Annotated in this window: 43 protein-coding genes and 1 pseudogene; 26 read left to right on the plus strand and 18 right to left on the minus strand. The window is 64.5% G+C overall.

What is annotated here, in order from left to right:
* Positions 1-144: 144 nt before the first annotated feature.
* Positions 145-1,431, minus strand: coding sequence for a hypothetical protein (locus ASG67_RS05760; protein WP_056526990.1), 1,287 nt, complete (start codon positions 1,429-1,431; stop codon positions 145-147).
* 184 nt (positions 1,432-1,615) lie between these two features.
* On the opposite strand from ASG67_RS05760, the gene yaaA reads away from it, so the two are divergent.
* The 5 genes from yaaA to ASG67_RS05785 all read left to right on the plus strand — a co-directional run bounded on the left by yaaA (position 1,616) and on the right by ASG67_RS05785 (position 6,697).
* Entirely contained in the window at positions 1,616-2,356 is a 741-nt protein-coding gene (gene yaaA, locus ASG67_RS05765) for a peroxide stress protein YaaA (protein ID WP_056526877.1), read from the plus strand.
* Positions 2,353-3,045, plus strand: a complete 693-nt coding sequence (locus ASG67_RS05770) for an SDR family NAD(P)-dependent oxidoreductase (RefSeq protein WP_056526993.1) — start codon at positions 2,353-2,355, stop codon at positions 3,043-3,045. The genes yaaA and ASG67_RS05770 overlap by 4 nt, the downstream gene beginning before the upstream one ends.
* A gap of 129 nt (positions 3,046-3,174) precedes the next feature.
* On the plus strand, positions 3,175-3,450 hold the full coding sequence (locus tag ASG67_RS05775) for a hypothetical protein (protein WP_056526881.1): 276 nt from the start codon (positions 3,175-3,177) through the stop codon (positions 3,448-3,450).
* Positions 3,451-3,548: 98 nt separating this feature from the next.
* Positions 3,549-6,335 carry a DNA gyrase subunit A gene (gene gyrA / locus ASG67_RS05780; RefSeq protein WP_056526884.1) on the plus strand — a complete coding sequence of 929 codons (2,787 nt, stop codon included), beginning with the start codon at positions 3,549-3,551 and terminating at the stop codon, positions 6,333-6,335.
* On the plus strand, positions 6,332-6,697 hold the full coding sequence (locus ASG67_RS05785; protein ID WP_056526887.1) for a DUF952 domain-containing protein: 366 nt from the start codon (positions 6,332-6,334) through the stop codon (positions 6,695-6,697). The genes gyrA and ASG67_RS05785 overlap by 4 nt, the downstream gene beginning before the upstream one ends.
* Before the next feature lie 171 nt (positions 6,698-6,868).
* On the opposite strand, the gene ASG67_RS05790 is transcribed toward ASG67_RS05785, so the two are convergent.
* Positions 6,869-7,300: a DUF488 family protein gene (locus ASG67_RS05790; RefSeq protein ID WP_056526995.1), complete on the minus strand. Its 432-nt coding sequence runs from the start codon at positions 7,298-7,300 to the stop codon at positions 6,869-6,871.
* Between the two features lie 59 nt (positions 7,301-7,359).
* On the opposite strand from ASG67_RS05790, the gene trmFO reads away from it, so the two are divergent.
* A complete protein-coding gene (gene trmFO / locus ASG67_RS05795) occupies positions 7,360-8,724 on the plus strand; it encodes a methylenetetrahydrofolate--tRNA-(uracil(54)-C(5))-methyltransferase (FADH(2)-oxidizing) TrmFO (RefSeq protein ID WP_056526889.1) in 1,365 nt (454 codons plus the stop codon).
* On the opposite strand, the gene ASG67_RS05800 is transcribed toward trmFO, so the two are convergent.
* Together ASG67_RS05800 and ASG67_RS05805 are read right to left on the minus strand one after the other, a co-directional pair.
* Positions 8,660-9,124, minus strand: a complete 465-nt coding sequence (locus tag ASG67_RS05800) for an EF-hand domain-containing protein (RefSeq protein ID WP_056526997.1) — start codon at positions 9,122-9,124, stop codon at positions 8,660-8,662. The two genes, trmFO and ASG67_RS05800, sit on opposite strands and share 65 nt — an antisense overlap.
* Before the next feature lie 59 nt (positions 9,125-9,183).
* A complete protein-coding gene (locus tag ASG67_RS05805) occupies positions 9,184-9,807 on the minus strand; it encodes a squalene/phytoene synthase family protein (protein WP_235535067.1) in 624 nt (207 codons plus the stop codon).
* A gap of 161 nt (positions 9,808-9,968) precedes the next feature.
* Here ASG67_RS05805 and ASG67_RS18760 point away from each other — a divergent pair, with 161 nt between their 5' ends.
* The 3 genes from ASG67_RS18760 to ASG67_RS05820 all read left to right on the plus strand — a co-directional run bounded on the left by ASG67_RS18760 (position 9,969) and on the right by ASG67_RS05820 (position 12,420).
* Positions 9,969-10,526, plus strand: coding sequence for a TadE/TadG family type IV pilus assembly protein (locus ASG67_RS18760; RefSeq protein WP_056526895.1), 558 nt, complete (start codon positions 9,969-9,971; stop codon positions 10,524-10,526).
* Entirely contained in the window at positions 10,523-11,068 is a 546-nt protein-coding gene (locus tag ASG67_RS05815; RefSeq protein WP_056526898.1) for a TadE/TadG family type IV pilus assembly protein, read from the plus strand. Before ASG67_RS18760 ends, ASG67_RS05815 begins: the two co-directional genes overlap by 4 nt.
* A gap of 83 nt (positions 11,069-11,151) precedes the next feature.
* On the plus strand, positions 11,152-12,420 hold the full coding sequence (locus tag ASG67_RS05820) for a pilus assembly protein TadG-related protein (RefSeq protein WP_056526901.1): 1,269 nt from the start codon (positions 11,152-11,154) through the stop codon (positions 12,418-12,420).
* 31 nt (positions 12,421-12,451) lie between these two features.
* Here ASG67_RS05820 and ASG67_RS05825 read toward each other — a convergent pair whose 3' ends face one another.
* Both ASG67_RS05825 and pdhA read right to left on the minus strand, forming a co-directional pair.
* Entirely contained in the window at positions 12,452-13,888 is a 1,437-nt protein-coding gene (locus ASG67_RS05825) for a pyruvate dehydrogenase complex E1 component subunit beta (protein ID WP_056526904.1), read from the minus strand.
* Positions 13,888-14,892 (minus strand): pyruvate dehydrogenase (acetyl-transferring) E1 component subunit alpha, encoded by a 1,005-nt coding sequence (gene pdhA, locus ASG67_RS05830; protein WP_056526907.1) that lies wholly within the window; start codon positions 14,890-14,892, stop codon positions 13,888-13,890. The genes ASG67_RS05825 and pdhA overlap by 1 nt, the downstream gene beginning before the upstream one ends.
* A 160-nt stretch (positions 14,893-15,052) precedes the next feature.
* On the opposite strand from pdhA, the gene ASG67_RS05835 reads away from it, so the two are divergent.
* From ASG67_RS05835 to ASG67_RS05845, 3 genes are read left to right on the plus strand one after another with little or no spacing between them, the layout of a single operon-like run.
* Positions 15,053-16,348: an MFS transporter gene (locus ASG67_RS05835; RefSeq protein ID WP_056526910.1), complete on the plus strand. Its 1,296-nt coding sequence runs from the start codon at positions 15,053-15,055 to the stop codon at positions 16,346-16,348.
* On the plus strand, positions 16,345-17,265 hold the full coding sequence (gene cysK / locus ASG67_RS05840) for a cysteine synthase A (protein WP_056526913.1): 921 nt from the start codon (positions 16,345-16,347) through the stop codon (positions 17,263-17,265). Before ASG67_RS05835 ends, cysK begins: the two co-directional genes overlap by 4 nt.
* A 56-nt stretch (positions 17,266-17,321) precedes the next feature.
* Entirely contained in the window at positions 17,322-18,572 is a 1,251-nt protein-coding gene (locus tag ASG67_RS05845; RefSeq protein ID WP_082543340.1) for a cell wall hydrolase, read from the plus strand.
* 7 nt (positions 18,573-18,579) lie between these two features.
* Here ASG67_RS05845 and ASG67_RS05850 read toward each other — a convergent pair whose 3' ends face one another.
* From ASG67_RS05850 to ASG67_RS05870, 5 genes are read right to left on the minus strand one after another with little or no spacing between them, the layout of a single operon-like run.
* Positions 18,580-20,388: an acyl-CoA dehydrogenase C-terminal domain-containing protein gene (locus ASG67_RS05850; protein WP_056526919.1), complete on the minus strand. Its 1,809-nt coding sequence runs from the start codon at positions 20,386-20,388 to the stop codon at positions 18,580-18,582.
* A 4-nt stretch (positions 20,389-20,392) separates the two neighbouring features.
* Complete coding sequence (locus ASG67_RS05855) at positions 20,393-20,815, minus strand: MerR family transcriptional regulator (protein WP_056526922.1); 423 nt, start codon at positions 20,813-20,815, stop codon at positions 20,393-20,395.
* 32 nt (positions 20,816-20,847) lie between these two features.
* Positions 20,848-21,345, minus strand: a complete 498-nt coding sequence (locus ASG67_RS05860) for a hypothetical protein (protein WP_235535068.1) — start codon at positions 21,343-21,345, stop codon at positions 20,848-20,850.
* Positions 21,342-21,698: a phosphoribosyl-AMP cyclohydrolase gene (hisI, locus tag ASG67_RS05865; RefSeq protein ID WP_056526925.1), complete on the minus strand. Its 357-nt coding sequence runs from the start codon at positions 21,696-21,698 to the stop codon at positions 21,342-21,344. The genes ASG67_RS05860 and hisI overlap by 4 nt, the downstream gene beginning before the upstream one ends.
* A gap of 43 nt (positions 21,699-21,741) precedes the next feature.
* Positions 21,742-21,993 (minus strand): hypothetical protein, encoded by a 252-nt coding sequence (locus tag ASG67_RS05870; protein ID WP_056526929.1) that lies wholly within the window; start codon positions 21,991-21,993, stop codon positions 21,742-21,744.
* A 127-nt stretch (positions 21,994-22,120) separates the two neighbouring features.
* Between ASG67_RS05870 and purF the strand changes: the two genes are divergently transcribed.
* Complete coding sequence (purF, locus tag ASG67_RS05875) at positions 22,121-23,590, plus strand: amidophosphoribosyltransferase (RefSeq protein WP_056526932.1); 1,470 nt, start codon at positions 22,121-22,123, stop codon at positions 23,588-23,590.
* A gap of 14 nt (positions 23,591-23,604) precedes the next feature.
* Positions 23,605-24,315 carry an SDR family NAD(P)-dependent oxidoreductase gene (locus ASG67_RS05880; RefSeq protein WP_056526935.1) on the plus strand — a complete coding sequence of 237 codons (711 nt, stop codon included), beginning with the start codon at positions 23,605-23,607 and terminating at the stop codon, positions 24,313-24,315.
* A 215-nt stretch (positions 24,316-24,530) separates the two neighbouring features.
* Here ASG67_RS05880 and ASG67_RS05885 read toward each other — a convergent pair whose 3' ends face one another.
* Genes ASG67_RS05885 through ASG67_RS05895 form a run of 3 tightly spaced genes read right to left on the minus strand, consistent with a single transcriptional unit; the run spans position 24,531 to position 28,095 of the window.
* Positions 24,531-25,742, minus strand: coding sequence for an SAM-dependent methyltransferase (locus ASG67_RS05885; protein ID WP_056526938.1), 1,212 nt, complete (start codon positions 25,740-25,742; stop codon positions 24,531-24,533).
* A gap of 50 nt (positions 25,743-25,792) precedes the next feature.
* Positions 25,793-27,154, minus strand: a complete 1,362-nt coding sequence (locus ASG67_RS05890; protein WP_056526940.1) for a cryptochrome/photolyase family protein — start codon at positions 27,152-27,154, stop codon at positions 25,793-25,795.
* Positions 27,155-27,192: 38 nt separating this feature from the next.
* On the minus strand, positions 27,193-28,095 hold the full coding sequence (locus tag ASG67_RS05895; protein WP_056526943.1) for a histone deacetylase: 903 nt from the start codon (positions 28,093-28,095) through the stop codon (positions 27,193-27,195).
* A gap of 60 nt (positions 28,096-28,155) precedes the next feature.
* Here ASG67_RS05895 and ASG67_RS05900 point away from each other — a divergent pair, with 60 nt between their 5' ends.
* From ASG67_RS05900 to ASG67_RS05945, 10 genes are all read left to right on the plus strand, one after another.
* The gene (locus ASG67_RS05900) at positions 28,156-29,133 is read left to right on the plus strand and encodes an alpha/beta hydrolase (protein ID WP_056526946.1); all 978 of its coding nucleotides are present in this window, start codon (positions 28,156-28,158) and stop codon (positions 29,131-29,133) included.
* A complete protein-coding gene (locus tag ASG67_RS05905) occupies positions 29,130-29,615 on the plus strand; it encodes an RNA pyrophosphohydrolase (RefSeq protein ID WP_056526949.1) in 486 nt (161 codons plus the stop codon). Before ASG67_RS05900 ends, ASG67_RS05905 begins: the two co-directional genes overlap by 4 nt.
* Before the next feature lie 39 nt (positions 29,616-29,654).
* Positions 29,655-30,578, plus strand: coding sequence for a YdiY family protein (locus ASG67_RS05910; RefSeq protein ID WP_235535069.1), 924 nt, complete (start codon positions 29,655-29,657; stop codon positions 30,576-30,578).
* A 2-nt stretch (positions 30,579-30,580) separates the two neighbouring features.
* Positions 30,581-31,789: a hydrolase gene (locus ASG67_RS05915; protein WP_082543342.1), complete on the plus strand. Its 1,209-nt coding sequence runs from the start codon at positions 30,581-30,583 to the stop codon at positions 31,787-31,789.
* Entirely contained in the window at positions 31,786-32,811 is a 1,026-nt protein-coding gene (locus ASG67_RS05920; RefSeq protein WP_056526955.1) for an arginine N-succinyltransferase, read from the plus strand. The genes ASG67_RS05915 and ASG67_RS05920 overlap by 4 nt, the downstream gene beginning before the upstream one ends.
* The gene (locus ASG67_RS05925; protein WP_056526958.1) at positions 32,805-34,070 is read left to right on the plus strand and encodes an N-succinylarginine dihydrolase; all 1,266 of its coding nucleotides are present in this window, start codon (positions 32,805-32,807) and stop codon (positions 34,068-34,070) included. Before ASG67_RS05920 ends, ASG67_RS05925 begins: the two co-directional genes overlap by 7 nt.
* 155 nt (positions 34,071-34,225) lie before the next feature.
* Positions 34,226-34,444, plus strand: a complete 219-nt coding sequence (locus tag ASG67_RS05930) for a hypothetical protein (RefSeq protein WP_056526961.1) — start codon at positions 34,226-34,228, stop codon at positions 34,442-34,444.
* Between the two features lie 67 nt (positions 34,445-34,511).
* A complete protein-coding gene (gene cysD / locus ASG67_RS05935; RefSeq protein WP_056526964.1) occupies positions 34,512-35,411 on the plus strand; it encodes a sulfate adenylyltransferase subunit CysD in 900 nt (299 codons plus the stop codon).
* Between the two features lies 1 nt (position 35,412).
* Entirely contained in the window at positions 35,413-37,326 is a 1,914-nt protein-coding gene (gene cysN, locus ASG67_RS05940; RefSeq protein ID WP_056526968.1) for a sulfate adenylyltransferase subunit CysN, read from the plus strand.
* Positions 37,323-38,060: a 3'(2'),5'-bisphosphate nucleotidase CysQ gene (locus tag ASG67_RS05945; protein WP_056526971.1), complete on the plus strand. Its 738-nt coding sequence runs from the start codon at positions 37,323-37,325 to the stop codon at positions 38,058-38,060. The genes cysN and ASG67_RS05945 overlap by 4 nt, the downstream gene beginning before the upstream one ends.
* Position 38,061: 1 nt before the next feature.
* On the opposite strand, the gene ASG67_RS05950 is transcribed toward ASG67_RS05945, so the two are convergent.
* Positions 38,062-38,592 (minus strand): hypothetical protein, encoded by a 531-nt coding sequence (locus tag ASG67_RS05950; RefSeq protein ID WP_056526974.1) that lies wholly within the window; start codon positions 38,590-38,592, stop codon positions 38,062-38,064.
* Positions 38,593-38,788: 196 nt separating this feature from the next.
* Here ASG67_RS05950 and ASG67_RS05955 point away from each other — a divergent pair, with 196 nt between their 5' ends.
* Positions 38,789-39,985, plus strand: a complete 1,197-nt coding sequence (locus tag ASG67_RS05955) for an acyl-CoA dehydrogenase family protein (RefSeq protein WP_056526978.1) — start codon at positions 38,789-38,791, stop codon at positions 39,983-39,985.
* Positions 39,985-41,079, plus strand: a complete 1,095-nt coding sequence (locus tag ASG67_RS05960) for an acyl-CoA dehydrogenase family protein (RefSeq protein WP_056526982.1) — start codon at positions 39,985-39,987, stop codon at positions 41,077-41,079. Before ASG67_RS05955 ends, ASG67_RS05960 begins: the two co-directional genes overlap by 1 nt.
* A 571-nt stretch (positions 41,080-41,650) precedes the next feature.
* Here the strand turns inward: ASG67_RS05960 and ASG67_RS05965 are convergent.
* The 3 genes and pseudogenes from ASG67_RS05965 to ASG67_RS05975 all read right to left on the minus strand — a co-directional run.
* Entirely contained in the window at positions 41,651-43,543 is a 1,893-nt protein-coding gene (locus ASG67_RS05965) for a S9 family peptidase (RefSeq protein ID WP_321163528.1), read from the minus strand.
* Positions 43,540-45,714, minus strand: coding sequence for a M3 family metallopeptidase (locus tag ASG67_RS05970; RefSeq protein WP_056526984.1), 2,175 nt, complete (start codon positions 45,712-45,714; stop codon positions 43,540-43,542). Before ASG67_RS05970 ends, ASG67_RS05965 begins: the two co-directional genes overlap by 4 nt.
* Positions 45,715-46,159: 445 nt before the next feature.
* Positions 46,160-46,597, minus strand: a pseudogene (locus ASG67_RS05975) (IS5 family transposase); the annotation flags it as partial.
* Positions 46,598-46,663: the final 66 nt, after the last annotated feature.

Raw genomic sequence — 46,663 nt, forward strand, 5'->3', positions numbered from 1 at the left:
AGAACCGATACGTCCATGACCTTCGCTCCTTCCTCAAACGACCTGCTGTCGTAGGATGACAACGATTCGGATAAGGGGCGAGCCATCCATAAAGGGGGCGACATCGCTGCCGCCCCCTCGTCGTTTTACTCGATGGCCGACGGATCAAGCCATCGGCGCATTCAGATATGCCATCCACAGCGAGGCAATGCCCGAACGCGGCGCGGTCTTCACCGCATCGAATGCCGCCTTGGCGCCTGCCTTATCGCCCGACTTGGCGAGCGCGATCCCGAGATGCGTGTTGACCTCGTCCGCATCGACGCCACCCTTTTGCAGCGCGACCCGGTACAGCGCCGCCGCCTCGGTGAAGTTGTCCTGACCCAGATAGGCGTCAGCCGTGCCGGCGGCGAGCTTGCCGTTGGCCGCGGCATTGGCGCGCGTCTTGAGTGGCGCCAGCGACCCTTCGGCCGCGGCCGCCCGCGTCGCTTCGGTCAGCAGCGCCTTGGCCAGCGTGTTGCCGGCCGGAATCTTGCCCGCTGCCTGACCTTCCTTGATAACCGCAGCGGCTTCGGCCGGCAGGCCACGGCGCTGCACGTCGTCGGCATACTCCAGATAATCGTTTTGATCGGCCAGCGCCTTGGTCTGGCGCAGCAGGCGGAACAGGTCGATCTTCTGGTTGTCGTCCAGCTTGGCGATCGAATTGCTCGACAGGCCATAAGTTACTACGACGTCGCGCCAGTTCTTGGGCGTCGGATAGGCGGTGACGTAATCCTGCAACCACGTCATTGTCTGCGGCAACTTGGCAGCGTTCGACCGGGCGATGCCATACCGATAGACATCCTCGGGCGCCTTCTGCCCGCTCGTGTTCATCTGCTGCACCGTCGTCTGCAGATCGGCCAGGCCGCCCGGTACGTCGCCACCACCGACCTTGGCCTGCGCGATCTGCAGACCAAGGTTCGAATCGGTGTACCCAAGTTCACGGGCTTGCGTGAAGAACTGGATCGCGGTCGGGAACTGCTTGCCATTATAGGCGAGCAGGCCGCGCTGATACGCCAGCTTGCCCTTTTCGGCGGCCGGCGTCTTCGCGCTGGCGAGCAGTGCTTCCATCGGCTTCGCCAGACCGGTTTCGTCGACCGGTGCGTTCGGGTTCGCGGCGCGCGCGTTCTGGATCTTGATCTGCTCCAGATTATACCGGAGCGCGGCGGCGAAATACTTATCGTCGTCGGTCTTCGCCACCGTTTCGAGCTGCACGACGGCGGGCTCGGCGGTCGCGGTGTCCTTGGCGGCGAGCGCGGTCTGCGCGGTCTGTGCCGCCTTCAGCGCGTCGGGGCTCATCTTCGGCCCGGTATCTTCCTTCGACTTCTTCTGGGCGATCGCGGGCGGGGCCAGCGCAACACCGGCAGCACCCGTGGACAGCGCCAGCGCCATCGCAAGCTTGGAAAACGTCTTCATGGTCGTGGAACTCTCCTGTTGAGCGTCGACGCGTCGATGCGGACGCTTAGCCGCGCGGTCACCCGCCATCAAGCGAGCCGGACCATGTTCGTTCCATCGCGACCGTGCGCTGAACCGAATTTGAACAAGGTGGACTGTATGGCGAATTGTATGGCGCGGCCACCGCGTCTATCCGGCAGCGACCATGATTGCCGTCATCTCCCCCGCCAAAACGCTGGACTATGAAAGTCCCCTGCCCCCGCTGGAAGCAACCACGCCTCGTTTTGCGGCGGAGGCAGAGACGCTCGCCCGCGCCGCCGCCAATCTGGGGCCGAAGAAACTGGGCGCGCTGATGAAGATTTCGCCGGCGCTCGCCACGCTGAACGCGCACAGGTTCCGCGACTTCGCCGATGCGCCCCGGCGTCCGGCGCTCTTCGCCTTCGCCGGCGACGTCTATACCGGCCTCGACGCCGCGACTCTGGAAGAACCGGCGATCGAATATGCGCAGGGGCATCTGCGGATGCTGTCGGGGCTCTACGGACTGCTCCGCCCGCTCGATGCGATGCGGCCCTATCGGCTGGAGATGGGCACCCGCTGGGCGCCTCGCCGCGACAAACTTACGGACTGGTGGCGGGGCCGGATCGCCGACGCGCTGGCGGACGATCTGGCGGCAGAGGGATCGGGCGTCGTGCTAAACCTCGCCAGTCAGGAATATTGGGCCGCCGTCGATGGCCGGCTGCCGAAGGAAACTCGCGTGATCGCCGTCGATTTCCGCGACGGCGACCGTTTCATCAGCTTCCATGCCAAGAAGGCACGCGGGATGATGGCGCGGTGGCTGGTCGAACACCGGGTGGAGAAGGTCGACGACATGAAGGCATTCGATACCGACGGCTATAGCTTCGTCGCCGCTGACAGCACCGACGACCAGTGGCGGTTCGCGCGATGAGCGCCATCAAGTCGGCGGTGGTCATCGGCGCATCGGGCGGCATCGGCGCAGCATTGGTCGCGGCTCTGGCCGAGGAAGACGTCGCCGTTCGTGGTCTCGCCCGCTCCTTCACCGGTCGCGATCATCTCGACCTGCTGGATGAGGCCAGCATCGCCGCCGCTGCTGCAACGCTGACGACACCGCCCGATCTGATCTTCCTCGCCACCGGCCTGCTGCACGAAGACGGCAACGGCCCCGAAAAGACGATGGCGGTGCTCGATCCGGTCTGGCTGACGCGGCAATATGCGGTGAACGCGATCGGCCCCGCCCTGGTCGCCAAGCATTTCCTGCCGCGTATGCCAAAGATCGGTCGCGGCGTCTTTGCCGTGCTGTCCGCCCGCGTCGGCAGCATCGGCGATAACAAGCTGGGCGGCTGGTACGGCTATCGCGCGGCCAAGGCCGGATTGAACCAATTGATCCGGTCGCTGGCGATCGAGGAGCGCCGCCGCAACGACCGCACGATCGTCGTCGGCCTGCACCCCGGCACCGTCGATACCGCCCTGTCGAAACCGTTCCAGGCCAATGTCCGGGCCGACCAGTTGTTCGCCGCGGACCGCGCCGCCGTACAATTGCTCGACGTGATCGACGGCCTGAAGGCCCCCGACAGTGGCCGCCTGTTCGCGTGGGACGGCGCCGAGATCACGCCGTAAATCTTCGTGTCCGAAAGTTCATGCTGCGGCCACCGCGCGATCAGCGGGGGCCGCGCATAAGGTCCTCACCGCCGCCGGTTTCCCCCTCCTTTTGCCGGCGGCGGCCACATCTGGATGAGGATCGCTATCATGAACAGGTCTCTTCCCTTCGCCGTGCTCGCCGGTGCCTCGCTATTCTCGGCCACCGCCGCGGTGGCGGTATCGCCCCAGGCGAAGCCCGCGCCGAAGACCGCCGCCACTGCCGCTCACCGCACCACCGCCGTCCATATGACCACCACCACCCGTACGACGACCACCGTCCCGGCCGGCAAGGGCCGCATGGTCACCGCCACGCTCGCCAACGGCAAGACGGTGACCTATAACTGCTCGCTGCCCGGCAACGCGTCGAAGCAGGCATGCAAATGATCCCCGCGCGCGCGTACGAGTCTTTTACGCGCGCGTGACATAGGCGGCCGGAAGGACTAGACGGGCGTCACGCCCCTGTAACGATCCGGAAGAACACCTTGGCCGACGAGACGCTGCTCGCCGAACCCTCTGATATTTCGACGATCTCCATCGTCGATGAAATGAAGTCGAGCTATCTCGACTATGCGATGAGCGTGATCGTCTCACGCGCGTTGCCCGACGTGCGTGACGGCCTGAAGCCCGTGCATCGCCGTATCCTGTATTCGGCTTTCGAAAGCGGCTTTATCGCCGGACGCCCGTACCGCAAATCGGCCCGCATCGTCGGCGACGTGATGGGTAAATACCATCCGCACGGCGACAGCGCGATCTACGACGCCCTTGCCCGCATGGCGCAGGACTGGTCGATGCGCGTGCCGCTGATTGACGGTCAGGGCAATTTCGGCTCGATGGACCCGGATCCGCCCGCCGCGATGCGCTATACCGAGGCGCGTCTGGCCAAGGTCGCCAACTCGCTGCTCGACGGGCTCGACAAGGATACCGTCGATTTCGTCCCGAACTATGACGGGTCGGAACGTGAGCCATCGGTATTGCCCGCGCAATATCCCAACCTGCTCGTCAACGGTGCCGGCGGGATCGCGGTCGGGATGGCGACGAACATCCCGCCGCATAATCTCGGCGAAGTCATCGACGCGTGTTTCGCCTATCTCGATAATGGCGCGATCACGTCAGATGAACTGACCGAGATCGTGCCGGGACCCGATTTCCCGACCGGCGCGATCATCCTCGGCCGCGCCGGCGCGCGTTCCGCCTATTCCACGGGGCGCGGATCGATCATCGTCCGCTCGAACCACAAGATCGAGACCTATCGCGGCGACCGCCAGTCGATCGTGCTGACCGAGATTCCGTTCCAGCAGGGCAAGAACGCGCTGGTCGAAAAGATCGCCGAGGCCGCGAAGGACAAGCGGATCGAGGGCGTCAGCGACATCCGCGACGAATCGAATCGCGAGGGCGTCCGCATTGTCATCGAGCTGAAGCGCGATGCGACGCCGGAGGTGGTGCTGAACCAGTTGTGGCGGCACACGCCGGCACAGGGGTCGTTCCCTGCCAACATGCTGGCGATCCGTGGCGGCCGCCCGGAACTCCTGAACCTGCGCGACATCATCAGCGCGTTCATCGATTTCCGCGAACAGGTCATCACCCGCCGGTCGAAGTTCGAGCTGAACAAGGCGCGCGAGCGGGCGCATCTGTTGCTCGGCCTGGTGATCGCCGTCACCAATCTCGATGAGATGGTCCGCATTATCCGTGGATCGTCCAGCCCGACCGCCGCGCGCATGGCATTGCTCGCCCGCGAATGGCCGATCGCCGAGATCGCGCCCTATCTGGCGCTGGTCGAAGCGGTCGAACAGGAAGCGACCGGCGACGTGTATCGCCTGTCGGATGCGCAGGTTCGCGCCATCCTCGACCTGCGCCTCCATCGCCTGACCGCGCTCGGCCGCGACGAGATCGGCGACGAGTTGAAGACGCTGGCCGATACGATCGCCGACCTGCTCGAAACGCTCGCCGACCGGGCGAAGCTGTACCGCGTGATGCGCGGCGAGTTGCAGGCGATCCGCGACCAGTTCGCGACACCGCGCCGTACCCAGATCGCCGCCGCCGCCGATGGCATCGACGACGAGGATCTGATCGAGCGTGAGGACATGGTCGTCACCGTCACGATGGAAGGGTATATCAAGCGCACCCCGCTCGACACCTTCCGCGCCCAGCGTCGCGGCGGCAAGGGCCGCGCCGGCATGGCCACCAAGGACGAGGATGCGATCACCAGCCTGTTCGTCACCTCGACGCACACCCCGGTGCTGTTCTTCTCGACCGCCGGCAAGGTATATCGCCTGAAGGTCTGGCGCCTGCCTGAGGGTGGGCCGGCGACGCGCGGACGGCCGATGATTAATCTGCTGCCGCTGGGGCCGGGGGAGACGATCTCGACCGTCCTGCCGCTCCCGGAAGACGAGCTGCGCTGGGGCGACCTGCACGTCATGTTCGCCACCGCCAAGGGTTCGGTACGCCGCAATTCGATGGACTCGTTCGCGAACATCCGCACGTCGGGCAAGATCGCGATGAAGTTCGAGGAGGGGTCAGAGGATCGCCTGATCGGCGTGTCCCTACTGACCGAGGAAGACGACGTGCTGCTGGCGACGAAGGCCGGTCGCGCGATCCGCTTCTCCGCCACCGACGTGCGCGAGTTCCAGAGCCGCGATTCCACCGGTGTGCGCGGTGCGCGGCTGGCGGAGGGTGACGAGGTGATCTCGCTGTCCGTGCTGCGCGGCTTCGATGCCACGCCGGCTGAGCGCGAGGCCTATCTAAAGGCCGCACCTTGGAAGGAAGGCGACCGCGAGGTCACGCTAGAAGCCGATCGCATGGCCGAATTCGAGGCGGCCGAGGAGTTCATCCTCACCGTCACCGCGAACGGTTACGGCAAGCGTACGTCGGCGTATGAATATCGCCGCACCAATCGCGGTGGCCAGGGCATCACGAACATCGTCACCTCCGATCGCAACGGCCCGGTCGTGGCGAGCTTCCCCGCACATTCGGGTGAGCAACTGATGCTCGTCACTGATCAGGCGAAGCTGATCCGCCTGTCGGTCGGCGACACCCGCGTCACCGGCCGCAACACGCAGGGTGTGACGCTGTTCAGCGTCGCCAAGGGCGAACACGTCGTCTCTGCCGCACGGATCGACGAGGAGGAAGAGCCGGAAAACGCCGCCGAGGCGATCGTCGCCGACGAACTGGCCGATGCGCCAGCGGTCGATACCGGCGACCAGTTGATCGTCGACGACGGCACCGGCCCAGACACGATGGACGAAACCGTCGAAGAGGATGGCGACGAATGACCGCTCCGGCGACGGGTCGGCCCCAGACCGCCTACAAGGTGCTGACAGCCGACCAGATGGCGGCACTGGAACGCGACGGCAGCTTTGCAGGTGCGCCGGTGGATGTGGCCGATGGCTATATCCACCTGTCCACCGCCGACCAGTTGACGGAGACGGTCGACAAGCATTTCACCGGCCAGTCCGACCTCCACGTCGCCGCGGTCGATCTCGGGTCGTTCGACACCTCGCTGAGATGGGAGGAGTCTCGCGGTGGCCAGCTCTTCCCGCATATCTACGGCCCGCTGCCGCTGGATACGGTGATCGCCTATGGCCCGCTGGAACGCGACGACACCGGCAAGGTGAAGCTCCCCATCGCAGGATAACCGGTTTGGGGTGGCATGTGCTACAGAACGGGACTCGGTTATACCCGCCGCATGGCCGCATCCTCAGCCCGGTTTGATCGCCTCACTGCCAGTGAGGGGCACCTCTCGCGCGATCGCGCGCGCGTGGAGGGTGTGACTTTAGCGACGTTAGAGGTCCATCGACGCCGCCGTTCAGGTGTACAGATCACACACCTCATGCCTTTGCCCGACCGCCTCCAGCAACAGCGTGCGGTGGCAATGACAGGGGTCACGCTCGAAGCACAGCAACGCCGATGGCGACTCGCCGGCCAGATCGAGCATCTGCGCCGCCTGCGCCTGCGCTTCGGGCAGTTCGAGTTGCTCGTCATACACCGCCCGCAGCGTGACGACGTCGCCCTTCTTGGCCGCATCGCGCCCGCGCTTGGGCGTGCCGAGTGCTTTCAGATGGACGTAATCGATCCCCACCTCGCGCAGCGACGCCGCCAGCGACGATTTGGAAAAGCCCGGCCGCCGCGACAGCGGCAGCGCCCGCACATCGATGACGCGCGCCACGCCTGCCGCCTGCAACGTCGCAAGGAAATCGGCCATCGTCGTGGCCTCATAGCCGATCGTGTAGATAATCATGCGTGCCAAGCTGGCGATGCGGGCCTGACTTGCCAAGTGCACGGCGCTATCGACGTGTTATGACCCACGACATCCACATCGTCGGCGGCGGCCTCGCCGGCTCCGAAGCCGCCTGGCAACTCGCCGAAGCCGGCTTCAAGGTCCGCCTTTCCGAAATGCGCGGCTCGGGCGAGAAGACGCCCGCGCACCAGACCGATGGTCTGGCCGAACTCGTCTGCTCCAACAGTTTCCGGTCGGACGACGCCGAGGCGAACGCGGTCGGCCTGCTGCATCAGGAGATGCGGACGCTGGGTTCCCTGATCCTGCGCGAGGCGGACAAGCACCGTGTGCCTGCCGGCTCCGCACTGGCGGTCGACCGCGACGGCTATTCGAACGGCGTCACGCAGGCACTGGCCGATCATCCCAACGTCACGCTGGTGCGCGAACGGATCGACGCCCTGCCCGAAGGCCCCGCGATCCTCGCCACCGGGCCGCTGACCGCGGCATCGCTGGCCGAGGCGATCGGTGCCGCTACGGGCGCGGAGGCACTCGCGTTCTTCGATGCACTCGCCCCGATCGTCCACCGTGATTCGATCGACCTCGACACCGCCTGGTTCGCCTCGCGCTGGGACAAGGGAGACAAGGATTACATCAACTGCCCGATGGACAAGGATCAGTACCTCGCCTTCCACACCGGCCTGATCGAGGGTGAAAAGACCCCGTTCAAGGAATGGGAAAAGGACACGCCCTATTTCGAGGGCTGCATGCCGATCGAGGTGATGGCGGAGCGCGGCGTCGATACGCTGCGTTATGGCCCGATGAAGCCCGTCGGTCTCGACAATCCGAAGACTGGCCGCTGGCCCTACGCCGTGGTCCAGTTACGGCAGGATAATGCACAGGCGACGTTGTGGAACATCGTCGGTTTCCAGACCAAGCTGAAGCACGCCGATCAGGTCCGCCTGTTCCGCACCATCCCCGGCCTGCAGAATGCCGAATTTGCTAGGCTGGGTGGATTGCATCGCAACACCTTTATCCGCTCGCCCGAACTACTCGACGCGACCCTGCGACTGAAGACTCGGCCCAATTTGCGCTTCGCCGGCCAGATCACAGGCTGCGAAGGATATATCGAAAGCGCCGCGATCGGCCTGATCGCGGGCCGTTTTGCCGCCGCCGAACTTCGCGGCGAGACCCTGCCGCCACCGCCGCCCGAAACCGCCCTGGGTGCCCTGCTCGGTCACATCACCGGCGGGGCGGAGGCCGAGACGTATCAGCCGATGAATGTCAATTTCGGCCTGTTCCCGCCGATCGAGGGCCGCACGAAGAAGGCGGATCGAAAACGCATGTACACCGATCGCGGCCGCGCCGCGCTCGCTGCGTGGCTCAGCCCTCTTCCGCCGTCGCCGCAGCCGGTGGACACTTTACCGCCCGAGCCGGCTTGCGCTTGACCGCCGTGGTCGCGAACTCAGCCGCCGACATGGTGCCCGACTTGTCGGCGTCGGCGGTGGCGAACTTGCCATTGGTCTTGGCCGCCCATTCGTCGAACGACAGCCGCCCGTCGCCATCGGTATCCAGCTTCGCATAGGCTTTGCGCCGCGAGACGAGATATTCCTCGCGGGTGATCTGCCCGTTGCGATCCTTGTCGTATCGGCCGAACCGCTTTTCCTCGCGCGTCTTGGCCGATGCCTCAGGAACGGCATCAGGCAACGACGCCTGTTCCTGCTCCAGAGCGGCGATCGGTCGGGCGGGCAGAGCAGCAACGGATGGCGTGTCGCGGCTCGTCCAAAGGATCGCTCCGGCCGCTACCGCCGCCAGGCCCGCGCCACCGCCCGCCACATATCGCCACATCTTCATCGCCCCTATCGTTATCTAACATAAGATATCGCCGGCGCAGGACGCCGCAAAGCCTATCGCCCTGTCATTCGATGAAAAATCAGCCGTGCCAGCAATCCCGGTTTGGGATTATCGCCGCTACGGGCGATCAGCGCCAACGCCCCCAAACCACGTCCAGCCTGGCTCCAGCGCGCTCCAGTCGCCACCGCAAGCCGTTCGTCCGCAAGATCGCGCGCACGCTTAGCCAGCGCCGGATCGCGAACATGCGTTGCCAAGTCCATCAAGGCCCAGCCCTCCCCAGCCGCCGCCGCCGGATCGCTGGCCGCGGCACCACAAACCTGCGCCACCGTGGTAAACAATCGCCCGCCGCGTTCGCGTGCATAGGTAGCAAGATTTTCATCCGTCAGCGCTTCATCGCCGAGCAGGATTTCCCATCCGTCGATCATATCGGCCAATGCGGAACCGGTAACTCCGAAGGACAGAACCCAGTCGGTCAGAGCAAGCAGGACCGGCTCGGCCGACATACGACGATCATCCAGCGACACCAACGCCTCATGCCACCAGGTCAGCCGCATCTGGCCGACAAGCGGCTCGCTAGTTGTCCTCAGGATTTGGCTAAGCCGGTCGTCGAGCGCAAACAATGCCTCCACCGCCGACCTGCAGGATCGCGGCGAATAGGTTAGCGACATCGCACGCATTGCATCGCGTTGAGTTAACTCGACTGGCTTCATGGCGTCGGTCGATGCCGGACATGGATGGAAGGATCAACCTCGCCACGGTTCTGGTGGCTGTCCGTCGCTGGCCATTCTTCGGAGGCCGATTCATCTATTTTTTATTACACCGATCCTAAACCGGGATCATGACCGTCCCGCCAGATCCTGTGCCATCGCGCCGGCACCGCTCAGCAAGGTCTCTTGCTGTCGACACCCACGGTGCGGTCATCATCGAATTCGGGCTGTTGGCGCCAGCCTTCATCGCGCTTTTGATCGCCGTGTTGGTCATGGCCGTCACCGCCTTTGCCCAGCAATGCGTGCAGACCACCGCCGACACGATGGCTCGTCGCGTCCTGATCGGTCAGACGCAGTTGGCAGGCACTAATAAGGAAGCTTTCCGACAACAAGCCTGCGCCACCCTGCCATCGTTCATGAAATGCAATCAGCTGATCGTCGATCTGCAAAAGGCTAACACGTTCCAAGACATCGACACGACTAATCTAACGCTGACCTATGACTCCGCCGGCAACGTGAAGGATAACTGGGCTTATACGCCCGGCAACGCGGGCGACGTCGTCATCCTGCGTGTCATCTATATATGGCCGATTTCGACCGGCCCGTTGGGCTTCAATATATCGAATATCGGCGGAAATCAGCGTCTGCTGATTGGGACGATGGTCTTCAAATCGGAGACCTACTCATGATTGCCAACCCATGCGTGTTGGTAATTCGCCGGCTAGCACGTGACCGGCGCGGTACGACGTTGATCGAGTTCGCGATCCTCTTGCCTGTTCTGCTGATGCTCTATTTGGGTGGCTTCCAAATGATCGACGCATCCGCGTGCAAGCGGCGTGTGACGATCACAGCGCGCGCGCTTGCTGATCTCGTCTCTCAATACGCCACGATCTCGACCACAGAGATGAGCGGGATCGTCAATGCTTCCAGTCAGATCATGGCACCCTACGACGCCAGCACCGCTCAAATCCGCATTTCACAGGTTTCGATCGACGCAAACAAGAATGCGTCGATTACGTGGAGCTACGCCAAGAACATGTCACCTTTCAATAACGGACAGGGTGTTATCGTACCCAGCGGGTTAAGCGTCGCCAACAGTTCTATAATATATAGTGAAGTCACCTATCCCTACGATCCTGTCATCGCATGGGTGACCGGATCGATGAGCTTCAAACAAACGCAATTCATGCTGCCTCGTCGCTCCGCCAAGATAACCTATCCTTCGTCGTGAGGTCGTTCATGTCATCATCTCCGCGTAGCAACCGGCTCCGCCCGTATTCCCCGCTGGCCGAGGACCGGAGCGGCAATGTACTCATGATCTTTGCGTTTGCTATGATGCCGCTGACATTCGCGACGGGTATGGCGATCGATTACTCATCGGCAATGCGCATCGAAACGAGGTTGAGCGCTGCTGCCGACGCGGCCGTGCTTGCCGCGACCAGCCAGCAGATGATGTCGCAATCTACATCCGACGCGCAAGCACGCGCGCGCGAGGTATTCGCAGTGACTGCCGGCACGATCCCTGGGTTGACCATCAATCTCGCCGATTCATCTCAGTTGAATATCGTGGTATCGGACACGGCTGGATCGGTGAACGTCCGGACGGCAACGGTAACCTTTGCCGGCACCTCGGCCAATGCTTTCGGCGGCGTGCTGGGACTCAGTACGTTGCCCGTCAACGGCGTGGCTGGTTCCACTGCCAAGACGGCACCGAATATCGATTTTTATATTATGCTCGACACTTCGGGATCAATGGCATTGCCGACCACGACTGCGGGTCTGAAGCAACTGACGAATCAGACAGGCGGCTGCGCTTTTGCCTGCCACTCGACCAACGATGCCACGGCGAAGGACAAATCCGGTAAATGGACAGACTATTACGGCGTGGCGCGTTCATACGGCATACCCCTTCGCGTCGATGAAGCGAAGCTTGCTATTCAGAATATGATGCAGGTGGCGACCTCTACCTCAGCATCGAACAACGCGGCCTATCGTGCAGCCCTGTATAGCTTTGCAGCATCGGATGCGCGAGCCAATAATAGCTGGCGTTCACTAGCTGCACTAACATCCAAGTTATCCAGTGTATCCGACGCCTCCAAGAACGCGGAAACATCATTATACTATAACAACGGTTGCCCAACACAAACTTATTGCAACAATGATCAGGACACAGCGACAAGCGACGCCATAACGCGTATCAACGCTATCATGCCCTCACCGGGAAACGGAACCAAGATGCAGGGCGACTCGCCTCAGGGCATGTTGTTCCTGATTACAGACGGTATGCGCGATGAATACCGGCCGGGTGGCAAACCAGAGGCACAGATCGACGCGAACCTTTGCGCGATAATTAAAAACCGCAATATCAAGATTGCGATACTTTATACAGAGTATTTGAAAGAGTCGCTGTCTGACCAGTGGTCCAAGGACAATGTCCTGCCGAACCTGTACAAGGTCGAGCCAGCGCTCACGAACTGCGCCAGTCCGGGTCTGTTCTACAAGGTATCGACCGATGACGACATTTCAGCCGCGCTCAACAATCTGCTCCTGAAAGCTATCGCATCGTCGCGGCTCACCCAGTGAGCGCAACGATGCGATAGGCCATACGAGCCTCCTACTTGTAACAGACCCTCTTCACCGCGCTGATGACTCGCGCGACATCGACCAGCGCGAGCTTCTCGAGGTTTGCCGCGTACGGCATCGGCACGTCCTCATTGGTCACGCGCATCACGGGCGCGTCGAGGTCGTCGAAGCCCTCTTCCATGCACAGCGCCATGATTTCCGACGCAATCGAACAGGTCGGGAAACCTTCCTCCACGACGACGAGGCGGTTGGTCTTGGCCAGGCTCTTCAGCACCGACTGGCGATCGAGGGGGCGCAGCGTGCGCAGGTCGATGACCTCCGCGTCGATACCCTCGCCTGACAGCTTCTCGGCCGCTTCCAGCGCCAGGCCGACGCCGATCGAATAGGATACGATCGTCACGTCCTTACCCTCGCGCATGATCCGCGCCTTGCCGATCGGCAAGACCCAGTCATCGAGCTTGGGGACGTCGAAGCTACGGCCGTACATCAGTTCGTTTTCGAGGAAGACGACCGGGTCGGTGGTACGGATCGCCGCCTTCAGGAGACCCTTCGCGTCAGCAGCGTCATACGGCGCGATCACGATCAGGCCGGGAACCGAGGCGTACCAGGCGGCAAAATTGTGCGAGTGCTGCGCGCCGACTCGGCTGGCCGCGCCGTTGGGACCACGGAACACGATCGGGCAGCGCATCTGGCCACCCGACATGTAATTCGTTTTGGCGGCCGAGTTGATGATGTGGTCGATCGCCTGCAACGCGAAGTTGAAGGTCATGAACTCGACGATCGGGCGAAGGCCACCCATCGCCGCACCCGTGCCGATACCTGCGAAACCATATTCGGTGATCGGCGTGTCGATGACGCGCTTGTCGCCGAATTCGGCGAGCAGGCCCTGTGTCACCTTGTACGCGCCTTGATACTGCGCGACTTCCTCGCCCATCACGAAGATGCGCTCGTCCGCACGCATTTCCTCGGCCATTGCATCGCGCAGTGCTTCGCGGACCGTGGTCTTCACCATCTCGGTGCCGGCGGGCACTTCTGGATCGACCGCGCCAGCCTTCTCGGCATGGGCGACCAGTTGCTGCGTGCCGCTTTCCACCGCTGAAGCGCTGGCGCCTTCGGGAGCAGGCGGAGCCTTATCGTCGGTCGGCGTTTCCGTCGGCGCAGCGTTGGCGGCGTCGCCGGACCGGCTGTCGGTAGCGGCGCCACTAGCGGCGGCGTCAGCGCTTTCGCCCTCGACAGCAAGAACGGCGATGACCGTGCCGACCTTCACGTTATCAGTACCTTCGGAAATCAGAATCTTGGCGATGACGCCTTCATCAACCGCTTCGAACTCCATCGTCGCCTTGTCGGTCTCGATCTCGGCCATGATGTCGCCGGATGAGACGGTATCACCCTCCTTAACCAGCCATTTGGCGAGCGTGCCCTCTTCCATCGTCGGCGACAGTGCGGGCATCTTGATTTCGATCGGCATCAGTAACGCTCCACCAGCACGTCCGTGTAGAGTTCGGCCGCCTCGGGTTCGGGCGTGCTCTCGGCAAAATCGGCGGATTCGTTCACGACTTTCCTGATCTCCTGCTCGATCTTTTTCAGCTCGTCCTCGGTCACGCCCTGCTGATCGAGCAGCCGCTTCACGTGCTCGATCGGATCGGACTTGTCGCGAACGCCCTGCACTTCCTCACGCGTCCGATACTTCGCCGGATCGGACATCGAGTGGCCACGATAGCGGTATGTTTTCATCTCGAGGATGACCGGGCCCTTGCCAGCGCGCACCCACTCAAGCGCCGTCTCGGCCGCGCCACGGCACGCCAGCACATCCATGCCATCGACCTGGATACCGGGAATGCGGAAGCTCTCGCCACGGCGATAGAGTTGATCTTCCGACGAGGCGCGGTTGACCGCGGTGCCCATCGCATACTGGTTGTTCTCGATCACGAAGATGATCGGCAGCTTCCACAGCTCGGCCATGTTGAATGCTTCGTACACCTGACCCTGGTTCGCTGCGCCGTCGCCGAAGTAGGCGAGGCAGACACCGCCGTCATTGTTGTACTTGTGGCTGAAGGCGAGGCCGGCGCCGAGCGACACCTGGGCGCCAACGATGCCGTGGCCGCCGTAGAACTTATGTTCCACGGAGAACATGTGCATCGATCCGCCCTTGCCCTTGGAAATGCCGGCAGCGCGGCCGGTCAGTTCGGCCATCACGTCCTTAGGCGGGATGCGACACAACAGCATATGGCCGTGATCACGATATCCGGTGATGACCGAATCATTCTTGGTCAGAGCCGATTGCAGGCCGACCGCGACCGCTTCCTGGCCGATATACAGGTGGCAGAAACCGCCGATCAGGCCGAGACCATAAAGCTGGCCCGCCTTCTCCTCGAAACGGCGGATCAGCAACATGTCCTTGTAGAATTCGAGCAACTGGTCCTTCGAGGCGTCGAAAGGTTGTGGCTCGCCGGGTCGTTCCCGGTTCGGCATGGGCGGTTCGGAGATCGCGCGGATAGCTTTGGCCACAGGGTAAACCTTGTTTCCGTAGGGAATGATGGGGAGCCTATAGTCTTGCTTTGCCGCGGACTGCAATTGCCTGTCCGGTGCAAAGGTTGCCCTGCCGCCGGCGCGGCGGGTAAGGCGGAGGCAGATGGATCGTCCCCCGCACCCTTTTCGCATCGCCAATTTCCGCGCCTATTGGGCGGCACGCTTTGCGATGACGCTCGCGCAGAACGCGCTCATCATCGTGGTCGGCTGGCAGACCTACACGATCGCGCGCCAGACGATGTCGCCCGCCGCAGCCGCTGCGCAGTTGGGGCTGATCGGCTTTCTGCAGTTCGTACCGCTGTTCCTGACGACGCCCGTCACCGGGCTGGTCGCCGACCGATTCGACCGGCGATGGATCACGCGGATCACGGTGACGCTGCAACTGATCTGCGCGATCGTGCTCGCATTGGTGACGCATCGCGGCGACATGACGCTGCCGGTGCTGTTCGGCGTCGCGGTCTTGCTCGGCGTCGCCCGCGCGTTCGCCGGTCCCGCTTTTTCCGCGCTGGCGCCCAATCTGGTGCCACGCGAGGTGTTGCCGACCGCGATCGCCCTGTCGTCAATCTCGTGGCAGGTGGGCACGATCATCGGCCCGGCGATCGGCGGTTATGCCTATGGCCATCTGGGTCAGGCGGCGCCGTATTTCCTCAGCACCGGGCTGTTTGCTGTCGCGCTGATATGCCTTTTCCTGATCGGCCCGGTGCCCCGCGCCAATCAGGTCGGCCGTGCCCGGCCGCTGCGCGCGATCATCGATGGCGGTGCCTATGTCTGGCAGAACAAGCTGGTGCTGGGCACGATCACGCTCGATCTGTTCGCGGTTTTTCTGGCTGGCACGAGCGCGCTGTTGCCGATCTATGCGGCTGACATATTGAAGGTCGGGCCGACTGGCCTCGCCGAACTCGCCGCCGCCCCCGCCGTGGGCGCGGCGATCGTCGCGATCATTTTTTCGATCCGGCCGCTGAAGAATAATGTCGGTCCACGGATGCTGGTCGCAGTCCTAATCTATGGCACTGCGACGGTGATCTTTGGCCTGTCGACATCGATGATGCTGAGTCTCGGCGCGCTGGCGGTGGCGGGCGGCGCGGACATGTTTTCGGTCTATATCCGGCAGTCGCTAATCCAGCTGTATACGCCCGACGAGATGCGCGGCCGGGTCGGCGCGGTGTCGCAGCTGACCATTTCCGCGTCGAACGAGCTGGGTGAAGCCGAATCGGGCTTCCTCGCTGCCGCGCTCGGCCCGGTAGGCGCGGTAATGGTCGGTGGCGGTGGCGCGATCGTTGTCACGATTCTTTGGACCTTCCTATTTCCCTCGATCCGCCGCGCGCGGACCTTCGATCCGCCAGCGACGTTGGTCGCGGCAGAACAACCTCACCACCAGAAGACGGAGAGCCTGACATGAAGGCGAACACCATCCTCGACACGATCGGCAACACCCCGCACATCCGCGTGCAGCGGCTGTTTCCAGGTTCCGAAGTGTGGATCAAATCCGAACGGTCGAATCCCGGCGGATCGATCAAGGACCGCATTGCACTCGGGATGATCGAGGCGGCGGAGGCTTCGGGCGACCTAAAGCCCGGCGGCACGATCATCGAGCCGACCAGCGGCAACACCGGCATCGGCCTCGCCCTCGTCGCGGCGGTGAAGGGGTACAAGCTGATCCTCGTCATGCCCGAATCGATGTCGCTGGAACGCCGTCGCCTGATGCTGGCCTATGGCGCCAGCTTCGACCTGACGCCGCGCGAAAAGGGCATGAAGGGCGCGATCGAACGCGCCCTCGAACTGGTCGGCCAGACGCCCGACGCCTGGATGCCGCAGCAGTTCGAAAATCCAGCGAACATCGACGTGCATGTCTGTACCACCGCTCAGGAAATCCTGAATGATTTCCGCGATTCTCCGATCGACGTCATCATCACCGGCGTCGGCACCGGTGGCCATATCACCGGTGTCGCCGAAGCGCTGAAGAAGGAATGGCCGGCGCTGAAGGTCTATGCGGTCGAACCAACCGCCTCGCCCGTCATTTCCGGTGGCCAGCCAGGGCCGCACCCAATCCAGGGTATCGGCGCCGGTTTCGTCCCGAAGAACCTCCACACCGCGGCGCTTGACGGGGTGATCGAGGTCGATGCCGCAGTCGCCAAGGACATGGCCCGCCGCGCCGCCCGCGAGGAAGGAATGCTGGTCGGCATCTCGTCGGGTGCAACGCTTGCGGCGATTCTACAGAAATTGCCCGATCTACCTGATAATGTTCGAGTTCTCGGTTTCAATTACGACACCGGCGAACGTTATCTGTCGGTGCCGGACTTCCTGCCCGAACAGTGACAGAAATTGCATCGCCCAGCCTAGCGGTTCGGGTTTCCACCGTTCTGATCGCCGCAATGTCGGTGGCAGTGCCGGCGCTTGTTGTCCGGCACGCGCCGCAAATTGCGCCGCAGTTGCCGCGCAGCGCCCGCCTGCACCGGCCACCTCAACGCGTCGTACCAGCTACAGTGGTGCCGCCGGTCGAACCGGTAGAATTGGTTGATCTGTCGCTTGATGATGCCCGCGCCTTCAATGCGAGCGTTCCTTTTTCACGTGGCGCCAATCCCGCCGCCCGCCGCTTCGTCCTTCAAGGCGGACCGGAGGACGTGGCGCGCGCGACCGACTGTCTTGCCGCCGCCGTTCTCTATGAGGCGGGCAATGATCCTGACGGCCAGCGCGCCGTCGCACAAGTCGTGCTCAATCGCCTTCGACATCCGGCCTTTCCCAAGACGGTGTGTGGCGTCGTGTTTGAGGGGCAGGAGCGCAAGACCGGCTGCCAATTCACCTTCACCTGCGATGGTGCGCTGACCCGCTGGTCGCCGCCGCCCGCGATGTGGGCCCGCGCCCGGGGGATCGCGACCGCCGCACTTACCGGCGCGGTCTATCGCCCGGTCGGCTATGCCACGCATTATCACACCGACTGGGTCGTGCCGTACTGGCAGTCCAGCCTCGACAAGATCGCCGCCGTAAAAAGCCATTTGTTCTTCCGCTGGTCCGGCTGGTGGGGCACGCCGCCGGCGTTCAACCGCCACGTCGAGCCGGTCGAACCGGTCATCGAGAAGCTCGCCGCTTTCTCCGACGCACACCGTCTGGGTGGTGCCGTGGCGCCCGCCGAAGCGGTATCCACCGATGCCGCCGCGCTGGCACAGGCGTTGACAGCCGGTCTCGTCGCCCCGCCGACGACGAGCGGCGAGCCCGACAGCTTCCTCGTCGCACTGCCCGCCAATGTATCGCCCGAAGTATATCCGCAGCTGGCGGAAAAGGCGTGCGGAACCCGCGACCGTTGCCGCTATCTCGGTTGGGCCGATGCCAAGGCGGTGCCAAAGACCGCTGCGCTCGACCCGCAACAGATCGCTTCGATGGCGTTCAGCTATCTACGCGACAAGCCGGCCAGTCTGGAGCGGACATTGTGGAACTGCACGCTGTTCCCACACACCCGCCCCGGCGGCTGCATGCGGCGGCAGCCGACGCCAGCAGCCACGCCAGCACCCACTGCCCTCAAGACGCCCCAGCCATCGCCGACGCGCGGGCCGCTCCTGCTGGACGGTGTGCGCCGCGCATCGCCCCGACCATCTGAACCGGGAGCGGCGCCAGCAGCCGCCCCCTGAACCCGGATCAGGCCGCCAGGAACATCTCCGGTGGCAGGGCCATCACCGCCTCGGCACCGCCCTCGATCTTCCGCCGAAGGGCGCCGGCCTCGGGTAGCACGCGCTCGGCGAAGAACCGCGCCGTCACCAGCTTCGCATCCAGGAACGCCGGTCCAAACTGCGCATCGCCATCGGCCTTAAGTCGGCTGGCTGCCGTCGCCATCCGCAGCCACATCAATCCGGTCGCCACCAGTCCCATCAGATGCATATAGCTGACCGCGCCAGCGCCGACATTGTCCGGGTTTTTCATGCCGTTGGCCATGAACCACATCGTCGCAGCCTGAAGCTCCCCCAGCGACTTTTTCAGTCGTCCGGCTAGATCCGCAGTCGCCGCATCACCCTTTGCCGCCGCAGTTTCCTCGGCGACAATGCGGAAGAACGCCTGCACGGCGCGGCCGCCATTCTGAGCGAGCTTGCGGCCGACAAGGTCCATCGCCTGCACGCCGTTGGTGCCCTCATAAATCTGCGCGATCCGGGCATCGCGGACATATTGCTCCATCCCCCATTCCTGGATGTAGCCATGGCCGCCGTACACCTGCTGCGCGGTTGTCGCGATCTCATATCCCTTGTCGGTGCCGACTCCCTTGATGACCGGGGTCAACAAACCGATCAGGTCGGCCGCCATCTGGCGGTCTTCCTCGGTTTCGGCCTTGTGCTCCAGATCGACCTGCAAGGCGCCCCACAGGCACAGCGCACGGAGCCCTTCTGTCCACGCCTTGCCCTCCATCAACATGCGGCGAACATCGGGGTGGACGAAGAGGGTATCCGCCTTTTCGTTCGGCTCGGCGGGGCCGGCCAGCGCGCGGCCCTGACGGCGGTCACGGGCATAATGGACCGCGTTCTGGTACGCCGTCTCCGCCACGCCGAGACCCTGCAAGCCGACACCGAGACGCGCCGCGTTCATCATGATGAACATCGCGGCGAGGCCCTTCATCTCCTCGCCGACCAGCCAGCCGGTCGCGCCGTCATAGTTCATCACGCAGGTTGAATTGCCGTGGATGCCCATCTTGTGTTCGATCGATCCGCACGACACCGCGTTGCGCGCGCCGAGCACGCCGTCGTCGCCCACCATCACCTTGGGCACCACGAACAAAGATATGCCCTTCGAGCTTTCCGGCGCGCCAGGCGTCTTGGCCAGCACCAGATGAATGATGTTGTCGGTCAGGTCGTGCTCGCCCGCCGAGATGAAGATCTTGGTGCCGGTAATGCGGTACGATCCATCACCGTTCGGTTCCGCGCGGGTGCGGATCAGGCCCAGATCGGTGCCGCATTGCGGCTCGGTCAAGTTCATGGTGCCGCCCCATTCGCCCGACACCATCTTGGGTAGATACTTCGCCTGCTGTTCCGGCGAGCCCTTCACCACCAGCGCGGCGATCGCACCATGGGCGAGCCCCGGATACATCGCGAACGCCATGTTGGCGGAGATCATATACTCCTGAAACGCAGTGGAGACGACGTGCGGCATCTCCTGCCCGCCGAACGCCTCTGGCGCAGACAGCGTGCCCCAGCCCGACTCGACAAACTGGCGATATGCTTCCTTGAAGCCGGGCGGGGTCGTCACCGTTCCGTCGTCATTCCGGGTGCAACCATGCTGGTCGCCAATCTGATTGAGCGGGAAAAGCACCTCCGCCACGAAGCGACCGCCCTCTTCTAGCACCGCATCGACGGTGTCGGGCGTGGCCGCCGCGAAACCACGAACATTGGCATGGGCGTTCAGGCCGACAACGTGCTCCAGCACGAAACGCGTGTCGCGGACGGGGGGCGTGTACTGGGGCATCCTCTTATCCTTGTTCTTCCGCGGCCCGGTTTTCGACCAGGTCCACGAATTCGTTGAGTTCGACGATCGCGGCATCGATGTCGCGCTTTTGGGCTTCCAGCGTCGCGATGCGGGCACGGCATCGCTCAATCGACACCTGCCGCTGAACACGACGACCATCGCCGAGATCGTAAAGGTCGATCATCTCGCGAATCTCGCCGAGCGAAAAACCGACCCGCTTGCCTCGGAGAATCCATGCCAGCCGAGCACGATCGCGATGCGAATAGACGCGCGCCGTCCCCTTACGCTCCGGCGCGATTAAACCCTCATCTTCGTAAAAGCGCAGCGCCCGAGCGGTGACGCCAAATTCGGCGCACAGATCGGTGATCGAAAAATCATCCCGATCGCCGCGCGGGGTGATCGAGGCATAAGTTGCAGCATCGGTCATGACTGGCAACTTAAGTGACGTTTACGTCAACGTCAAGTTGCGCACAGTAGGTTACCCTTCCGCCCCCTAAGCGTTGCCGCTTCAGCGGCCGAATCGCTCAGTCGATCCACTTCCAATGCCGCCAGCGAGGCGCGGCCTGTACACAAGGCATCACACGCCGCCGGCAGTGTGGCGGGAAAATTGATCCGCTCGCCGTCGAATATCGCGTCGAATCGGCAATTGCCGAAAGCGACCTTCAGGCGGCTACCCCGCCGATCCAGTGGGCCCGAAGCGCTGCACCCGTGACCATCGCCATATTCGATCAGGACACCGATTCGCTGGCTCCTTCCCGGCGTGTTCACGACACATATTCGATCGGTGTCGCGCGCCCAGGATCCGGTGATGCTGGCCCGCGCCGCATCCGGCACCAGCCCGGCCGTCACCGCCGCCGCTTCCAGCTTGGCGCCCGGCGATTTGCCTTCCCCCGACGGGTCGCGCGATCCATCGCCGCATGCCGTCAGCAGCAACGCCAGCCACAACGTACGCGTCACGCCATTCGGACCAGCGAAACGCCCTCCACACGGCGATAGAAACAAGTCGCCGCGCCGGTGTGACAGGCGGGTCCTGCAGGTTCGCAGATCAGCCACAGCGCATCCTGATCGCAGTCGATCCGCATTTCGACAACGGTCAGTACATGACCGGACGTCTCGCCCTTCTTCCACAATCGTCCGCGGCTGCGGGACCAGAAGGTCGCCTCGCCAGACTGTTGCGTTGCCGCTAATGCGTCCGCGTTCATATGCGCCACCATCAGCAATGCACCGGAGCGATCGGTGACGACGGCGGTAATCAGGCCCGCTGCATCGTAACGGGGGTCCAGGCGGAGCGTGGTGTCGCGGTCGGTCATCCGTTCGTCCTACCGAAAGGCAGCGACCCTGCAACCGCGACGGTCAACCATGATCCCGGATCGCCTTCACCAGCGCCGCCTTGTCCATGCCGGAACGGCCATCGATCCTGATCTTGCGCGCCTCGGCGAGCAGGTCGGCCTTGGTCCGGTCTTCTAGCGCGACGCCGTTATGTGCGAGCGTTCCCTTTGCCTTCGCGTTGGCGATCCGTGCCGCCTTTTCGGCTGAGTTTCCCTGCTTGCGCAGTTCCTCGTAGAGCTCGTCATCCTTGATTGATGGTCCGTGATCGCGCGCCATGGCAGGGCCCCTTTCTTGCCGAAAAACGGTCGATGCGATGGAACGCTCCCGGAATATCGTGACAAACAGGCGACAATCCATGTTGCCGGTCCTATAGGGCCGGCGACACCAAGAGAGCCCCGCTCCCATGCTGACCACCAATCCCTATGATGTTTCCTCCGACGACGGGGACAAGCTGCGTGAAGAATGCGGCGTGTTCGGCGTCACCGGCAGCGCCAGCGCCGCCGCCCTCGTCGCGCTCGGCCTCCATGCGCTGCAGCACCGGGGTCAGGAAGCCGCCGGCATCACCTCGTTCGACGGCCAGCATTTCCATACCCACCGGGCGATGGGCCATGTCGCCGGCAATTTCGACCGCGACGATGTGATCCGCTCGCTGCCCGGCACCGTCGCCGCCGGCCATGTCCGCTATTCGACCAGCGGCGAGACGGCGCTGCGCAACGTGCAGCCGCTCTATGCCGAGCTGTCGACCGGCGGCTTCGCGATCGCGCACAACGGCAACATCTCGAACGCGATGAAGCTGCGCCGCGAACTGGTGCGTCGAGGCTCGATCTTCCAGTCGACCAGCGATACCGAGACGATCATCCATCTCGTCGCGACATCGAACTACCGCACGCTGCTCGACCGGTTCATCGACGCGCTGAAGCAGATCGAGGGCGCCTATTCGCTCGTCGTGATGACGCCGGAGGGCATGATCGCCTGCCGCGATCCACTCGGTATCCGGCCGCTGGTGATGGGGCGCCTCGACGATGCTATCATCTTCGCGTCCGAGACCGTGGCGCTCGATGTATGCGGCGCGACGTTCGAGCGGATCGTCGAGCCCGGTGAGATGGTGATCGTTCAGAACGGCGAGATCCGCTCAGTGAAGCCGTTCGCACCGGTGGCGGCACGGCCCTGCATCTTCGAATGGGTCTATTTCTCGCGGCCCGACTCGATCGTCGACGATCATTCGGTCTATTCGGTCCGCAAGGAAATCGGCGCACAGCTGGCCGCCGAATCGCCGGTCGATGCCGATCTGGTCATTCCAGTGCCCGATTCGGGCGTCCCCGCCGCGATCGGTTACGCACAGGCGTCGGGCATTCCGTTCGAACTGGGCATCATCCGGTCGCACTATGTCGGCCGCACCTTCATCCAACCGAGCGACAATGTGCGCCATCTGGGTGTCAAGTTGAAGCACAACGCCAACCGCGCGCTGATCGAGGGCAAGCGGGTGATCCTGGTTGATGATTCGATCGTCCGGGGCACCACCAGCCTGAAGATCGTGCAGATGATGCGAGATGCCGGTGCCGCCGAGGTGCATCTGCGGATCGCGTCGCCACCGACCCGGCATTCCTGTTTCTACGGCGTCGATACGCCGGAGCGGACGAAGTTGCTGGCGCACAAGCTGGACGTCGGCGGCATGACCGATTTCATCCATGCCGACAGTCTGGCGTTCGTGTCGATCGACGGCCTGTACAAGGCGCTGGGCGAAGCGAAGCGCGATGTGCGGCCGAGCTATTGCGACGCGTGCTTCACCGGCGATTACCCGACGACGCTGACCGATCAGGATGACAGCGCGCAGGTCGACCAATTCGCGCTACTCGCCGAACGCGTCAACTAAGCCGGAGCCGAGCGATGACCGACAAGCCACTCGCCGACCGGCTCGCCCTCGTCACCGGCGCCAGCCGGGGGATCGGCGCGGCGACCGCACTGGCGTTGGCGGCGAAGGGTGCGCATGTCGTCATCACCGCCCGCACCGCCAAGGGGTTGGAGGATATCGAGGAAGCGATCTTCGCGGCCGGCGGGTCGGCGACGATTGCGCCGCTCGACCTGACCGAGACCGATGCGATCGCGCGGCTGGCGACGGCGATCGGCGAACGCTGGCAGGCGCTGGATTTGATGGTGCTGAACGCGGGGATGCTCGGCAGCCTGTCGGCGGTGCCGGCGATCGACCCCAAGGAACTAGCGCAGGTCCTGACCCTGAACGTCAGCGCGCAGGCGGCGCTGATCTCGGCGTTCGACCCGCTGCTGCGGCGGGCGTCGGCGGGTAAGGTGATCGGCATCACCTCCAGCGTGGGGCGCAACCCGCGGGCCTATTGGGGCGCATATGGCGCGTCGAAGGCGGCGTTCGAGACGTTGCTCGGTGCCTATGGTGACGAGGTTGAGCAGATCGGCCGCATCCGTACCGCCATCCTCGATCCCGGCGCGACCCGGACCACGATGCGGGCACGGGCCTATCCCGGCGAGGATCCGCAGTCGGTCAAGGAGCCATCGGTCGTTGCGGACCGGATCGTCGCATTGGCGATCGACGGCTTCCCAGCCGGCCACCGCGAGCGGGTTGATTAAGGCGGCTTTTGTCTGAAAGCCCCATTCGCCACGACCCAAAGAGCGCGGAAAGTTAGGCTAAAGTTAGGCCTATTTGCGCCCTATCTTTCGACGGGCCTATCGGCATCGTCGACGCCCGATCCGGTGACAGGTGACGCAGGATAATGGAATGCCGGGCTGTAGGACAGCCTGCAGCTTAGCGTCAGAAATCACGGCCAAGATATTGTTCTAGATGTCTATTTCTTGGCGAGCGTTACCTGCGCTACGTCGATCCCGCCGCCCCGGAAGCCGCCTTCGCAATACATCAGATAATAGCGCCACAGTCGCCGGAAACGCGAGTCGAGCCGTGCCGGCAGTCGCCCGGCCCGGTCGGCGGCGTCGAAGCGGACGCGCCAGAGGCGGAGCGTTTCTGCATAGTCCAGACCGAAACCCTTACGGTCTTCCCATGCCAACCCGCGCGCCGCCGCCAGTGCGCGGAAGCGTGGTTCGGACAACAGCATCCCACCCGGAAAGACGTGGCGCTGGATGAAATCGACGCTGGCGGCATAGGCGGGGAAGACGTCGTCGGCGATGGTGATGTACTGGATCGCGGCGCGGCCACCGGGTTTCAGCGCACGGGCGATCGAATCGAGATAGGCAGGCCAGTATTCCTGCCCCACCGCTTCGACCATCTCGATACTGGCGATCGCATCGAATTCGCCCTCGACATCGCGATAATCGGTCAGCGAGACGGTGACGCCGGGCAACCCCCGCGCCTCGACCACGCGTTGCTGCTCTGCCGACAGCGTCAGCGCGTGGACCCGCCGCCCCGCCCCAGCCGCAATCGCCGCGAAGGAACCCCAACCGCAGCCGATCTCAAGGATCGTGTCGCCCGCCGCGGTGCCGGTGCGGTCGAGCACCGCCTGCAACTTGGCCGCCTGTGCATCCTCCAGCGACTGCCCAGGCGCGGCGAACAGCGCGCTGGAATAGGTCAGGCTGTCGTCGAGCCATTCGCGATAGAAGTCGTTGCCCAGATCGTAGTGCGCCGCGATGTTGCGCCGCGCGCCAGGCCGGTCGTTGCGACGTAGCCGATGCCACACCTTTGCCGCCAGCCGCACGCCGACCCCGGCCCGCGCCGCATCGCCGAGCGGCACGCGATTGCGCATGAACAGGTCGAACAGCGGCACCGGATCGGGGCTGGACCAGTCGCCGGCCTCCCACCCCTCGTACCAGCCGACCGATCCACCGGTCGCCAGCCGCCACAGCGCGCGCCAACGATGGACGGCCACGGTGGCGACCGGCCCATCGGCCCGCCCCCCGATCAGCCGTGCGCTGCCGTCCGGCAGGGTCGCCTCGATCGCACCCACGGCTAGCCCAGAATCGATACGGTCGAGCAACCGATGAAACGGCCGCGCGACGGTGCGTTGGACGAACGTGCCGCGACGACGGTGAATGGCCCCTGCTTCCATGCGCGGCCCCATGCACCGCCAAACGCGTTCAGGAAAGCCTGCAGCTTTCTCTACAGCTTCTTTGCCGCAGCCAGCGCCCGTTCGCGTGCCTCGCGGTGGCCGATGATCTTGGCTGGGTAACCACGGGGACGGCAGCCGGCGTCGTCTGGGTCGTGGATCGCGGCATCGCCGACCTTTGCCAGTTCCGGCACCCAGCGACGGATGTAATCGCCGGCATCGAATTTCTCCGACTGGCTGAGCGGCGCCATGATCCGGCCGAACATGTTGGCGTCGACGCCGGTACCGGCGACCCATTGCCAGTTGACCGCGTTGTTGCCGTAATCGGCATCGACCAGACAATCCCAGAACCAGCGCTCGCCCTCACGCCAGTCGATCAGCAGATGTTTGACCAGGAAGCTGGCCGTGATCATCCGCACGCGGTTGTGCATCCAGCCGCTCTCCCACAACTGGCGCATACCGGCGTCGACGATAGGATAGCCGGTCTGACCCTGCTGCCACGCCTTCAGATCGATCCTGGCCTGTTTGTCGGTTCGCCATGGCAGGCGATCATATCTATCGCGGCCGTTGCGATCACCGTAATCGGGGAGCGCCATGATGACGCCGTGCGTGAAGTCGCGCCACGCGACTTCCTGACGGAAGGTCACGGCATCACGGTGTCCATCGGTCTGGTGCCAGACGGTGCGCGCCGATACCTCGCCGAAATGCAGATGCGGCGACAGACGCGTCGTCCCCTCCTCGGCCGGCATGTTCCGGGCGGTGTCATAGGCGGCCAACTTGTCGCCCACCTCCTTCGCCCGCTCCAGCGCAGCGGCCTCGCCGGGCGTCCAGTCCTCGTCGAACCCGCCGGACCAGTCGGGTTTGGTCGGCAGCAATTGCCATTTGCTCAACGTGTCGCTGGCCGGCCAATGAGCAGGTGCGTCGATCTTGCGGGGTGCGGGCATCGGCTCTTCGGGCGGCAGGAACGATTGCAGCGCCTTCCAGAAGGACGAATAGATGCGGAACGGCGTGCCCGATCCGGTGCGGACATCCTCGATATGGGCCAGATGGTTGCCGTCGTGCAGGCTTAGACGGTCGCCCAATGCTCCCTCCGCCTCTTTCCACCACGGCTCATAATGACGCAGGGCATGCACGCGGGCGGCGCCGGTCTGTTCGACCAGCTTCGCCAATTCATCGGCGGCGCGGCCACGGCGCAGGATCAGGCGGCTGCCCTTTTCCCTCAGGTCGGCGGCAAGCGAAGTCAAACTGTGATGTAGCCACCATCGCTGCGCGCCGCCGATCCGCCAGTCGCCCGGTGTCTCGTCATCGAGGATATAGACCGGGATCACTGGCCCCTCATGTGCCGCCGCGATCAAAGCGGGCTGGTCGTGGAGGCGCAGGTCCTGGCGGAACCAGAGGATAACGGGATCGGTCATGGCCGGCCCAACGCAAGGCCGGGGCGAACGCTCCGCCATTATCGCGCGGCGAAGGCCTCGCCGAGAATGAGGATCGCATCGACGTGCCGGCGGGCGATGGCCATGACATCGTCGCCGTAACCACCGCCGACCGTACTGGCGAGCGGCAGGCCCCGCTCGATCGCGAGGCGCGCCATCAACCGCTCGCGCCGCGCCAGCCCCTCAAGCGTCAGGCCGAGCCGACCAAGGCGATCATCCACGAACGGGTCGACCCCCGCCTGATAGAGGATCAGTTGCGGTTGCACCTCGTCCATCAGCGGCACCAGCGTCGATTCGAGCGTCGCCAGATAGGCGTCGTCGCCCATGCCGTCGGCCAGCGGCACATCGAGCGTCGATTGCGCCTTGCGCGCCGGGAAGTTCTTTTCGGCGTGGATCGAATAGGTCGCGATCTCCGGCCGCCCCGCCGTCAGCGCGGCGGTGCCGTCACCCTGGTGAACGTCGACATCGATGATCAGCAGCCGGTCGACGGTCCCCTCCTCGACCAGCCGGGTCGCCGCGACCGCCAGATCGTTGAACACGCAATATCCCGCACCCGTGTCGTGCAGGGCATGGTGGCTGCCCCCCGCAGTGTTGGCGGCAAAGCCATGTTCCATCGCCAGCAGCGCCGCCGCCCAGGTGCCGCCCGGCACCATCGCCGCGCGGGTGGCGACGGTGGCTGTCACCGGGAAGCCGATGCGGCGTTCCTTCATCGGTGGCACGCGCGAAGTCAGTACCTCGGCGACGTAATCGGGATCGTGCGTCGCCTCCAGCCACGGGGTCGGCATCGGTGTCGCTTCGTGCCAGACGATGCGATCATCCTCTGCCAACAACAGATCGCGGATCGCGCCGTTCTTGCCCCAGCGATAGGTCGATCGGCCGGGCGCTTCGGTGACATAGGCGGGATGATGGACGACATGGATCACGCCGCCTAATTAGGAACGCGAACCACGACCGGCCACCACGATCCGCCACCGGGAGCCTGAATGACCCAACATTATGTCCGTCCAGACGTACGCCGCTTCCTCGATTACCTGAACGCCCTGCCCGGCCCGCGCGCGCATGAGGTCGAGCCGGTCGTGGCCCGCCAGATGTTCGCGGCGACCAAGGACCTGACCGATCTGCCGATCGGCGAACTGGCGGTGATCCGCGATCTGGCGATCCCCGGCCTGGATGGGGCGATGATCGCGGCGCGGCTGTTCGACGCGCAGGCGACGCGGGTGCCGGGGCCGGTGGTGGTGTTCTATCACGGCGGCGGGTTCGTGTTCGGCGATATCGATACGCATGCCAGCCTGTGCGCGGAGATGGCGCGCATGCTGGGCTTGCCGGTCGTGTCGGTCGATTACCGGCTGTCGCCCGAACATCGCTGGCCGGCGGCACCCGACGATGCGGAGGCGGCGGCGCGATGGGTGGCGTCGAACCCGGTCGAGCTGGGCGTCACCGCGACGGCGCTGGTGCTGTGCGGCGACAGTGCGGGCGGGATGCTGACGATCAACACGGCGATGGCGCTGCGCGACGAGCCGGCGGGCGTGCCGGTGATCGTGCAGGCGCCGCTCTATCCGGTGACCGACCCGGCCGGGCGATATCCGTCATTCGAGGAATTCGCGGACGGATTCGTCCTGACCAAGACGGCGATGCTGTGGTTCGGCGATGCCTATGCCGCCGACGTCACGCATCCGCGCGGATCGCCGATGACCGTCGACCTGAGCGGCCTGCCGCCGGCGGTGATCGTGGCGGCGTCGCTCGATCCGTTGCGCGATCAGGGGCGGGCCTATGCCGCGCGGCTGATCGAGGCGGGGGTGCCGGTGGTGTACCGCGAGGCGGTGGGGACGATCCATGGCTTCGCCACCTTGCGCAAGGCGATCCCATCGGCGGCGGGTGACATCGCCGGCTTCCTGATCGCGCTGAAAGCAGTCGTGGCGGAATGCGAAGCGGCGCGCGTGATGGCGCAGGCGGCAGGATGAGCGACCTTCCCTATCGCCCCTGCGCTGGCGTCATGCTGCTGAACCGTGACGGCCGGGTCTTCGTGGGCCAGCGGATGGATACGACGATCGAGGCATGGCAGATGCCGCAGGGCGGGATCGATCCGGGCGAGGACGCGCTGACCGCCGCGATCCGCGAGCTGGGCGAGGAGACCGGCGTCGCGCCCGACAAGATCGAGTTGATTGCGGAGGCACCCGGCGACTTCACCTATGACCTGCCGCCCGAATTGATCGGCAAGGCGTGGAAGGGGAAATGGCGCGGGCAGACGCAGCGATGGTTCCTGTTCCGCTTCCTGGGCGAGGACGCGGATGTCGACATCGATACCAGCCATCGCGAATTCCGGGCGTGGCGCTGGATCGATCCCGACGACCTGCCGCGCCTGATCGTGCCGTTCAAGCGCGACCTGTACGAGGAGGTGCTGGCGGCGTTCCGCCCTCAACTCGCCGCATCGGACGGTCGTTGAGCGGTTGCAGCATCGGTTGCGGGCTTTAGGGTGGCGTCCGTGTTACCGCTTATCCTGATCCTGCAAGCTGCCGTGCCCGCTGCGGCCACGCCATCCGCGCCGCCGCCCGGTCCGACCGATGCCGGGGCGATGATTCCTGAATCGATCCGCGCGATGCTGGATGCGGCGTTGGAGTCGGGAAATGACGGCGATGTCTCCACGATCGTTCGCTATGCGCGATCGGCCGATCCGCTGAGCGGCGATGCGGTACTGGCGATCGCGGAGAAATGGCGCGCCGACCGCGCCGCCGCGCGCGAACAGGTGATCCGGCAAGCGAGTTTCCTGAACCTGTGGAAGGGCCGCGCCGAGGTCGGCGGGTTCGTCACGACGGGCAATTCGGACACCGCGGGCGGCAGCGCGGTGCTGGCGGCGGAGCGCGAGGGGCTGCAATGGCGGCACAAGTTCCGGGCGCAGGCGGATTATCAAGAAAGCCTGAACGTCACGACGCGCGAGCATTACCTGATCTCGTACGAACCCAACTACAAGTTCGACGACCGTGCCTATGTCTATGGTGCGGTTCAGTATGAGAGCGACCGGTTCCTGGGGTATAACGACCGTCTGTCGATATCGAGCGGTGCGGGTTACAGCCTGGTCAAGGGACCACGGACGCAGCTCGATCTGGAACTGGGGCCGGCGTACCGGCACACCGCATTCACTGACGACACTATCCAGTCGAGCATCGCCGGCCGTGGATCGCTCGATTTCCGCTGGCAGATACTGGGCGGTCTGACGCTGAGGGAACAGGCGTCGGCCTATGTCCAGCGGTTCAATTCGACGGTCAGCAGCATGACCGCGATCAACGCCAAGCTGCTGGGACCCTTGTCGGCACAACTGTCGTACAACGTGCAGTATGAAAGCATGCCGCCGGTCGGGCGGGAGACGACGGACACGATCAGCCGCGCCTCGCTGGTCTATTCGTTCTGACCGTGGCTACCCTCAGCGGCCTTGAGCGATCCGTCACCGAACGGATCGACGGCGCGGCGATGCTGGCGCAGGTCGAGGCATGGGGCGCGATCAACAGCGGCACGCGCAATCTGGCCGGGCTGGCGACGATGGCGGCCCGGCTGGCCGATGCCGCCGCCGCCCTGCCCGGCACCATCCGACTGGTCGAGCCGGTGCCGGTCGACTACATCGGCAGCGACGGGCGGCGGACCATGCTGGATCATGGTCGCCATCTGGTGGTGACGGTGCGGCCGGATGCGGCGACGCGGTTGCTGTTCGTCGGCCATATGGACACGGTCTACGGCGTCGATCACCCGTTCCAGCAACTTGCCTGGCGGCCGGACGGCGCGCTGGTCGGCCCCGGCGTTACCGATATGAAGGGCGGTCTGGCAGTGATGCTGGCCGCACTGGCGGCGGTGGAGGCAAGCAATGGCGCGGCGGGGATCGGGTACGATATCCTCATCAACGCGGACGAGGAAACCGGATCGCTATCGTCGTCGGCGCTGATCGCCGAACTGGCGGCGGGCAAGCTGGCGGCGCTGGGGTATGAGCCCGCGCTGGCGGATGGCACGCTGGCCGGCGCGCGGGGCGGCACCGGCAATTTCTCGATCGTGGTGCGCGGCCGCAGCGCCCATGCCGGCCGCAACCCGGAGGATGGCCGCAACGCACTGGTCGCCGCATCGGATCTCGCGATACGTCTCGCCGCCGCGAAGGCACCGATGCTGGGGGTCAACCCCGCGCGGATCGATGGCGGTGGCCCCAACAACATGGTGCCCGATCTCGCCATTCTGCGCGTGAACTTCCGGCCGCGCGATGCCGAGGCGATTGCGCAGGGGCAGGCGATACTGAACGACACGGTGGCGACGATCGCCGGCGAGCATGATGTCGGCATCGACCTGCACGGCAGTTTCAACCGCCCGCCCAAGCCGATCGATGCGGGCGCCGAACGTCTGTTCGCGCTGGTCGGTCGCGCCGGTGCCGATCTGGGCCTGACCATCGGCCGGCGCGATACGGGCGGCGTGTGCGACGGCAACAACGTCGCCGCCGCCGGCGTGCCGGTGGTCGATACGATGGGTGTACGCGGCGGCGCGATCCATTCCAGCGACGAATTCCTGCTGGTCGATAGTCTCGTCGAACGCGCGGCCTTGTCGGCGGTCACCATCCTGCGACTGGCAAAAGGAGGGCTGGCATGACGTTCCGCATCCGCGCGGCCACCGATGCCGATCTCCAGCATCTGTACGAGATGGCGAAGCTGACCGGCGGGGGTTTCACCAACCTGCCGCCTGATCGCCGGTCGCTGAAAGCGAAGCTCGATCGCAGCAACGCCGCCTTCGCCCGCACCGAGGGGCCGGTGATCGACGAACTGTTCGTGCTGGTGCTGGAGAACACGAGGACCGGCGAGGTGCGCGGCACGTGCCAGTTGTTCACGCAAGTCGGCGAGCAGCATCCCTTCTACAGCTATCGCCTTGGCACGCTGACCCAGCACAGCCGCGAACTGGGGCGTACGTTCCGCGCCGAGATGCTGACGCTGACCACCGATCTGGAAGGGTCGAGCGAGGTCGGCGGGCTGTTCCTCCATCCCGGCGAGCGCGCGGGCGGGCTCGGGCTGTTGCTTGCGCGATCGCGCTACCTGTTCATCGCCGCGCACCGGCCGCGTTTCGCCGATCGCATCCTGGCGGAATTACGCGGGGTGATCGACGAGGCGGGGGGATCGCCGTTCTGGGACGGGCTGGCCGGGCGCTTCTTCGGGATGAATTTCCAGGATGCCGACCAGTTCAATGCGATCAATGGCCACCAGTTCATCGCCGATCTGATGCCCAAGCATCCGATCTATACCGCCATGCTGTCCGAAGGCGCTCGCGCCGCGATCGGCCTGCCGCATCCGTCGGGCCGGGCAGCGATGCGGATGCTGGAGCATGAAGGTTTCCGGTACGAGGGCTATCTCGACATCTTCGACGGCGGCCCGACGATGACCGCGCGCACCGATCAGGTGACGTCGGTGCGCGGGGCCGCCGAGACGCGTGTGGTGGCGATCGATGAGATGATCGACGGGGGCGGCAACGACGAGCTGGTCGCGAGCGGCCGGCTGGCCGCGTTCCGCTGCGCGTTCGGCCAGGTGCGCGAGGTGGCGGACGGCGTGATCCTGTCGCCCGACTGCGCCGCCGCGCTGGGGGTCGAAGCAGGAGACAAGGTAATGCGGGTCGGCCGATGGTAGGGTCATCGGGACTGGTCGAGATCAATTTCGACGGCATCATCGGCCCCAGCCACAATTATGCCGGCCTGAGCCACGGTAATCTGGCCGCGACGCGTAACGCCGGCAAGGTCGCCCACCCCCGCGCCGCCGCGTTGCAGGGGATCGCCAAGATGCGCGCCAACCTGTCGCTGGGGCTGGTGCAGGGCATCCTGCCGCCGCATCCCCGCCCGGATCACGACTGGCTCGCCGCCCTCGCCACCGATTACAAGCGGGCGCCGATCCATCTGAAAGCGCAGGCACTGTCTGCGTCGGCGATGTGGGCGGCCAATGCCGCGACCGTCTCGCCCGCCCCGGATGCGACGGATGGGCGTTGTCACCTGACGGTCGCCAATCTGGTGACGATGGCGCATCGCAGCCACGAATGGCCGGCGACGCTGGCGATGCTGCGCGTCGCGTTCGCCGATCCCGCCTTCGTCGTCCATCCGCCGGTGCCCGCACCGTTCGGGGACGAGGGCGCCGCCAATCACATGCGGCTGGCCGATCATCACGGCGCGGCCGGGGTCGAAGTATTCGTCTATGGCAAGGCCGGCGGCCCCTTCCCCGCCAGGCAATCGCGTGAGGCGAGCGAGGCAGTGGCGCGTGCGCACAGGCTCGATCCCGCCCGCACGCTGTTCGTGGAGCAATCCGCCGCCGCCATCGCGGCCGGCGCGTTCCACAACGATGTCGTCGCGGTCGTCAACGAACGCGTGCTGTTCGCGCATGAGCAGGCGTTCGCCGATCCGGCGCAGGTCTATGCGAACCTCCGCCGCCTGCTGCCCACGGTCGAGATCGTCGAGGTGCCGGCCGCCGCCGTCAGCCTGCAGGATGCGATCACGTCATACCTGTTCAACGCGCAGCTCGTCTCGACCGGGAATGGCACGACGTTGATCGTGCCCGGGGAGGCGCGAGCGAACGCCGCCGTGTGGCGCTGGCTGGAGGGACATGCGGCCGGCAACGGCCCGATCCGGCGGCTGAACGTGGTCGATGTTCGCGAATCGATGGCCAATGGCGGTGGTCCTGCATGCTTGCGGTTGCGGGTCGTCGCCGATCCGGCGACGATCGATCCGCGCTTTCTGGTCGATGACGGGAAGCTCGACCGGATTGCCGCACTGGTGGCGGAGGCTTGGCCGGAGGCGATCGCGGCCGATGCGATCGGTGATCCCGCACTCATCGCCACCATCGAAAGCGCGCGTCGGCGATTGCTGGCGTTGCTCGATCTGGGTGAGTTGATCGACGCCTAGACCCTTTCCACCCGCAGCTTTGCTGCTCCTTCCTTCTGCCACCGGGGAGAGGGAAGGATGTTTAAAACTGTCGGGTTAACTGACAGGTAACCATATCGCTTAACCCGGATATGGCGGATTTCCGGGATTGGCCTCGCCCTTGCTTAACTTTAGCCATGCTCACCCGCCTTGCCCGCCTGTTCGTCATCAAGACCAAGTTCGAGGCGTTTCTCGTCATCTATGGCCTCGCCCTCGGCGCGACGCATCGCGGGGTGCAGTATCTTCAGCAATACCCCGGTACCGGTGGCTGGCTGTTGTTCGCGTGCTGTCCGATCGCGGTGTTCATGGCCGGCGGGCGCATCCTCGATTCACTGGAGCGGGAGTACGCGGGCTGACACGCTTTTGCGGTCAACAGGATAACTTGGCTCCTTTCCGGCGCGGTCTACCCTATCTGCACTGGACATGAGCACGCTCACCCATCTGCAACGCCTCGAAGCTGAGAGCATCCATATCCTGCGCGAGGTCGTCGCCGAAACCGAGCGGCCGGTGATGCTGTATTCGGTCGGCAAGGATTCGGCGGTGATGCTGCATCTGGCGAAAAAGGCTTTCGCGCCGGGCAAGCCGCCCTTCCCGCTGCTGCATGTCGACACGACCTGGAAATTCCGCGCGATGTACCAGCTGCGCGACCGGGCCGCCGCCGAGGCCGGCATGGAACTGATCGTCCATCGCAACCCCGAGGCGGAGGCACAGGGGATCAATCCGTTTGATCATGGCGGTCGCCACACCGACATGTGGAAGACGGAGGGGCTGAAACAGGCGCTGACGCTGGGCGGGTATGACGCCGCCTTTGGTGGCGCGCGGCGGGACGAGGAAAAGAGCCGGGCGAAGGAGCGCATTTTCTCGTTCCGCTCCGCCAGCCACGGCTGGGATCCCAAGGCGCAGCGGCCGGAATTGTGGCGGCTCTACAATACCCGGCTGAACCGCGGCGAATCGCTGCGCGTGTTTCCGCTGTCGAACTGGACCGAGCTGGATATCTGGCAGTACATTCTGGCCGAGGGGATCGAGATTGTTCCGCTTTATTTCGCCGCGCCGCGCCCGACGGTTGAGCGCGACGGCATGCTGCTGATGGTCGATGACGACCGGTTCCGCCTGAACCCCGGCGAGGCGCCGGTGGACCGATCGATCCGTTTCCGCACGCTGGGCTGTTACCCGCTGACCGGCGCGGTCGAAAGCGAGGCGGACACCCTGTCCGCGATCATCCAGGAAATGTTGCTGACGACCACGTCGGAGCGGCAGGGCCGGGCGATCGATCACGATCAGTCGGGCAGCATGGAAAAGAAGAAGCGCGAGGGATATTTCTGACATGACGGCCTATCGCCCCGATGCGCTCGTCGCCGAGGATATCGACGCCTATCTGGCGGGCCACGCCGCCAAGACCATGCTGCGCTTCATCACCTGCGGGTCGGTGGACGACGGCAAGTCGACGTTGATCGGCCGGCTGCTGTACGATTCGCGCGCGATCTTCGAGGATCAGCTGGCGGCGCTGGAGGCGGATTCGGCGCGGGTCGGGACGCAAGGGGCGAACATCGACTTCGCGTTGCTGGTCGATGGCCTGACCGCCGAGCGCGAACAAGGCATCACGATCGACGTCGCCTATCGATTCTTCGCGACCGAGCGGCGCAAGTTCATCGTCGCCGACACGCCGGGCCACGAACAGTACACCCGTAACATGGTGACGGGCGCGTCGACCGCCGACTGCGCGGTCATCCTGATCGACGCGCGCAAGGGCGTGCTGACCCAGACGCGCCGGCACAGCTATCTGGCGAACCTCGTCGGTATCCGCGAGATCGTGCTGGCGGTGAACAAGATGGATCTGGTCGGCCACGACCAGTCCGTGTTCGACGCGATCGTCGCTGATTACCGTGCCTTTGCCGCCTCGATCGGCATCGACCGCTTCACCGCCATTCCGCTGTCGGGGCTGACCGGTGCCAACGTCACCGAGCGTGCCGATGCCATGCCCTGGTATGCGGGGCCGACGCTGCTCCAGCATCTGGAGGTCGTGCCGGTCGATACCGATCGCGCGGCGACGCGGCCATTCCGGCTGCCGGTGCAATGGGTCAACCGGCCCGATCTCGACTTTCGCGGGTTCGCCGGGATGGTCGCGTCTGGTTCGGTCAGCGTCGGCGAGCGGGTGCGCATCGTCCCGTCGGGTCGCACCACGCAGGTGGCGCGGATCATCGGTGCGGATGGCGAGCGCAGCCATGCGGTAGCGGGCGAAGCGGTGACGGTGACGCTGGCGGACGAGGTCGATTGCTCGCGCGGCGACGTGATCGCCGCGGCCGACAGCCCAACGGCGATCGCCGACCAGTTCGTCGCGACGGTCGTCTGGCTTGCGGACCAGCCGATGGTGCAAGGTCGCGGGTACTGGCTGAAGCTCGGCACCCAGATGGTCAATGCGACCGTCCAGCCGCCCCGCCACGTGATCGACGTGAACACGCAGGCCGAACTGTCGGCCACGACGCTGGAACTGAATGATATCGGCGTGGCCGAGGTCTATTGTGACCGCCAGATCGTGTTCGAACCCTATGCCAATGGCGTCGATCTGGGCGGCTTCATCCTGATCGACCGCGCGACCAACGCGACCGTTGCGGCGGGGATGATCGATCAGGCGTTGCGCCGGTCGGGCGACGTCCATTGGCAGTCGATCGACGTCACGCGCGAGGCGCATGCCTCCCAGAAGGGCCAAAGCCCGCGCGTGCTGTGGTTCACCGGCCTGTCCGGATCGGGCAAGTCGACGATCGCCAATCTGGTCGAACGAAAACTGCACGCGCTGGGCCGACACAGCTTTCTTCTCGACGGCGACAATATCCGCCACGGCCTGAACCGCGATCTCGATTTCTCCGAGGCCGGGCGGATCGAGAATGTCCGGCGGGTGGGCGAGGTCGCGAAGTTGATGGCGGATGCGGGGCTGATCGTCCTCACCGCCTTCATCTCGCCCTTCCGCGCCGAACGTGACATGGTGCGCGGGATGTTGCCGGTCGGGGAGTTCGTCGAGATCTTCGTCGATACCCCGCTGGCCGTGGCGGAGGCGCGTGACGTGAAGGGGCTGTATGCCAAGGCACGAGCCGGCCAGATTGCCGATTTCACCGGCATCTCCAGCCCCTACGAAGCGCCGGGCCGCCCCGATATCCGCATCGATACGACCCGCGAGACGCCGGAAGCCGCCGCCGAGCGGATCGTGGAGCATGTGATCGGCATTTGGAGCCCCGACCTGTGACCGACACCGCATTGGCCGCCGCCATCGCCCGCGAGGCGGGGGTATTGCTGAAGGCGATCCGGGACGAAGGGCGCGAAACCGGCAAGGCGCTGGGCGATCGTGGCGATGCGGAGGCGAATCGGCTGATCCTCGCCCGGCTCGCGGCCGAGCGTCCTGACGATTTCGTCCTGTCCGAAGAAAGCATCGACGATCGCCGCCGTTGCGGCGCGCGGCGGGTGTGGATCGTCGATCCGCTGGACGGCACGAAGGAATATGCCGGTGGGTTAGCCGACTGGGCGGTGCATATCGGCCTGGCGGTCGATGGTCGCCCATCGGTGGGAGCCGTCGCCGTGCCTGAACTGAACCGGGTCTGGTGCACCGACCATGCCCATGCCGCGCTGGCCCCGTTGCAGGATCGCCTGCGCGTCGTCGTCAGCCGGTCGCGCTGCCCGGATATCGCCAGCGACGTCGGCATTGCGCTGGATGCCGAACTGATCGGTATGGGATCGGCGGGTGCGAAGGCGATGGCGGTCGTCGACGGCCGCGCCGACATCTATCTGCACGAAGGCGGCCAATATGAATGGGACAATTGCGCCCCCGCCGCCGTGGCGCTCGCCGCTGGCTTGCATGCCTCGCGGATCGACGGCAGTCCGCTGGTCTATAACTGCGCGGACCCGTTGTTGCCCGATCTGCTGATCTGTCGGCCGGAACTGGCGGCCAGGGTGCTGGCCACGATCGCCGAGGCGCGCGGCTAGCTCAAGCCGCTACGCGTTCCAGCAACTGCGCCATCACCCGGCGATAGAGCGTTTCGCCGTCCACCAACAGGTCGATCATCGGCTCGGTCGGGTCGGCAGCCGCCCCGTCACCGGGAAAGTAGCCGATCCGGTCGGTCACGACATGCGCGCCGAGCCCGTTGTAGAAACCGGCCAGCGCCTCGATCACGCGCTTTGACCGGCCATAGCTGTGATCGCCGTCGATCCACGCCGACGACGGTAGGAATATCCCGACATAATGGCGCCAGTGGCGCAGATGCCCCGTCACGCGTTCGACATGCGACTCCGACTCGCCATCGCCATAAGCGCAATCGAACAGGTAGGTCGGTGACGCCGTCCGGGCGATCATCGCGGGATCGACCGGATCGGTTAGCACGAGAAAACCGTCGCGACGCAGGCGGGTCGCAAAGGCGCGGCCGACGCGGCCGTTCGCGCCCAGCACGATGGCGCTGCCCGGCGCCTCGTCCGTGTCGCCGCATCGATCGGCGCGGCCATTTGTCTGCATTTCGTTCAATGACGTCTCCCGGACCGGGGGCGCCGCCGATCGTGTCGCCCGGGTCCGGTGGAAACACCCTGCCCGCCTGCGACCCGTTTCGCAATCGGTCGATGAAAAGATCGTTATCGAATATCGGGTATGCTTTTTACGGTGGCAGACTTGCAGTCGATCACGCTGATGTTATCTCTGGCGGCAGAACATATCGGAGAGAGTGATGGACCTGCGCTTTACGCCCGAGGAAGAAAATTTCCGCGATGAGGTACGCAGTTTCCTTGCCGAAAAACTGCCCGAGCATCTGTCGCGAAAGGTGAAACACGGGCTGGCGATGACCAAGGCGGACATGGAGGAATGGCACGGCATCCTCCATGCCAAGGGGTGGCTGGCGAGCCATTGGCCTGAACGGCATGGCGGCCCCGGATGGACGGTGGTGCAGCGATCGATCTTCGAGGACGAAAGCGCCCGCGCGAACGCGCCGCGCATCGTGCCCTTTGGGGTCAACATGCTGGGGCCGGTGCTGATCAAATACGGGTCTGACGAGCAGTGCGAGCGCATCCTGCCGCGTATTCTCGATGGCACCGACTGGTGGTGTCAGGGATATTCCGAACCCGGTGCTGGGTCCGACCTCGCCAGCCTGAAGACCAGCGCGGTACGCGACGGCGATCATTACGTCGTCAACGGGCAGAAGACGTGGACGACACTGGGCCAATATGCCGACTGGATCTTCTGCCTCGTCCGCACCGATCCCACCGCGAAGGCGCAGGAGGGCATTTCGTTTCTGCTGATCGATATGAAGAGCCCCGGCATCGAGGTGCGGCCGATCGTGCTGCTGGACGGCGATCCGGAGGTGAACGAGGTGTTCTTCACCGATGTGCGCGTGCCGGTGGGCAATCTGGTCGGCGAGGAGAACAAGGGCTGGACCTACGCCAAATACCTCCTGACCTATGAGCGGACCAACATCGCCGGCGTCGGGTCGTCGATCGCGGCGTTCGACCGGCTGAAGTCGATCGCCGGCCTGTTGACGCGGGGCGGCCGACCGTTGGCGGAAGACCCGCTGTTCGCCGCCCGGATGGCCCGGGTCGAGATCGATCTGGCAAACATGGCGACGACGAACATGCGCGTCATCGCGGCGGCGGCGAACGGTGGTGCACCGGGTGCGGAAAGCTCGATGCTGAAGATCAAGGGCACGGAAATCCGCCAGGCGATCACCGCCCTCACCCGCCGCGCCTATGGCCCCTATGCCCAGCCCTTCATTCCGGAGGCGCTGGAGGACGGATATAACGGCGAACCGGTGGGACCGGAGGACGCGGGGTCCGCCGCGCCGACCTATTTCAACTATCGCAAACTTTCGATCTTCGGCGGATCGAACGAGGTGCAGAAGAACATCATTTGCAAGATGATCGTGGGGCTCTGATGGATTTCCAGCATTCCGAAGATCGGCAGATGCTCGCCGATACGCTGCGCCGTTTCCTGACCGAGCGGGCACCGATCGATGTGCGCAACAAGGCGGCTTATGGCGAGAACGGGTATAGCCCGGATGTGTGGCGGGGGCTGGCCGAACTGGGCGTGATCGGCGCGCTGTTCGGCGAAGATGTCGGCGGGTTCGGCGGTGGCGGCTTTGACATCATGGTGGTGTTCGAGGAGATCGGGCGGGCGCTGGCGGTCGAGCCGTTCCTCGGCACGCTGATGGCGGGACGGGCCTTGGCCGTAGCCGGGCGTACCGCCGAACTGGAGGGAATTATCGCCGGCACGACGATCGTCGCCTTCGCCCATGCCGAGCCGCAGGACCGCGCGCCCGGAGATCCGCTCGCGACGCGGGCGACGGCGGAGGCCGATGGCTGGGTGTTGAATGGTGCGAAGGCGGTGGTCGTGCAGGCGGAAGCCGCCGACGTGCTGCTGGTGTCGGCACAGACCGATCAGGGACCGTCACTGTTCCTGGTCCCGGCCGACGCCGCCGGTGTGCAAGTGCATGGTTACACGAATGTTGATGGCGGGCGATCGGCAGAGGTTTCGCTCAGGGACGTCCGGATCGAGGCGTCGGCACAGGTGGCCGGCGACGGTATGGCGGCGATCGCCGCGGCGGAGGCGGCGGGGCTGCTCGCCTTGTCAGCCGAAGCGCTGGGTGCGATGGAGATCGCGAAGTCGGCGACGATCGATTACCTCCAGACCCGCAAACAGTTCGGGGTGCCGATCGGCAAGTTCCAGGCGCTGCAGCATCGGATCGCGACGGTCCTGCTGGAGATCGAGCAGGCGCGTTCCGCCGTCATCAATGCGGCTGATGCATTTGACGGCGAGACCGCCGATCGCGCGTTGTCCGCGGCGAAATACACGATCGGCGCGACGGGCCAGCTTGTCGCTGAGGAGGCGATCCAGCTACATGGTGGTATCGGCATGACGTGGGAGCTGCCGCTGTCGCACTATGCCAAGCGCATCACGATGATCGATGGGCAACTGGGCGATCAGGACGAGCATCTGCAACGCTATATCGCGCTCGGTTGCGCCGCGTGACCGGTGCCGGCTCGGGTGACTGTATCGCCTGAGCCGGCCGATCCGGGCATTTCTTCGGTGCAGCGACTTCGGTCGGGTAGCCAGCGATGGCGACCAGCGAAAACGAAATCAGGCCGGTGTGTCGCCACACCGGCCTGAATTTTTCCATTCCATCCCAATGAGATGGTGGTGCGCCCGGAACGATTCGAACGTCCGACCCTCAGATTCGTAGTATCTCGATCGATACGTCTGACATCCCCCGCTCTCACCAATTCTAGCTAACCCATCTATCTCGATCAGCCATCGACTTCTAATTCGGGTGGGTCCTGCCAAGCTTGCCCAGCATTAGCCGGGGGGCATGCGGGGGGCGCTGGAAAGTTCACAGGGCCGCTGGATCGATGACACCGAACAATCAATCCGCGCAGCGCGTTGGTTGAGTGATTTGCGCGTTTGGCCCGCGGGCGTCGTGGCCGCCACTATTGCCTGGCCCATCGAGCCCGACCGGTCATTGCTACCCGTCATGGTGAAGCGGGTGGCCGACCAGCGCAGCGTCTCTGCTGGCCGGTCGGCAATGAAAGGCAGGAAAGTCGCCCTATCTCAAAAAGCGATCGAACCAAGCCACCGACCGTCGCCTGACATCGGCGGAATGGTCACGATCGCGGATTGAGTGCCCCTCGTCAGCGTAGATGACGAGGCTGGTTGGAACACCGAGCTCTTTCAGCGCGTGCCAATACTCAATTGATTGGGTCGGCGGCACCTCGATGTCACGCTCGCCGACATAGACAAACGTAGGGGTCTTCGCCTGCTTGATCACGGTGATCGCCGATACGCGGGCGTACGCCTCCGGATCGTCATACATGGAGCGTCCAAAGAACGGGATCATCCATTGATCGATGCCGTTGGTGCCATAGTAGCTGATCCAGTTGGACAACCCTGCCCCTGCGACAATCGCCTTGAAGCGGGTGGTCTGGGTGTTCGCCCACATCGACATGAACCCGCCGTAACTGCCACCGGTCAGGCCAAGGCGCGCGTCATCGATTGGGGCCACCTTCTCGACGGCGTCGATCCCGGCCAGGATGTCGCGCAAGTCACCCCCGCCGAAGTCGCGCCGGTTGGCGGCAGTGAACGCTTCGCCCTGGCCATAGCTGCCACGCGGGTTGGGCAGGAATACCCAGTATCCCGCCGCCAGCAACGCGCCGGGCCCACTCTCACGCATGACGTAGTTGGGCGTCGATGCCGACGCAGGACCGCCGTGGACGATCGTCACCATCGGCGCCTTCGCCGCTGGTTTTGCAGTGGCCACCGGCGCCAGCAACCAGCCCTGGACGTCTAGGCCGTCATTCTTCCAGTTGATGCTGCGTGCGACCGCATTGATCGGTGCGGCATCGTTATCACGCGTGATCCGCTTGGCCCGGCCAAGCGGCCCAGCATATAGCGCGGACGCATGGGCGAAGTCCTGAACCGCGGTCGCCATCGTCCGCCCGTCGGCGCTGACCACGACCTTGCCGTCGCCCGCGGCAAAACTCGCCGGGCGGCTCCATCGCACCGTCGCCCCACCGTCCACGGCAATGGTGGCTACCTCCGCCGCATCGCCATCGAGTCGGGTCGCCACCATCCCTGTGCGTGGCCAAGCGAGCGACGTCACCGTCGCCTTGGCCCCGGCAGTGAGGTTGACCGGTTCGCCACCGGCCAGCGGCACCGTCCACACGTCGCCACCGATAGAGCCGAAATCGCTCATCAGCCCTCCGATGTAGGCGACCGTCCGCCCGTCCGGCGATACACGCGGCATGTTAACCTGCGTCTTGGGGCTGGCGATCTGGCGAACCGCCCCCGTCTCTGCATCAATGGCGTCAAGCGTTGCCACCCACCACTTGTTGTCGCCGTTGCCGAAGGCGCTGGTCGCGACGAGCACCCGCCCGTCGGGTGCCCAATCATATTCGTAGATGTAGCGTTTCGCCGGGGAAAGCGCGCGGATCGCGCCGGTGGCGAGTTCGATGACGGCGATCCGTTGTTCGTCGCTTTTTTCGCCGATTTCGCCAACCTGACGCACGCCCGCCTGCGTCGCACCCGCCTCCTTGGCTGCACCGTAGGTCGCGAGCAAGGCCAGCCGGCGGCCGTCCGGCGAGAACCGCAGCGTCTGGGCGATGCCGTCAAACCCGGCGACCTGCCGCTCGCCCGCATCGTCCGCCAGCATCACCGACACACGTCCCTTGTCACGCACCAGGAATGCGAGCCGACCGTCGGCGGCGAAGGTGGGTGAGCCATAGCTGCAGGTACGGCACGGATCGATCGTGCGAACAATGCCGCCGTCGCGAACGCGCCGTACGACCACAGCCGCATGATCCGTCGCGACATTCTCGATCGCCACGAGCCGATCACCCCTAGGTGCGATCTGCACTGCGGCGAATCGGTGAATGGGTCCCGTCTGCCCCGCGACTGCCGAAGGTGCCGCGGCAATCAGTAGCGCGATTGTCGCCCGCATCATTTCGACGCCGTCGCGGTCGCTGTCAGCCCTCGATCCTCCAGCATCGGCTCGATGTCCGGGTCCTTCCCGTAGAAGGTGCGGAACATCGGTCCGTAATCTTCGGTATGGCCCTTCGACAAAATCATGTCTCGGAACCGTTGGCCGTTCGCCCGCGTCAACCCACCGTGGGCCATGAACCAAGCATAGGCGTCGTTGTCGAGCATCTGCGTCCAGAGATACGCGTAATAGCCCGCGGCGTAGCCACCCGCCCAGATGTGGGCGAAATAACTGGTGCGGTAGCGGGGCGGCACGTCCTTGGTGTCGAGACCCATGTCAGCTAGTTTGGCCGCCTCGAACGCGTCGACATCGGTCGGCGTCGATCCCGCCGGTAGCGCGTGCCAGTCCTGATCGAGCGTCGCCGCGGCGACCAGTTCACCCAACTCATAGCCCTGGTTGAACTTGGCCGCGTTCTTGATCTTGGTGACCAGCGTCGTGGGCATCGGCGCCCCGGTGCGATAGTCCTTGGCGTAGTTGGCGAGTATCTTCGGATCGAGCGCCCAATGCTCGTTGAACTGCGACGGGAATTCCACCCAGTCCCGCGCGGTGTTGGTGCCGGACACGAGCGGATAGGTCTGGTTCGCGAACAGGCCGTGCAGCGCGTGGCCAAATTCGTGGAACATCGTCGTCACGTCGTCGAACGTGATCAGCGCGGGTTGACCCGGCGCAGGCTTGGTGAAGTTAGCGACGTTATATACGATCGGCTTGGTGCCGAGCAGCTTCGATTGGCCGACGAAGTTCGACATCCAGGCGCCGCCCGCCTTGTTGTCGCGCTTCCAATAGTCGAAATACATCAGACCCAGTTCGGACCCGTCTTTGTCGTACACCGTGAACACGCGTACGTCAGTCTGGTAGACGGGGATGTCGCGGCGTTCCTTGAACGTAACCCCGTAAAGCTGTCCCGCCGCAAAGAAGACGCCGTCGGTCAGCACGCGGCTGATCTCGAAATACGGCTTCAGTTCATTCTGATCGAGGTCGTACTTCGCCTTGCGGACCTTCTCCGAGTTATAATCCCAGTCCGCGGGCGTCAGCGGATAAGATGCGCCGCTGGCATTTATCGTCCGCTGGAGTTCGGCCGCCTCGCGACGCTGCTCGGCGGCGGTCGCAGGGACCAGTTGTGCCATGAAGCGTTTCGCCGCCTCGGGCGTCTTCGCCATCTGATCGTAGAGCGAATAGGCGGCGTAGTTGGGATAGCCGAGCAGCTTCGCCTTCTCCGCGCGCAGACGCGCGATCTTGATGATCAGCGTGCGGGTGTCGTTGGCGTCGCCCTGTTCGGCGCGGGTCCAAGCCTTGGCGAACAACGCCGCGCGCGTCTGCCGGTCGGTGAGCGAGCCGAGCGCTGGCTGTTGCGTCGTATTCTGAAGCGACAGCACGTATTTGCCGGGCATGCCGCGATCCTTGGCACCCTCTGCTGCCGCGGCGATCTCCGCGTCGCTGAGCCCTGCAAGCTGCGCCTTGTCGTCGACGACAAGGGCGCCAGCCTTGGTCGCTGCGAGCAACTGCTGCTGGAAGGCGGTGGTGGCCGAGGAAATCTCGGTGTTCAGCGCGCGGAGCTTGGTCTTGTCGGCATCGTTCAACTGCGCCCCTGCGTGGAGGAAATCGCTGTGATACAGCTCCAGAACTTGCCGCTGCTCAGGCGTCAGGCTCAATTTGTCACGCTGCTTGTACAGCGTGTCGACCCGCGCGAAGAGCTGCGGGTCGAGGTAGATGGCGTCGTTGTTCTGCGCCATCTTCGGTGCCATCACAGAACGGGTCTTGTCGAGCGTATCATTGGTATTTGCCTGCGCGACGCCGAAGAATGCTTGGCTGGCACGATCAAGCGTGCGACCGGAGCGTTCCATTGCCTCGATCGTGTTCTGGAAGGTCGGTGCCGATCGCTGAACCCGGATCGCCCTCATCTCGGTGATCTGCTCGGCCATGCCTTGCTCGAGCGCTGGCTGATAGTCCGCGTCCGCTATCTGATCGAAGCGTGGTGCCTGAAAGGGCAACGTGCTCGGTACGACCAACGGATTGGCGCGCTCGGAGATCGAATTTGCTTTGCCGGAGCCGGCCCGTGGCGACGCAGTCTGGGCATTCGCACCCGATGCGAGCAGCCCAAGGAGAGCGACGGATTGTAACCAGGGTGAGCGGATCATTCTTAGGGCCTTCGAAGCGTGATCGATCCGCTCTTCTGCTCCCGTCACAGCGCTGATACAATGTCTCGCTGATAGCGTTCGGATAAATCCTGTTTCGTCGCAATGATTTCCAAGCGCCGACCTGACTTTAAATGATCTAATGACGCCTAATACCAAAGATAGTGCGCTTAGGAGGACGGGTTATCGGTGATAGCCGAAAAGTGGCGGCGGCAGCAGGTGCGATGACGGGCGAGACGACCGTGGGGGTTAGGTCGTAGCAAGTGCCGTGACGACGCCAGTCCCCATCGACAGGTTTAGGACGGCCTTCAGGCGCTAAATCACAAGCTTGATCCGGCTACGGCAACGATAGGGGAATACTCCCGGCATTTGATGGATCGCACGTGGTGCAGGATCAATAAGTCGGGCGGCGTGTCCCCGCCCTTCAGTTAGGGTCAGGACTCGTTGATCAAAGCCAGAAGATGACGGTGGCAGCGAGGACGATGGCGGACAAGAAGACCGTCGGACACCTATCGTAGCGGGTGGCAACGCGGCGCCAGTCCTTCAGCCGTCCGAACATGATTTCGATACGGCTACGGCGCCTGTAGCGGCGCTTGTCGTATTTGATGGGCTCGAGCCGAGACCTCCGACCTGGGATGCAGGGTTGGATGCCCTTGGCCTGCAAAGCATCCCTGAACCAGTCGGCGTCATAGCCGCGGTCACCGAGCAGCCACTGTGCCTTGGGCAGATCGTCGAGCAGGGCTGACGCGCCGGTGTAGTCGCTGACCTGCCCGGCGGTCATGAAGAAGCTCAAGGGCCGCCCGTCCGCATCACTGACGGCGTGCAGCTTGATGTTCATGCCCCCTTTGGTGCGGCCGATCAGGCGGCCGAGATCCCCTTTATGGATGGCTCGCCCCTTATCCGAATCGTTGTCATCCTACGACAGCAGGTCGTTTGAGGAAGGAGCGAAGGT

The sequence above is a fragment of the Sphingomonas sp. Leaf339 genome, assembly GCF_001426195.1.
Taxonomy (GTDB): Bacteria; Pseudomonadota; Alphaproteobacteria; order Sphingomonadales; family Sphingomonadaceae; genus Sphingomonas.

What these genes read in the sequence shown, in the direction of transcription:
- ASG67_RS05760 (WP_056526990.1), bottom strand. Translation starts at nt 1,431, where the DNA reads ATGAAGACGTTTTCCAAGCTTGCGATGGCGCTGGCGCTGTCCACGGGT.
- yaaA (WP_056526877.1), top strand. Translation starts at nt 1,616, where the DNA reads ATGATTGCCGTCATCTCCCCCGCCAAAACGCTGGACTATGAAAGTCCC.
- ASG67_RS05770 (WP_056526993.1), top strand. Translation starts at nt 2,353, where the DNA reads ATGAGCGCCATCAAGTCGGCGGTGGTCATCGGCGCATCGGGCGGCATC.
- ASG67_RS05775 (WP_056526881.1), top strand. Translation starts at nt 3,175, where the DNA reads ATGAACAGGTCTCTTCCCTTCGCCGTGCTCGCCGGTGCCTCGCTATTC.
- ASG67_RS05785 (WP_056526887.1), top strand. Translation starts at nt 6,332, where the DNA reads ATGACCGCTCCGGCGACGGGTCGGCCCCAGACCGCCTACAAGGTGCTG.
- ASG67_RS05790 (WP_056526995.1), bottom strand. Translation starts at nt 7,300, where the DNA reads ATGATTATCTACACGATCGGCTATGAGGCCACGACGATGGCCGATTTC.
- trmFO (WP_056526889.1), top strand. Translation starts at nt 7,360, where the DNA reads ATGACCCACGACATCCACATCGTCGGCGGCGGCCTCGCCGGCTCCGAA.
- ASG67_RS05800 (WP_056526997.1), bottom strand. Translation starts at nt 9,124, where the DNA reads ATGTGGCGATATGTGGCGGGCGGTGGCGCGGGCCTGGCGGCGGTAGCG.
- ASG67_RS05805 (WP_235535067.1), bottom strand. Translation starts at nt 9,807, where the DNA reads ATGCGTGCGATGTCGCTAACCTATTCGCCGCGATCCTGCAGGTCGGCG.
- ASG67_RS18760 (WP_056526895.1), top strand. Translation starts at nt 9,969, where the DNA reads ATGACCGTCCCGCCAGATCCTGTGCCATCGCGCCGGCACCGCTCAGCA.
- ASG67_RS05815 (WP_056526898.1), top strand. Translation starts at nt 10,523, where the DNA reads ATGATTGCCAACCCATGCGTGTTGGTAATTCGCCGGCTAGCACGTGAC.
- ASG67_RS05820 (WP_056526901.1), top strand. Translation starts at nt 11,152, where the DNA reads ATGATCTTTGCGTTTGCTATGATGCCGCTGACATTCGCGACGGGTATG.
- ASG67_RS05825 (WP_056526904.1), bottom strand. Translation starts at nt 13,888, where the DNA reads ATGCCGATCGAAATCAAGATGCCCGCACTGTCGCCGACGATGGAAGAG.
- pdhA (WP_056526907.1), bottom strand. Translation starts at nt 14,892, where the DNA reads ATGCCGAACCGGGAACGACCCGGCGAGCCACAACCTTTCGACGCCTCG.
- ASG67_RS05835 (WP_056526910.1), top strand. Translation starts at nt 15,053, where the DNA reads ATGGATCGTCCCCCGCACCCTTTTCGCATCGCCAATTTCCGCGCCTAT.
- cysK (WP_056526913.1), top strand. Translation starts at nt 16,345, where the DNA reads ATGAAGGCGAACACCATCCTCGACACGATCGGCAACACCCCGCACATC.
- ASG67_RS05845 (WP_082543340.1), top strand. Translation starts at nt 17,322, where the DNA reads ATGTCGGTGGCAGTGCCGGCGCTTGTTGTCCGGCACGCGCCGCAAATT.
- ASG67_RS05850 (WP_056526919.1), bottom strand. Translation starts at nt 20,388, where the DNA reads ATGCCCCAGTACACGCCCCCCGTCCGCGACACGCGTTTCGTGCTGGAG.
- ASG67_RS05855 (WP_056526922.1), bottom strand. Translation starts at nt 20,815, where the DNA reads ATGACCGATGCTGCAACTTATGCCTCGATCACCCCGCGCGGCGATCGG.
- hisI (WP_056526925.1), bottom strand. Translation starts at nt 21,698, where the DNA reads ATGACCGACCGCGACACCACGCTCCGCCTGGACCCCCGTTACGATGCA.
- ASG67_RS05870 (WP_056526929.1), bottom strand. Translation starts at nt 21,993, where the DNA reads ATGGCGCGCGATCACGGACCATCAATCAAGGATGACGAGCTCTACGAG.
- purF (WP_056526932.1), top strand. Translation starts at nt 22,121, where the DNA reads ATGCTGACCACCAATCCCTATGATGTTTCCTCCGACGACGGGGACAAG.
- ASG67_RS05880 (WP_056526935.1), top strand. Translation starts at nt 23,605, where the DNA reads ATGACCGACAAGCCACTCGCCGACCGGCTCGCCCTCGTCACCGGCGCC.
- ASG67_RS05885 (WP_056526938.1), bottom strand. Translation starts at nt 25,742, where the DNA reads ATGGAAGCAGGGGCCATTCACCGTCGTCGCGGCACGTTCGTCCAACGC.
- ASG67_RS05890 (WP_056526940.1), bottom strand. Translation starts at nt 27,154, where the DNA reads ATGACCGATCCCGTTATCCTCTGGTTCCGCCAGGACCTGCGCCTCCAC.
- ASG67_RS05900 (WP_056526946.1), top strand. Translation starts at nt 28,156, where the DNA reads ATGACCCAACATTATGTCCGTCCAGACGTACGCCGCTTCCTCGATTAC.
- ASG67_RS05905 (WP_056526949.1), top strand. Translation starts at nt 29,130, where the DNA reads ATGAGCGACCTTCCCTATCGCCCCTGCGCTGGCGTCATGCTGCTGAAC.
- ASG67_RS05920 (WP_056526955.1), top strand. Translation starts at nt 31,786, where the DNA reads ATGACGTTCCGCATCCGCGCGGCCACCGATGCCGATCTCCAGCATCTG.
- ASG67_RS05925 (WP_056526958.1), top strand. Translation starts at nt 32,805, where the DNA reads ATGGTAGGGTCATCGGGACTGGTCGAGATCAATTTCGACGGCATCATC.
- ASG67_RS05930 (WP_056526961.1), top strand. Translation starts at nt 34,226, where the DNA reads ATGCTCACCCGCCTTGCCCGCCTGTTCGTCATCAAGACCAAGTTCGAG.
- cysD (WP_056526964.1), top strand. Translation starts at nt 34,512, where the DNA reads ATGAGCACGCTCACCCATCTGCAACGCCTCGAAGCTGAGAGCATCCAT.
- cysN (WP_056526968.1), top strand. Translation starts at nt 35,413, where the DNA reads ATGACGGCCTATCGCCCCGATGCGCTCGTCGCCGAGGATATCGACGCC.
- ASG67_RS05955 (WP_056526978.1), top strand. Translation starts at nt 38,789, where the DNA reads ATGGACCTGCGCTTTACGCCCGAGGAAGAAAATTTCCGCGATGAGGTA.
- ASG67_RS05960 (WP_056526982.1), top strand. Translation starts at nt 39,985, where the DNA reads ATGGATTTCCAGCATTCCGAAGATCGGCAGATGCTCGCCGATACGCTG.
- ASG67_RS05965 (WP_321163528.1), bottom strand. Translation starts at nt 43,543, where the DNA reads ATGATGCGGGCGACAATCGCGCTACTGATTGCCGCGGCACCTTCGGCA.
- ASG67_RS05970 (WP_056526984.1), bottom strand. Translation starts at nt 45,714, where the DNA reads ATGATCCGCTCACCCTGGTTACAATCCGTCGCTCTCCTTGGGCTGCTC.